General features: G+C 46.9%; 54 protein-coding genes (2 of these 54 cut by a window edge). 39 read left to right on the plus strand and 15 right to left on the minus strand.

Annotated elements, in window-relative coordinates; all coding sequences use genetic code 11:
- Positions 1–116, minus strand: the 5' portion of a protein-coding gene (locus LC508_RS24575; protein WP_033140803.1) for an MATE family efflux transporter. 1,276 nt of this gene lie to the left of the window's left edge; only the first 116 of its 1,392 coding nucleotides appear in the window; the start codon lies at positions 114–116; its stop codon lies beyond the left edge, outside the window.
- Positions 117–295: 179 nt separating this feature from the next.
- On the opposite strand from LC508_RS24575, the gene LC508_RS24580 reads away from it, so the two are divergent.
- From LC508_RS24580 to LC508_RS24595, 4 genes are all read left to right on the plus strand, one after another.
- A complete protein-coding gene (locus tag LC508_RS24580) occupies positions 296–1,186 on the plus strand; it encodes a helix-turn-helix domain-containing protein (protein WP_033140804.1) in 891 nt (296 codons plus the stop codon).
- Positions 1,187–1,297: 111 nt separating this feature from the next.
- On the plus strand, positions 1,298–2,068 hold the full coding sequence (locus LC508_RS24585) for a helix-turn-helix domain-containing protein (RefSeq protein WP_033140805.1): 771 nt from the start codon (positions 1,298–1,300) through the stop codon (positions 2,066–2,068).
- Between the two features lie 106 nt (positions 2,069–2,174).
- Positions 2,175–2,684 carry a YkgJ family cysteine cluster protein gene (locus tag LC508_RS24590; RefSeq protein ID WP_033140806.1) on the plus strand — a complete coding sequence of 170 codons (510 nt, stop codon included), beginning with the start codon at positions 2,175–2,177 and terminating at the stop codon, positions 2,682–2,684.
- 115 nt (positions 2,685–2,799) lie between these two features.
- On the plus strand, positions 2,800–5,535 hold the full coding sequence (locus LC508_RS24595; RefSeq protein ID WP_033140807.1) for a translation factor GTPase family protein: 2,736 nt from the start codon (positions 2,800–2,802) through the stop codon (positions 5,533–5,535).
- Positions 5,536–5,953: 418 nt separating this feature from the next.
- Here LC508_RS24595 and LC508_RS24600 read toward each other — a convergent pair whose 3' ends face one another.
- The gene (locus LC508_RS24600; protein WP_033140808.1) at positions 5,954–6,841 is read right to left on the minus strand and encodes a LysR family transcriptional regulator; all 888 of its coding nucleotides are present in this window, start codon (positions 6,839–6,841) and stop codon (positions 5,954–5,956) included.
- Positions 6,842–7,069: 228 nt separating this feature from the next.
- Here LC508_RS24600 and LC508_RS24605 point away from each other — a divergent pair, with 228 nt between their 5' ends.
- Both LC508_RS24605 and LC508_RS24610 read left to right on the plus strand, forming a co-directional pair.
- On the plus strand, positions 7,070–7,750 hold the full coding sequence (locus LC508_RS24605) for a YoaK family protein (RefSeq protein WP_054353672.1): 681 nt from the start codon (positions 7,070–7,072) through the stop codon (positions 7,748–7,750).
- A gap of 1,128 nt (positions 7,751–8,878) precedes the next feature.
- The gene (locus tag LC508_RS24610; protein ID WP_103731499.1) at positions 8,879–10,840 is read left to right on the plus strand and encodes a hypothetical protein; all 1,962 of its coding nucleotides are present in this window, start codon (positions 8,879–8,881) and stop codon (positions 10,838–10,840) included.
- 2 nt (positions 10,841–10,842) lie between these two features.
- Here the strand turns inward: LC508_RS24610 and LC508_RS24615 are convergent, their stop codons facing one another.
- The gene (locus LC508_RS24615; protein ID WP_033140810.1) at positions 10,843–12,237 is read right to left on the minus strand and encodes a sensor histidine kinase; all 1,395 of its coding nucleotides are present in this window, start codon (positions 12,235–12,237) and stop codon (positions 10,843–10,845) included.
- Entirely contained in the window at positions 12,234–12,941 is a 708-nt protein-coding gene (locus LC508_RS24620) for a response regulator transcription factor (RefSeq protein WP_033140811.1), read from the minus strand. Before LC508_RS24620 ends, LC508_RS24615 begins: the two co-directional genes overlap by 4 nt.
- Positions 12,942–13,157: 216 nt before the next feature.
- Here LC508_RS24620 and LC508_RS24625 point away from each other — a divergent pair, with 216 nt between their 5' ends.
- The 7 genes from LC508_RS24625 (at position 13,158) to purM (ending at position 19,272) form a co-directional block, all read left to right on the plus strand.
- The gene (locus LC508_RS24625) at positions 13,158–13,913 is read left to right on the plus strand and encodes an ABC transporter ATP-binding protein (RefSeq protein WP_033140812.1); all 756 of its coding nucleotides are present in this window, start codon (positions 13,158–13,160) and stop codon (positions 13,911–13,913) included.
- Entirely contained in the window at positions 13,910–14,632 is a 723-nt protein-coding gene (locus LC508_RS24630) for an ABC transporter permease (RefSeq protein WP_033140813.1), read from the plus strand. Before LC508_RS24625 ends, LC508_RS24630 begins: the two co-directional genes overlap by 4 nt.
- A complete protein-coding gene (locus LC508_RS24635) occupies positions 14,629–15,399 on the plus strand; it encodes an ABC transporter permease (RefSeq protein WP_033140814.1) in 771 nt (256 codons plus the stop codon). Before LC508_RS24630 ends, LC508_RS24635 begins: the two co-directional genes overlap by 4 nt.
- Positions 15,400–15,687 (plus strand): hypothetical protein, encoded by a 288-nt coding sequence (locus LC508_RS24640; protein ID WP_225305260.1) that lies wholly within the window; start codon positions 15,400–15,402, stop codon positions 15,685–15,687.
- A 112-nt stretch (positions 15,688–15,799) separates the two neighbouring features.
- A complete protein-coding gene (locus tag LC508_RS28415) occupies positions 15,800–16,501 on the plus strand; it encodes a metallophosphoesterase family protein (protein ID WP_034513823.1) in 702 nt (233 codons plus the stop codon).
- 111 nt (positions 16,502–16,612) lie between these two features.
- Complete coding sequence (locus tag LC508_RS24650) at positions 16,613–17,941, plus strand: MATE family efflux transporter (RefSeq protein WP_033140816.1); 1,329 nt, start codon at positions 16,613–16,615, stop codon at positions 17,939–17,941.
- Between the two features lie 80 nt (positions 17,942–18,021).
- Positions 18,022–19,272, plus strand: coding sequence for a phosphoribosylformylglycinamidine cyclo-ligase (gene purM, locus LC508_RS24655; RefSeq protein ID WP_033140817.1), 1,251 nt, complete (start codon positions 18,022–18,024; stop codon positions 19,270–19,272).
- A 76-nt stretch (positions 19,273–19,348) separates the two neighbouring features.
- Here purM and LC508_RS24660 read toward each other — a convergent pair whose 3' ends face one another.
- Complete coding sequence (locus LC508_RS24660) at positions 19,349–20,350, minus strand: NAD-dependent epimerase/dehydratase family protein (protein WP_033140818.1); 1,002 nt, start codon at positions 20,348–20,350, stop codon at positions 19,349–19,351.
- A 195-nt stretch (positions 20,351–20,545) separates the two neighbouring features.
- Here LC508_RS24660 and LC508_RS24665 point away from each other — a divergent pair, with 195 nt between their 5' ends.
- From LC508_RS24665 to LC508_RS24695, 7 genes are all read left to right on the plus strand, one after another.
- On the plus strand, positions 20,546–21,124 hold the full coding sequence (locus tag LC508_RS24665; RefSeq protein ID WP_033140819.1) for a TetR/AcrR family transcriptional regulator: 579 nt from the start codon (positions 20,546–20,548) through the stop codon (positions 21,122–21,124).
- 136 nt (positions 21,125–21,260) lie between these two features.
- The gene (gene nadA, locus LC508_RS24670; RefSeq protein WP_033140820.1) at positions 21,261–22,169 is read left to right on the plus strand and encodes a quinolinate synthase NadA; all 909 of its coding nucleotides are present in this window, start codon (positions 21,261–21,263) and stop codon (positions 22,167–22,169) included.
- Positions 22,170–22,230: 61 nt separating this feature from the next.
- On the plus strand, positions 22,231–23,544 hold the full coding sequence (locus LC508_RS24675) for an L-aspartate oxidase (protein ID WP_033140821.1): 1,314 nt from the start codon (positions 22,231–22,233) through the stop codon (positions 23,542–23,544).
- Positions 23,541–24,398 (plus strand): carboxylating nicotinate-nucleotide diphosphorylase, encoded by an 858-nt coding sequence (gene nadC / locus LC508_RS24680; protein ID WP_033140822.1) that lies wholly within the window; start codon positions 23,541–23,543, stop codon positions 24,396–24,398. Before LC508_RS24675 ends, nadC begins: the two co-directional genes overlap by 4 nt.
- 77 nt (positions 24,399–24,475) lie before the next feature.
- A complete protein-coding gene (locus LC508_RS24685; protein ID WP_033140823.1) occupies positions 24,476–25,000 on the plus strand; it encodes a transcription repressor NadR in 525 nt (174 codons plus the stop codon).
- Positions 25,001–25,031: 31 nt separating this feature from the next.
- Positions 25,032–25,535 carry a transcription elongation factor GreA gene (greA, locus tag LC508_RS24690; protein ID WP_033140824.1) on the plus strand — a complete coding sequence of 168 codons (504 nt, stop codon included), beginning with the start codon at positions 25,032–25,034 and terminating at the stop codon, positions 25,533–25,535.
- Positions 25,536–25,694: 159 nt separating this feature from the next.
- Positions 25,695–26,513, plus strand: a complete 819-nt coding sequence (locus LC508_RS24695; protein WP_054353679.1) for a purine-nucleoside phosphorylase — start codon at positions 25,695–25,697, stop codon at positions 26,511–26,513.
- Between the two features lie 216 nt (positions 26,514–26,729).
- On the opposite strand, the gene LC508_RS24700 is transcribed toward LC508_RS24695, so the two are convergent.
- Positions 26,730–27,344, minus strand: a complete 615-nt coding sequence (locus LC508_RS24700) for a Type 1 glutamine amidotransferase-like domain-containing protein (RefSeq protein WP_033140831.1) — start codon at positions 27,342–27,344, stop codon at positions 26,730–26,732.
- A 307-nt stretch (positions 27,345–27,651) separates the two neighbouring features.
- Here LC508_RS24700 and LC508_RS24705 point away from each other — a divergent pair, with 307 nt between their 5' ends.
- The 4 genes from LC508_RS24705 (at position 27,652) to LC508_RS24720 (ending at position 32,995) form a co-directional block, all read left to right on the plus strand.
- Positions 27,652–28,407, plus strand: coding sequence for an N-acetyltransferase (locus LC508_RS24705; protein WP_033140832.1), 756 nt, complete (start codon positions 27,652–27,654; stop codon positions 28,405–28,407).
- Between the two features lie 746 nt (positions 28,408–29,153).
- Complete coding sequence (locus LC508_RS24710) at positions 29,154–30,923, plus strand: Na/Pi cotransporter family protein (protein ID WP_225305261.1); 1,770 nt, start codon at positions 29,154–29,156, stop codon at positions 30,921–30,923.
- Positions 30,924–30,995: 72 nt separating this feature from the next.
- Positions 30,996–31,670 (plus strand): winged helix-turn-helix domain-containing protein, encoded by a 675-nt coding sequence (locus tag LC508_RS24715; protein ID WP_033140834.1) that lies wholly within the window; start codon positions 30,996–30,998, stop codon positions 31,668–31,670.
- Positions 31,667–32,995, plus strand: a complete 1,329-nt coding sequence (locus LC508_RS24720; protein WP_103731937.1) for a sensor histidine kinase — start codon at positions 31,667–31,669, stop codon at positions 32,993–32,995. Before LC508_RS24715 ends, LC508_RS24720 begins: the two co-directional genes overlap by 4 nt.
- 99 nt (positions 32,996–33,094) lie before the next feature.
- On the opposite strand, the gene LC508_RS24725 is transcribed toward LC508_RS24720, so the two are convergent.
- From LC508_RS24725 to LC508_RS24735, 3 genes are read right to left on the minus strand one after another with little or no spacing between them, the layout of a single operon-like run.
- Positions 33,095–34,030 carry a DUF4097 family beta strand repeat-containing protein gene (locus LC508_RS24725; protein ID WP_103731936.1) on the minus strand — a complete coding sequence of 312 codons (936 nt, stop codon included), beginning with the start codon at positions 34,028–34,030 and terminating at the stop codon, positions 33,095–33,097.
- Between the two features lie 7 nt (positions 34,031–34,037).
- Complete coding sequence (locus LC508_RS24730) at positions 34,038–34,700, minus strand: permease prefix domain 1-containing protein (protein ID WP_033140837.1); 663 nt, start codon at positions 34,698–34,700, stop codon at positions 34,038–34,040.
- Entirely contained in the window at positions 34,690–35,043 is a 354-nt protein-coding gene (locus LC508_RS24735; protein WP_033140838.1) for a PadR family transcriptional regulator, read from the minus strand. Before LC508_RS24735 ends, LC508_RS24730 begins: the two co-directional genes overlap by 11 nt.
- A gap of 181 nt (positions 35,044–35,224) precedes the next feature.
- Between LC508_RS24735 and LC508_RS24740 the strand changes: the two genes are divergently transcribed.
- Entirely contained in the window at positions 35,225–35,644 is a 420-nt protein-coding gene (locus LC508_RS24740; protein ID WP_054353525.1) for a spore coat protein CotJB, read from the plus strand.
- Positions 35,644–36,255 carry a manganese catalase family protein gene (locus LC508_RS24745; protein WP_033140840.1) on the plus strand — a complete coding sequence of 204 codons (612 nt, stop codon included), beginning with the start codon at positions 35,644–35,646 and terminating at the stop codon, positions 36,253–36,255. Before LC508_RS24740 ends, LC508_RS24745 begins: the two co-directional genes overlap by 1 nt.
- Positions 36,256–36,382: 127 nt before the next feature.
- Here the strand turns inward: LC508_RS24745 and LC508_RS24750 are convergent, their stop codons facing one another.
- Both LC508_RS24750 and trkA read right to left on the minus strand, forming a co-directional pair.
- Positions 36,383–37,825 carry a TrkH family potassium uptake protein gene (locus tag LC508_RS24750; protein WP_033140841.1) on the minus strand — a complete coding sequence of 481 codons (1,443 nt, stop codon included), beginning with the start codon at positions 37,823–37,825 and terminating at the stop codon, positions 36,383–36,385.
- A 15-nt stretch (positions 37,826–37,840) separates the two neighbouring features.
- Positions 37,841–39,202 (minus strand): Trk system potassium transporter TrkA, encoded by a 1,362-nt coding sequence (gene trkA / locus LC508_RS24755; protein ID WP_033140842.1) that lies wholly within the window; start codon positions 39,200–39,202, stop codon positions 37,841–37,843.
- Positions 39,203–39,418: 216 nt separating this feature from the next.
- Here trkA and LC508_RS24760 point away from each other — a divergent pair, with 216 nt between their 5' ends.
- On the plus strand, positions 39,419–39,607 hold the full coding sequence (locus LC508_RS24760) for a DUF6472 family protein (protein ID WP_033140856.1): 189 nt from the start codon (positions 39,419–39,421) through the stop codon (positions 39,605–39,607).
- 74 nt (positions 39,608–39,681) lie between these two features.
- On the opposite strand, the gene LC508_RS24765 is transcribed toward LC508_RS24760, so the two are convergent.
- On the minus strand, positions 39,682–42,060 hold the full coding sequence (locus LC508_RS24765) for a heavy metal translocating P-type ATPase (RefSeq protein ID WP_103731934.1): 2,379 nt from the start codon (positions 42,058–42,060) through the stop codon (positions 39,682–39,684).
- A gap of 114 nt (positions 42,061–42,174) precedes the next feature.
- On the opposite strand from LC508_RS24765, the gene LC508_RS24770 reads away from it, so the two are divergent.
- The 8 genes from LC508_RS24770 (at position 42,175) to LC508_RS24805 (ending at position 49,115) form a co-directional block, all read left to right on the plus strand.
- Positions 42,175–42,693, plus strand: a complete 519-nt coding sequence (locus LC508_RS24770; RefSeq protein WP_118593979.1) for a hypothetical protein — start codon at positions 42,175–42,177, stop codon at positions 42,691–42,693.
- 234 nt (positions 42,694–42,927) lie between these two features.
- The gene (locus LC508_RS24775; RefSeq protein ID WP_033140735.1) at positions 42,928–43,632 is read left to right on the plus strand and encodes an ABC transporter ATP-binding protein; all 705 of its coding nucleotides are present in this window, start codon (positions 42,928–42,930) and stop codon (positions 43,630–43,632) included.
- A 32-nt stretch (positions 43,633–43,664) separates the two neighbouring features.
- Positions 43,665–44,948: a glutamate-5-semialdehyde dehydrogenase gene (locus tag LC508_RS24780; protein ID WP_033140739.1), complete on the plus strand. Its 1,284-nt coding sequence runs from the start codon at positions 43,665–43,667 to the stop codon at positions 44,946–44,948.
- A gap of 6 nt (positions 44,949–44,954) precedes the next feature.
- On the plus strand, positions 44,955–45,788 hold the full coding sequence (locus LC508_RS24785; RefSeq protein ID WP_103732731.1) for a CPBP family intramembrane glutamic endopeptidase: 834 nt from the start codon (positions 44,955–44,957) through the stop codon (positions 45,786–45,788).
- A 183-nt stretch (positions 45,789–45,971) separates the two neighbouring features.
- On the plus strand, positions 45,972–46,184 hold the full coding sequence (locus LC508_RS24790) for a helix-turn-helix transcriptional regulator (protein WP_033140734.1): 213 nt from the start codon (positions 45,972–45,974) through the stop codon (positions 46,182–46,184).
- Complete coding sequence (locus LC508_RS24795; RefSeq protein ID WP_033140733.1) at positions 46,177–46,923, plus strand: DUF3169 family protein; 747 nt, start codon at positions 46,177–46,179, stop codon at positions 46,921–46,923. The genes LC508_RS24790 and LC508_RS24795 overlap by 8 nt, the downstream gene beginning before the upstream one ends.
- Before the next feature lie 24 nt (positions 46,924–46,947).
- Positions 46,948–47,844 carry an ABC transporter ATP-binding protein gene (locus LC508_RS24800; protein ID WP_033140732.1) on the plus strand — a complete coding sequence of 299 codons (897 nt, stop codon included), beginning with the start codon at positions 46,948–46,950 and terminating at the stop codon, positions 47,842–47,844.
- A complete protein-coding gene (locus tag LC508_RS24805; RefSeq protein ID WP_103732732.1) occupies positions 47,841–49,115 on the plus strand; it encodes an ABC transporter permease in 1,275 nt (424 codons plus the stop codon). The genes LC508_RS24800 and LC508_RS24805 overlap by 4 nt, the downstream gene beginning before the upstream one ends.
- Positions 49,116–49,330: 215 nt before the next feature.
- Here the strand turns inward: LC508_RS24805 and nagB are convergent, their stop codons facing one another.
- Together nagB and LC508_RS24815 are read right to left on the minus strand one after the other, a co-directional pair.
- The gene (gene nagB, locus LC508_RS24810; RefSeq protein ID WP_033140730.1) at positions 49,331–50,059 is read right to left on the minus strand and encodes a glucosamine-6-phosphate deaminase; all 729 of its coding nucleotides are present in this window, start codon (positions 50,057–50,059) and stop codon (positions 49,331–49,333) included.
- Positions 50,060–50,167: 108 nt separating this feature from the next.
- Positions 50,168–51,064: a helix-turn-helix transcriptional regulator gene (locus tag LC508_RS24815; protein WP_033140729.1), complete on the minus strand. Its 897-nt coding sequence runs from the start codon at positions 51,062–51,064 to the stop codon at positions 50,168–50,170.
- A 499-nt stretch (positions 51,065–51,563) separates the two neighbouring features.
- On the opposite strand from LC508_RS24815, the gene LC508_RS24820 reads away from it, so the two are divergent.
- The 3 genes from LC508_RS24820 to galE all read left to right on the plus strand — a co-directional run bounded on the left by LC508_RS24820 (position 51,564) and on the right by galE (position 54,712).
- Positions 51,564–52,487, plus strand: coding sequence for a nucleotidyltransferase family protein (locus tag LC508_RS24820; protein ID WP_103731803.1), 924 nt, complete (start codon positions 51,564–51,566; stop codon positions 52,485–52,487).
- 3 nt (positions 52,488–52,490) lie between these two features.
- Positions 52,491–53,597, plus strand: a complete 1,107-nt coding sequence (locus LC508_RS24825) for a phosphotransferase enzyme family protein (RefSeq protein ID WP_054353534.1) — start codon at positions 52,491–52,493, stop codon at positions 53,595–53,597.
- 98 nt (positions 53,598–53,695) lie between these two features.
- Entirely contained in the window at positions 53,696–54,712 is a 1,017-nt protein-coding gene (galE, locus tag LC508_RS24830; RefSeq protein WP_033140727.1) for a UDP-glucose 4-epimerase GalE, read from the plus strand.
- 65 nt (positions 54,713–54,777) lie between these two features.
- On the opposite strand, the gene LC508_RS24835 is transcribed toward galE, so the two are convergent.
- Entirely contained in the window at positions 54,778–56,253 is a 1,476-nt protein-coding gene (locus LC508_RS24835) for a DUF1846 domain-containing protein (RefSeq protein ID WP_103731801.1), read from the minus strand.
- A gap of 242 nt (positions 56,254–56,495) precedes the next feature.
- On the opposite strand from LC508_RS24835, the gene ftsH reads away from it, so the two are divergent.
- Positions 56,496–57,671, plus strand: the 5' portion of a protein-coding gene (gene ftsH, locus LC508_RS24840; RefSeq protein ID WP_103731800.1) for an ATP-dependent zinc metalloprotease FtsH. It continues 924 nt past the right edge of the window; the window shows 1,176 of its 2,100 coding nt (coding positions 1–1,176); the start codon lies at positions 56,496–56,498; the stop codon falls past the right edge of the window.

A 57,671-nucleotide genomic window follows, 5' to 3' on the forward strand; every position in this document is an offset into this window, starting at 1 on the left:
GACGCGCCGATCAGGGCAACAAGCAGGTTCTGCATTCCGATTGGAATCGCAAGGGAGAACAGTTCCTTATAAAAATCTTTCTTTTCCACAAGTTCCGTTGAACGTCTTGCTTTCATATGTAATACCTCCGGATGCGGTCATTTTATGGATCCGCATGATGCAGTCTGCAGATTTTCCGATTTTGTATTGCTATATCGGAATGCCATGGATATAATTATATTATAAAAAATGTATGCTTTTCTATGGATATATTCTCAAAAAATATAATTGTATTGCTGCGAGGAGGAGATTTACAATGGAGAAACGCCAGGTGCCGATCGATCAGGAGATGAACGCCCTTGTTGCTTATGATGATTCTTTTCGTTTTATTCTTTCACGGGATGACCTAAGTGAATATAACAAGGGATTTGTAAACTGGCACAAGCAGCCTACGATTGAAATTTCCGTGATCTGCGAAGGTGCAGTAAATGTATATGTGCTGGAACACGAACAGACAGTAGCGGCGGGGGACGGTTTTTTTATTATGCCGGGATTTCTGCACTCCATCCGTCCGGCGCCGGGATATAAGACTGCAAAGTATTTTACGCTGATTTTCCATCCTGAGATTCTGTACGGCAGCCATGGCAGTTATTACGAGGAAGCATACTATCGTCCTATAGTTGATTGTAATACGCCGTACTTTGTATTCCATGGCCGTGATGCATGGACAAAGGAGATATTCCCGAAGCTTATGTGGGTAGGCGATCACTGTCCGGATACCTCTCCTGCATTCCGTTTGAAAACCCAGCATATCCTTCAGGATGTCTGGGCTTTGTTTGCAGCAAATCTGCTTGACCAGACGAAGCCCAGCTTGGCAGCCCGTGATACCCGGAAGATTCTGAACCTGATCGCCTATCTTCATGAACATTATCAGGAAAAATTTTCTCTGGCTGCGCTGGCAGATCATGTGTCTATGAGCCGAAATGAATGCTGCCGTTATTTTAAGCAGATGATGAATATGACCATCACGGAGTATCTGCTGGAATACCGCCTGTCCAAAGCAGCGGCGTTACTGGAGACCTCGGGTTTGAGTATCACAGAAATTGCTGAACAGACAGGTTTTTGTGATGTCAGCTATTTCATTAAAATGTTCCGGCGCAAAACCGGGATCACACCTAAGGCATATGCAAAAAGGAATCGTGTTTGATTCCTGATTCTATAGTATTTGCTGTCAAAAAAGACAATTCTACTGCCGGTCGATTGCCAAATCGTGCCTTTTATTATAAGCTTTTGAGTTAGAAAGCAGGAGGCAGATAACATGTTTGAGATTGACAAAGAACGATTCGGCGCATTCCTTTTGGAACTGCGGAAAGAAAAGGGATATACACAGAAACAGCTTGCAGAAAAATTATTTGTATCAGACAAGGCAGTCAGCAAATGGGAACGGGGGTTGAGTCTGCCGGATATTACACTCCTGGGCCCGCTGGCGGAGATTCTGGGTGTAACGGTGACAGAGCTTTTGCAGGCTCAGCGCATTAGTGAGGAAAAAACACTGACAAAGCCGGAGGTAGATGCTCTCGTTTCAGGTTCCCTTCGTTTATCGGCGGAGGAACAGGAAGAAAAAAGGTTAAAACAGAGAAAGAATATGATTCGCTACCTGCTGTGTATGGCTCTTGCCGGGGTGGAAATATGGCTTTTGCTATATGCAGAGGTTGGGAAAGAGATATTTTTCACTGGTTTCTTTACCATAGAAGGACTGAGTTTTTTATTTGGGGCATGGTTTTTGCTGTTTGCAAGAGAGACTCTGCCGGCCTTCTATGATGAGAATAAGATTAATTATTACAGTCAGGGACCGTTTCGGATTCATATTGCAGGGGTATATTTTAATAACAGAAACTGGCCCCATGTCCTGCGAGCTGGACGGATATCTATGTTGGGAATTGCTGTTATAAATCCACTACTTAATTTTTTGCTGTTAAAAGCAACGGGGGAGGTATTATGGAGGAGATATGAGGGATATGTATGCCTGGCAGTAGTGTTGTGTACAGTATTTATCCCTATTGTGGCGGTGGCAAAGAAAAACGAATAGAACGGTTTTAGAAATAGAGAATCTCCAGGGACTTTCCCGGGAGGTTCTTTTATGATATTCTTATATAAGAATAACGCAGATAAATTTTTAAATACGGGGTGATAAAATGCTGAAACCGAATGAGGTTCAAAAACATGCGAAACAGAAAGAAAATGAGAATATCAGATTTCGTACCTTTTTGAAATGCAATGCAGAGGAAGAAGAACTGGACGCACAGTTTTTGAGACTGCATAATGAATTTTTTGCAGACTATGACTGCAGTAAATGCCGTAATTGCTGCAAGATGTATCATGGTACAATTCCGGAAGAAGATGTGGAAAAGGATGCCGGGCATCTGGGTATTACGGTGGAAGAGTTTAAAAAATTATATTTGAAAAGAGATGAAATCTCAGGTGACTATGATACAAAGCATATGCCCTGTGACTTTCTTCAGGAGGATGGAACCTGCAGATTGGGAGAATGCAGACCAAAAAGCTGCAGGGATTATCCGTTTACAAATCAGCCGGAACGTCTGTGGAGTCTGTACAGTGTATTAGAAGCAGTATCTGTATGTCCGGTGGCTTTTGAGATATATGAGTGTTTGAAAAAGGAATACGGTTTTAGAAGAAAGAGATAAGAAAACCTTACTGTCGGTTAACATGAGCCTGTTTATGCGATGATACTTATCGACTTACACCCCTTTCTGTGATATGATAATCACTGTATTATATATCACAGAAAGGGGTATTTTCATGGAAAATACATCCGAAAAGAGAGAGAATAAATCGTTTTATAAAACGTCAAAACATATGAGTGTGGGTCTGTTGGCCCATGTGGATGCCGGCAAGACAACACTGGCTGAGAGTATCCTGTATCTGACGGGCAGTATCAGAAAACCAGGGCGTGTGGATCATCAGGATGCATTTCTGGACACCTATGACCTGGAACGGGAGCGGGGAATCACAATCTTTTCCAAACAGGCTGAGGTAAAACTGGGAGAAAAGGAAGTGACACTTCTGGATACTCCGGGGCATGTGGACTTTTCGGCGGAGATGGAAAGGACCCTGCAGATACTGGATTACGCGGTCCTGGTCATCAGCGGCGCTGATGGCGTACAGGGACATGTGCAGACATTGTGGAGGCTTCTGACCCGATACGAGATTCCTGTGTTCTTGTTTATTAATAAAATGGACCAGGAGGGAACTGACAGGCAGAAGCTGCTGGAAGAACTGCAGAAACGCCTGGATGAAAGGTGTATAGCCTTTGAGGAGGAACAGGAGGCCTTTTATGAGAATCTGGCTATGAGTGATGAGGCTGTACTGGAAAAATATCTGTCTGACGGCACTGTGGAGCAGGGAGAAATCGTCCGGCTGATAGCGGAGCGGAAAGTATTTCCCTGCTATTTCGGCTCTGCCCTGAAAATAGAAGGAGTGGAGGAGTTTCTGCAGGGTCTGGAAACCTATACGGCCTGTCCGAAATACCCGGAGGATTTCGGCGCCAGGATATACAAAATAGCCAGGGACGCCCAGGGGACCCGTCTGACTTATATGAAAATCACGGGCGGAACTCTGAAGGTGAAAGGAATGCTGACAAACCGCCGTGATGAACAGGCGGATAGTGATGAGATCTGGGAGGAAAAAGCGGACCAGCTCCGTATCTATTCCGGAGCCGGTTTCCGTGCTGTGAGCGAGGCACCTGCAGGGACAGTGTGCGCGGTGACAGGGCTGTCCAGGACATACTGCGGAGAGGGGCTGGGCGCTGAGACTGAGTCGGAGCTGCCGCTTCTTGAGCCTGTTCTCACCTATCAAATCCAGCTTCCGCCGGAATGTGATGTGCACCAGATGTATCTGAAGCTCCGCCAGCTGGAGGAGGAAGAACCGGAACTGCACATTGTCTGGGAAGAGCAGTCCAATGAAATCCATGCACAGGTTATGGGAGAGGTGCAGATAGAAATTCTGAAACGGCTGATCGGGGAACGATTTGGCACGGAAGTGGAATTTGGAGCGGGAAGTATCGTGTACAAAGAAACCATCACAGAGCCGGTGGAAGGGGTAGGGCATTTTGAACCTCTCCGCCACTATGCGGAGGTGCATCTTCTCATGGAGCCGGGAGAGCGGGGCAGCGGCCTGCAGTTCGAGACAGCCTGCAGTGAGGATATCCTGGAACGAAACTGGCAGCGTCTGGTGCTGACACATCTGGAAGAAAAACGCCACAGAGGTGTGCTGACAGGTTCCGAGATCACGGATATGAAGATCACACTGGTGACAGGACGAGCACATTTAAAGCATACAGAAGGCGGAGATTTCCGGCAGGCTACTTATCGTGCCGTGCGCCACGGACTGAAATGTACAACCAGTCTGCTGCTGGAACCTGTCTACGAATACCGGCTGGAAATCCCCTCCGACAAGGTGGGAAGGGCGCTCTCAGACATCCAGAAAATGTACGGCACATTTTCCGAACCGATCATAGAGGGGGATATGACCATACTGACAGGTACCGCCCCTGTATCCGCCATGCGGGATTACCAGACAGAAGTGATCGCCTATACCAAAGGCCACGGACGTCTTTCCTGCACACTGAAGGGATACGAACCCTGCCACAATGCGGAGGAGGTCATCGCTGAAAAAGGCTATGATTCCGAGAAGGATACGGAAAATCCCACAGGCTCTGTTTTCTGTTCCCATGGCGCCGGTTTTGTGGTGAGTTATGATAAAGTGCGGGATTACATGCATCTGGACAGCGGCCTTAGTCTGGAGAAAAAAGAGAAGCCGGTTCAGGAATCATCCGCTCAGATATCACCTTCCTCTTACACGGGTGGCGGTCTGGCAGATGAAAAAGAGCTGGAAGAAATCTTTGCCCGCACATACGGAACTGCCAAAAAGGAAAGAAATCCATTCAACAGAAAACGTACCGTAAGCGCAGAGTCATCTTCCTCCAGGCAATACAGGCCTGCAAAGCAGGTGACAGAGGAGGAATACCTGCTGGTAGACGGCTATAATATTATATTTGCATGGGAAGAGTTAAAAGATCTTGCCAATGCCAGCATTGAGGCCGCCAGAAATAAGCTCATGGACATCCTCAGCAATTATCAGGGATATAAGAAGAACACACTGATCCTCGTATATGATGCCTATAAAGTGGAGGGCAATACGGGAGAAGTAATGAAATACCACAATATCTATGTAGTTTATACAAAAGAGGCGGAAACAGCGGACCAGTACATTGAGAAAACGGTCCATGAGATTGGAAGAAAACACCGGGTTACCGTGGCAACCTCTGACGCACTGGAGCAGATCATCATTCTGGGCCAGGGCGCGAGCCGCCTCTCAGCCGCCGGCCTGAAAGAGGAGATTCAGGCTGCAGACATAGAAATCCGAAGCAATTATCTGAACCAGGGACAAAATGGGAAAAATTATTTGTTTGACCATATGTCGGATGAACTCCAGGCGTTGATGGAGGATGTCAGGATGGGGAGGAAGAAGCTGTAAATTAACCGGAAAGGGTTTCAGTAAATGAAAAGAGGCTGCCTATTAAATTTAATAAGGCAGTCTCTTTTCGGTGTTTCAATTTACTTTACAAATAATTTTTGTTATTTCAATCCCCGGTATTGTAAAAAAATACCGACACAAGTATTGTATCATAGCTAATATAAAATTTCAACAATAATTAATTGTAACAATCTGTTTCCTTCGCACGAAATATGTGATAAAATATCTGTATAATTAGAGAACACTAGATGTTAAGTATTTACCATCATAAGCCGATCACTTTTTGTGGGAAGGGGGTGTAAATATGAAAATCTTTAATTTCTTAATTTCAATTGTAGCAAGTGTAATTAGCTATTATATTTGCAAATGGTTTGACAAAAATAATGGAAATGACTAATTATAAAGAAAAGAAACCTATTTAATATAATAGTAAGAGCTCCATTAATTTTTCAGCGACAACACTGAGCGGGCGCTCCGTATCCTGAATCAGGCATATGGAGCGCTTCGGCGGTTCTATATGCAGTGGAATTCTGAAAATTTCATTTTTCTCCAAAGCATCCCCGGCAAATTCTTCGGGAAGAAATCCGATTCCAAGCCCGTTTTTCACCATCATCAGAACCTGGTCCATGGTGGCAGCCTCCAAATCCGGTTCCAAGGTTAAGCCGTGTTCCAGGAAAAAGTCCCCATACAATTCATAACTTCTTGATCTTTTATCCATACACACAAAGGAGAACTGTTTCAGTTCCCCGAGATGCCATGTTTTTTCGGAAAACCCGGAAAACTGCGGCCCGCCTACAAGGATTTCCCTGAAATATTTCAGCGGAATTTCTTTTAATGGCCTGGTGATGCCCGATGGATTTGTGATAACGGCAAAATCTACGGTACCGTTTTTCAAAGCCTGTATGGCCTGAGGCGTGGTCTGATTAGAAATCCGTATCCTTACTCCCGGGTATTTCCTGTGAAATTCCCCGAGTTTATGCAGAAGCAGCCCATGCAGTGCCGTTTCGCTGGCTCCGATGGAAACCTGCCCGTTTTGCAGGGACTGCGCTGACCGCAGTTCTTCCTCTCCGGCCTGAATCTGTTCCACAGCCAGGGATACATGACGGAAGAGCATTTCCCCCTCCGGTGTTAGCTTTACGCCCCTGTTGGAGCGCACCAAAAGTCTGCATCCCAGCTCGTGCTCCAGATTATTCATGGATCTGGTAATATTGGGCTGACTGTTCATCAGAACAGAGGCCGCCTTTGTAAAGCTGTGATATTTCGCTACGAAATAAAAAATTTTATAATAATCATATGTTATATTCATTAAAGTTACTCTGCCTTTCCTTTGGACGCTGCAATCTCTGTGGCAATCGTTTGCTCTTCGCTATCAATTTCCTTCTTTTTTGGCTGTAATAAACAATAACCGCTGTCTGATATATTATTATGATATAAAAGCGATACGAAATATATATTTTACATCTTGCTTCACAAAAGTATAATATATAAAAGAATAAAAAACAACCCAAACCGACAGCGGTCAACAGGAGGAATCATGAAACCAGAAATTAAAAAAAAGCAAATGTCAGAGTCCATGCCTCTTGCCATATTTTTAACTCTGGCCGGCGGTTTTCAGGACGCCTATTCCTATAACTGCCGCGGCAAAGTCTTTGCCAATGCACAAACCGGTAATATTGTTCTGCTCGGTCAAAATCTGGCCCAGGGCCAATGGAAGACAGCGCTTCATTATCTCATTCCCCTCGCCGCTTTTTTCCTGGGCGTTTATATTACGGAGCGGGTACATTGCCTTTTCAGGGAAAATGACAAAATCCACTGGAGGCAGATTATTCTTCTGATAGAATCTTTTTTACTGATCATCACCGGTTTTCTCCCTCAATCCCTGAATATAAGTGCCAATGCCCTGATGTCCTTTGCCTGTGCCATGCAGGTCAACAGCTTCCGAAAATTTCATGGTCTTCCATGTGCTACTACCATGTGTATCGGCAACATCCGAAGTGCCACGGAAATGCTCTGCAGATATCATATAACCAAAGATAAAACGCTTAGGCGGAAGAGTGCCCACTATTATTTTATCATCCTGGTTTTCGCCATAGGCGCAACTACCGGGGCACTGGTTACTGCACATTTGGGCAGTCAGGCTATCTGGGGGTCTTCCTTGCTGCTGCTGGCTGGTTTTATCCTCATGTTTATCAAAGAGCAGCCGGTTTTATTCTGAGGATTGGCTGTGTGCCCTGTGCCCGGCAATATATTTCGCGATGCATGGATAAGAACATTTTTCTTTATATTGCGCTGGCTGCGTAACGGTTCAACTTGTCTGAACTATTACGGAACATTAAGGGATGCCTATAATTTTAAGATGTTGAATTGAAATAGTAGGTAAAGCAGAAAGAAAATTTGGCCAGAAACTTAAGAAATACCTATAATTTTAAAATCTTAGATTGAAATATAGGTAAAGCAGGAAGGAAAATTGGTCAGAAACTTAAGAAATACCTATAATTCTAAAATGTTAGAAATGAATAGTAGGTAAAGCAGGAAGAAAAATTGGCCAGAAACTTAAGAAATACCTATAATTCTAAAATATTAGAGTTGAATAGTAGGTAAAGCAGGAACAAAAATTGGCCAGAAACTTAAGAAATACCTATAATTCTAAAATGTTAGAAATGAATAGTAGGTAAAGCAGGAAGAAAAATTGGTCGGAAACTTAAGAAATACCTATAATTCTAAAATATTAGAGTTGAATAGTAGGTAAAGCACGATGAGAATCTGATCAGAATCGCCAGAAATGCCTATAATTCTAAGATATTGGAACGGAATAGCAGGTAATCTTTCATAGACTAAGTCCGACTCACTGGAAGTGTCAGGGCTTTCTGGATTTTTGCACTTCCTCAAATCTCTTTCGCTCATGTTATCTCAAATGGCACGGAAAAATCATGCAGGAAAAGGAGGAGGTTCTTCTTATATTTTACCAGCCTGTTGAGCAGGGTCTACTCTTTTTGCAGCAAAAGGGGCCGAAAAGCGAATGTTCCAACGGGGGGACCTTTCAATTTGACTGTGGAAAACTATGAGAAAATGGGCCGGAAGGTCTCATTAAGGTGGCAAGTTATCCACAATAGCCGGGATTTCCATTTGCCATGGCAGATAAAGGCATGACTTGGCGGATAAGTCATGCCCGGAAAAAATAAATTTTGTCCTTGCATTTCGTGACCAAATATGATATTGTATTTCCACAACAACAGGCAAAGTTCTTGCCTCTCTAAAATATCTAATTATATCTTTTAAACAAAATCAGGCGTTTCGCCAAATTTACCAAATCATTTTATTCCATATCTGAAGGAGGTTTTTTATGGTACAAAAAAACATTGTGTGTGAAGGTTTAAGATGCTGTGTGCATTCTAAGGCGGCATTTATTGACTGGTGTATGGAATCCTCAAAAGAATCCCGGAATATGCTGATTCAGGCTATGATGAATGCAGATGGCAGAGAAGGATTTTTCGAGTCATCGCAAATGGGCAGTGTTGTGAAAAAGAGCATACTGTGGAACCAGGAACAGAAGGAGCATGTATTTGATGCCATTATCAGGAGAAAATTGTTAAAACGCGGACAGGAAGAACTTCCCCAGTTACTTGCAGCAGCAGTAGGCCCTGCGCTGAATATGGATCACGAGGAGGTACAGGTGGAAAGTATTCTTTTTCTGGCATATGCAATCGTCAGAAATGAGACGTGCAGAGAAGCCATAATGGAATATGCAGAAAAGGAAGGCGAAACATGTTACGATGCATATAAAAATTCCAGCTACAAAGATTCGGACTTTTTATCCTGGTTTCTCGTGGCTGACAGGCTCCCGGCAAGCATGGCAGTGGGTTTGATTGAACGGATACGCCTGGAAGAAGAAGCAGCAGAGGACAGTGATGCAGATGAGCACAGGCGATACAAAGACTTTACAGAAATTCTGGAAAAGGGTTACCGGAATCTTAAGAACCAGTTAAAAAAAGCAGAATACATAGATGGCTCCATGTTCCAAAAGATAGTTCAGGACAGCAATGATATGGTACATGCCGCGTCGGAGATGATGGTTCTTTTGGTAATAGCTGAAGAATTGGAAATTCCGGTACATGAGGATTATGATTTTTATTTGGGGCTTCAGATTCTTGAATCATATGAAGAGGATCTGGAAACATTGCCGGAGCCGGAAATTACAGAAAACGGAGGCAGAAGACTGCACAGAAATCTGCAGAAGGGTCATCCGCGGATGGAATCCTATTATACCTGCTATTATCTGGATGGGACAGAAACAGAGAGAACTGTGCCTGATCCCGGGACAGTATTTGAATATTTTCATTTGAACCTGCGTATGCTGGCAGGAATTGAGCTGGAGCAGAAAGATATAGACTTTATCTGTTCCCTGTCAGAGGGAATGAAATGGCAGGAGTATAAACAGACATTACTCATAGCAAGCTTGTGTAAATATATCCATAGTCTGCAGCAGTTATGTGAAAAGAATGATCCGGAGGAATACCGCTACCGTCAGCGAAGAGCTGAGAAGGATAGGAAGGAATTCCTCAATAAAATAGAGAACCTGCAGAGCAGGACAGCGTATCTGGAACAAAAGAAAAGGGAATTGGAAAATTGCCTGGAGCAATGTGAAAAAGAGAAAGAAAAGCTGAAGGTGAAGATTCAAAATACGGAGGAAAAAAATGCGCTGGAGCGGGAGGAATTGATCAGCCTGCGGAATTATGTTTTCCCGTTTACACAGACAGGAGGTAAAGGCGCAGGTGTCATACAAACAGAATCTGCAAAAACAGGATGTGAATGGATAGGATGTGTTCAGACAGAAAACGCTCGGACAGAATCCCAGACAGGATGCGTCCAGACAGAAAACGCTCGAACAAAAAGCGCTCAGACAGAATACATCCAGACAGAAAATCCTTCGACAGAAAGCGCTCGGACAGAACGCGTCCGGACAGAACGCGTCCGGACAGGATGCGCCCGGACAGAATGCGCCCAGACAGGATGCGCCCGGGCAGAGCGTGCACAAGCAGAAAGTGCTCAGACAAAACACGCACAAGCAGAATGCGTACTGCAAGAACGTGCCCGGACTGAATGTGCACAGGAAGTACATTTACAAACAGTGGATTCACAGGCAAAAGCATATCAAAACCACGAAGAATCCCACCGCACAGAAGACTATGCAGCGCTGATGAAAGGCGAAAAAATGCTCATAATCGGCGGGCATATAATTCTATACGTCCATGGCAATAACATAGATAAAATCCTGCAGGATATCAATCGTCAGATCTCATCATAGTATCATTCTGTTCCCGGCACCCGGATAACAACCCGGAATCCGCCGGCTTTTCCATGTGAGACCTCCATGTCTCCGCCATGCACTTCTGCAATTTGCCTGACCAGCATCAGCCCAAGCCCGTGCCTCTGGTTTCCTGTCTCTCTGTCGCAGACCATATAATGGGGGGCTTTCCGGATTTTCTCAAGCTCTTCATCGGTGACTCCGGTGCCATTGTCCTCCACCACGATTCTGCACATCTTTTCTGTTCTCCCCACAGACATGAACAATGTACAGCCATCCGGATTATGCACCTGACTGTTTGTGATTAGGTTAGAAACCGCCCGTTTTAAAAGCCCCTTATCCGCTTTTGCACAGCAGTTCTGCATATCCTCCCCTGCGACCCATTCGATTGGATATTTTCCCTCCAGGTCCAGATTCAGGAAATCCACAGCGGTCTGTCTGACCAGGGAAACTAAATTTACAGTATCCATATGAAGAGGCTGCACATTATACTCCAGTTTTGACGCCAGATTCAGATCATTGACCAGATTCTTCATCCGCAGGCTTTGCTGCCGGATGATCCGTGCTTTCTTTCGCTCCCTTTCCGGCAAATCCCTGTTCTCCTCAATCTGGCTTGCATATCCCAGAACCATAGAGAGCGGCGTTCGGATATCATGGGATACTCCGGCAATACAGTTTGCACGGGCAGTCTCCTTTTTCTGAAGCTGATAATCCTGATTCCGGAGTTTTTCCGCAGCTTTATTGATGGAAACCGCCAGGTCTGACAGCAGTCCCTTTTCCTTGACATAGACGTCTCTTTCAGCAGGAAGTGCCTCAATACCCTGTATGACCGGCTTTACAGAACGCAGAACCCCGGAGGTAACGACCATATAGACGAAAAATATAAGGATGAGATTACAGCTTAAAAACAGCAGCACCGTTTTAGGAAAATTTCTGATGAAATCATAGTCAAAGGTATTGGATATTAATTTCCAGTAAGATTTCTTCGGAAAACCAAGCATGATCAAATCATCCCCGTACCCGCTGGTAGTGATGGGATAATCATTGATATACCCTCTGACCGCCATGGCAATGCTGGCTGCTGAATACTGTGTGGGAATCCCCTCCGGAAGATTGCTGCTGTTCCAGAGAATATATCCGGTTTCATTATCCACTAAGATAGCCCAGGCATTTGTCCTGGAAAGGATATCCTCTCCCTGGGCGGACAACCGGTATGTTCCATCCCCGTTCTCAGTAAGGGCAGAGGCCACAGTATCTGCAGATGACCATGCTCCGTGGTTGGCTGCCTGCTTATATGAGATAAGGAGCAGGAGAAAAAAATTAAGGAAAAGCAGCAGCACAAGGGAAAACAGCATGGTTACAATAAACCGTTTGATCAGTTTCAGAATACTTTTCATCGTACGTCCTCCATGAGCAGTTTATATCCCAGTCCCTTGACAGTCAGAAGGGATTCCGGTCTGGATGGGTTTTCCTCAATTTTTTCCCTTATCCGCCGGATATGTGCCATAAGAGAGTTTTCATAGCCAAACGGATTGTCACCCCAAACTGCCTCACAGAGCATATCGATTGTCACGATCCTGCCGGCATTCCGGCTGAGAACCTGCAGCAGTTCAAATTCCTTGGCAGTCAGGGCAATATGTTCCCCGTTCCGTATAATTTCTGCCCGGTCAAAATCCAGGGCACAGGCTTTCAGATACACGAGATTTGATTCATTCCGATAGCTTCTCTTTAATATAACATGAACCCGCAGGATCAGTTCTCTGGGCAGAAACGGTTTTACCATATAATCATCAGCACCCAGGCCAAGTCCTGTAAATTTGTCCTCATCCTCTCCGCGTGCGGTTAAAAAAAGGATGGGAAAGTCAGAAAACTCCCGGACCTTTTGAAACAGGGAGAAACCATCGCCATCCGGCAGCATAACATCAAAAATGCCAAACTCAGGATTCCACTCACGACAGGCAGCCAGTGCCTCCGCCGTATTTTTTGCGGTTTTTATCTGTAAATATCCCTCTTCCTGTAAAATAGAGACAACCATATCAAGCAGCTCCGGTTCATCGTCTACAAGAAGTATTCTTTTTCTTTTCAAATGATCATTTGCCATTGTCTGTACCTCCCTGCAAATATATTTTCCGTATTTGTATCTATTCATCCGGCTGAGTAGCTCCCCGTATCCTTATTATATCAGCAAATCCGCCTGCCCGTGGGAATAATACCGAAATGTAAGGTAAATGTAAGGTTATCAGAATGCAGATGTAAGGTTGGCTTTCTATAATAAAGACAGAAACAAAGAAAAAGAATCCGGAAGGGAGACATGAAAATGAATATTATAGAAACATACCATCTGACAAAAGAATACGCTGACTTTACCGCTGTCGCTGACCTGAACATGCATATACGAAAGGGCAGTGTTTACGGATTTCTGGGACCGAATGGGGCTGGTAAATCCACTACTATGAAAATGTTTTTGGGACTGACAAAGCCTACAAAAGGCCGTTTTACCATTAACAGCAATACCTTCCCCAGAGACAGGATGAAGATTCTCAGGGAAGTGGGGTCTTTCATAGAAGCACCCGCTTTTTACGGCAACCTGACAGGTGAAGAGAATCTGGAGATTATAAGAAAAATCCTGGGTCTTCCGAAATCCAGCGTATCGGATGCTCTGGAGCTTGTAGGGCTGACCCAGTACCGGAAACGCCTTGCCAGAAAGTATTCCCTCGGTATGAAACAGAGGCTGGGGCTGGCCTCTGCGCTTATCGGACGCCCGCCTATTTTATTCCTGGACGAACCGACCAATGGTCTTGACCCGGTGGGAATCCATGAGATCAGGACTCTGATCCGTTCCCTGCCGAAGAAATACGACTGCACAGTCCTCGTGTCCTCCCACCTGCTTCCTGAGGTAGAGCTCATGGCGGATGATATCGGAATCCTGAATCATGGCCGTCTCCTCTTTGAAGGGAATCTGCAGGAACTGCGGCAGATGGCTGACTTTGAAGGATATCCCTCTGACAATCTGGAAGATACATTTCTGGCAATGGTGGAGGAGGATAACAGAAAGAGAGGTGCAGGAAAATGACATCTGCATTGGAGTGGAATAAGCTGAAGCGGACCGGATTCTTTCCCGCATTTCTGGCTGGCGGACTTCTGGCAGCGGCAGCCCCGGTGGTAAATATCGGAGCCCGCCCGGAGAGCTTTGTAAACAAACAGGATTCCCCGGCAGTTATTTTAATGGGAGCCAACTGGCAGCTCATGTCTATGCTGCTGTCTTTTCTCCTTATTATCGGCGCATGTATTATGTACCATACAGAATTTGCAGACAATGCCATGCAGCGCATGGATACCCTTCCAAAGCGTCCGGAGAGTCTGTTTTTCGGAAAATGCAGTGTGCTGTTGGTTTTGACAGCCGGGGCGCTTGTACTGGGAGGTGCAGCTCTTTGGTTCTGCGGATGGAAGTGGTTTTCTGCAGACCGCATCTTTACGACAGAGATCTGGAAGAGCATGGGATTTTCTTTTGCCATGTTCCTTCCGCTGCTCCTCTGTATGACTGCAGTTTCTTCCATCTGTAAAAATATGTGGATATCGCTGGGAATCGGCACGATCTGTCTGTTTATGACTTCCATTCTCCAAAATGGAGGCGGGATACTCTCTTATCTGCCATTTATGATGCCCATGAAGGTATATCCGAATCTTAATGGGGCGCAGGCAGTTAGATGCCTGATTATATCCTGCGGGGAAACGGCAGGTTTCGGATTGCTGGAAATCATCTATTTTAAAATAAGGAGGAATTTCACATGAGTTTCTTATCATTAGCAGGAGTAGAACTGAGAAAGACACGTCGCTCCGGCATCCTCTGGATTTTAGTGATTCCCGTATTTCTCATATGGCTGACTGCTGTGATCAATGCGGATATTAACTTTACCATAGGAAATGAAGGGATATCCCCGGAAAATAACTTTTTCATACAGAGCTTTATGGGATATGCCTGGTTCATGTTTCCTGCAAGTATTGTGATCAGTACCGTGATGCTGGTGCAGACAGAACGGAAGAATAAAGGAATACTGAAGATGCTGGCTCTGCCTGTATCTGCGGCCCGCCTCTGCCTGGTGAAATTTTCTATCCTTCTTTTGCTGGCAGCAGTGCAGATGTTTTTTATGACCCTGGCATATTTTCCAAGTGCGGCGATCGCATCCCGAATCCAGGATTATAACTTCATGCTGCCGGTTATGGATATACTGAGAGAAGCGGGGATCATTTACATTTCCTCCATTCCCATGGCCGCGTTTTTCTGGATGCTTGCTGTCAGTATTCAGACTCCCATTTTTTCCATGGGTGTGGGAATGGCATCTATTGTGCCGTCTGTCCTTCTTATTAACACAAAAATATGGTTTGCGTACCCCATGTGCTACCCGTTTCTCATGGCTGCATCCAGGATGCATGAGCTGGCATCCAATATGGGGACCTTTGCTTTTGAACTGATGCCGTTCATACCTGTGGCAGTGGGTTGCACGGTGGTGTGTCTGTTTGCAGCCTGTATCCGTTTCGGACAGGCAGAGAGGAGATAGATGATGAAAGAAAAACTGTTTACTGCGATAAGTACTGTTTTAATATTTTTCCCGTTTACAATTTTTCCGATACGATGGAATCCGTGGGCATTGGAGTCACCTGCGGCTGAGATCATTATCCTGGTGTATATTGCGGTGATGATTGTCGGGGGTATTTTCACGATTACCGCTTACACAAAAGGGAAGGTTAAGAACAATCTGATGAAAATATGCCTGGTAGTGCACGGCGTCTACATAGCCGGAGGCGTGGCTATGCTCGCTATGATGGGAGCAACAAAATTTTCATAAACGAATGGCGGGTGCTTTACAAAGAAAATGATTTCGGATAAGATAAAAGAAATCCTGTAACTGTTCCACCGGACAGACAGTTACAAAATCTAATTAGATGGAGAGCAGCTAAATGAGAATAGCAGTCTTATCCGATACCCACGGGCTTCTGCGTCCTGAGGTGATGGAAATTGTAAATACCTGTGACGCGGTTCTTCACGGCGGAGATATTAACACCCAAAGAATCGTGGATGAACTTTCAAAAGATAAACCTCTCTACATTGTCAGAGGAAATAATGACAAAGAATGGGCGGAACAGATACCGGTATCCCTTCGGTTTGAGCTGGACGGTATTACCTTCTATATGGTGCATAACAAAAAAGAGATCCCCCGAAATCTGACCGGTGTGGATGTGGTCGTATTCGGTCATTCCCACAAATATCTGGAGGAACGAAGGGACGGACATCTCTTCCTCAATCCGGGGAGCTGCGGAAAACGCCGCTTTAACCAGGATATAACCATGGCAGTTCTGGAGACCGGGAACGGAGAGATACAGGTAAAACGCATAGATATTCCCCACACGGATACCCCCGTAAAAGTTCCGGTGGGAACCGATACCCGAAAAGCAGTGGAGAATATCAGCCGGGGAATGAAAAAAGGGGAGAATATAAAAGATATGGCAAAAAAATACGGCTGTTCCCCGGAATTTACCGAACAGGTCTGCCGTATCATTGCCACACATCCCGGTGTGACGGCGGAGGGAATCCTGAATAAGATGGAAGTCAACCGGATACAAAATCCCTCTTGCAAAAATCCTTCCGCTGATATACAATAGCATGAGCATCCGTCTGCCACCGGGTAGACGGAAAATGCCTGAATACATTCCGGTAGGTCATGGAAGGAATGTATTTGGGCATTTTTTTTAAAATCGCAAGGAGACTGGCTTATGCAGAAACAAATGAACAGAGAATTTTACAAATACATATCCTTAAATGTTCTGGGAATGCTGGGGTTGTCCTGTTATATTTTGGCGGACACTTTCTTCATCTCTAAGCGTCTGGGGGCAGACGGCCTGACAGCGCTGAATCTGGCTATTTCTGTCTACAGTATCATTAACGGACTGGGGCTGATGCTGGGAATCGGTGGTGCCACACGTTTTGCTATCTGTCGGGCACAGAAAGAGGTGCAGAAGGGAAATCAGGTGTTCACCGCTTCAGCGGCGGCAGGGATTACGGTGGGGCTGGTTCTTCTGTTCCTTGGTTTTACCGCATCCGATGCTGTGGCAAAAATCCTGGGAGCTGAGGGTGTCATACAGGAGATGACAGGGAGTTATCTGAAGACCATACTGGGATTTGCTCCGTTTTTCATTGTGAACAACATACTTATTGCATTTGTCCGAAACGACGGCAGCCCCCGTCTTTCCATGGCGGCTATGCTGACCGGGAGTTTTTCTAATATATTGCTTGATTATGTATTCTTATTCCCCTTGAATATGGGAATCTTCGGGGCGGCTCTTGCCACCGGGTTTGCTCCGGTCATCAGTATAGGACTCTTGTCTCTGCATTTTATCAGAGGGAAAAACCGGTTTACCTGGAGCTTTGATCAAAGAGCGCTTGGGCGGCGGGTATTGGATATCTGCAGTCTTGGTATATCCGCATTTATCAATGAGCTGTCTTCCGCAGTTGTGCTCATTGTGTTTAATCTGCTGATTCTGCGTCTGGCGGGCAATACAGGGGTGGCGGCTTACGGGATCGTGGCGAATCTGGCCCTGGTAGCTGTATCTGTATTTACCGGTATTTCGCAGGGAAGCCAGCCTCTGATCAGCCGTTTTTACGGGGAGGGCAGGAAAAAGGAAAGTACCGCGGTGCTTTTAAGAGCGGTCCTGCTGGCTGCGGCTGTGGGGATTCTGTTCAGTGCGGCCGCGTTTGCATTTACTCAGAATCTGATTGGGATTTTTAACAGTGAGGGGAATCAGGAACTTGCGGATATTGCCTTTTGTGGACTGCGGCTGTATTTTCTGGGCTTTTGTCCAGCTGGGATCAACATTGTGGCAGCGGCTTTTATGGGAGCGGTGGAGCGTGGAAGGGAATCTTTTGCCATTGCTTTTGCAAGAGGTGTTGCTGCCATTCTGTTTTTCGCCTTTGTGCTGTCTTTTATCTGGAAAATGGATGGTATCTGGCTGGCTTTTCCGGCTGCTGAGGTTTCGACCCTGCTGCTGACGGCAGGACTTTGGAGAAGATATAAAAGAGGGACTCTACCGGCAGTTGAAAAATGAGATGAAATTCAAATATTCCGTTATTGTCCAAAGCGTGGTGCAGGGGTATGATTAAGGCATAAAGACGAGGAGGAAAAGCCATGCTTGACAGCGTAAAAATAGGAGGTTTTATTTCAGGAAAAAGAAGAGAACTGGGAATGACGCAGCAGCAGCTTGCAGACAGGCTGAATATTTCTTTTCAGGCCGTATCCAAATGGGAAAAGGGCAGTACATTTCCCAATGTGGAGCTGCTGCCGGAGCTTTCCGCGGTCATGGAGGTGACGGTGGATGAACTGCTTTCGGGCTGTGAGAAGGACGGGGAGGAATTGTCCTACAGTAAAGCAGGAGTGGATATTGCCTACACAGACACGATCAAAAAGGAGATGGCAAAGCACCTGGAGACAGGAGATAAAAGGGTTCTGAACGGACTCGGGCCGTTTGCTTCTCTCTACGATATTTCTTTTCCGGAGATAAAGAACCCTGTGCTGGTTCTGAAGTCAGAGGAGCCGGGGTCAAAACAGAAGCTTGCCATGGAGTATGGCTACACGGACTCCATCTGCCATGATATGATAAATCATCTGGTCAATGACATTGCTGTCATGGGGGCAAAACCGCTTGCCGTGCTGGATACGATCGTGTGCGGAAACGCGGAGAAAGACACCATCAGTGCTCTGGTCAAAGGGGTATCGGATGCCTGCCGGGAGAATGAATGTTCCCTGGTGGGAGGGGAGACAAGCGTACAGCCTGCCGTGGTGGAAAAGGGGGTATATGTGCTCACCTCCAGCATTGCCGGCATAGTGGAGAAGGACAGGATCATTGACGGCTCCGTCATGGAAGAGGGGGACACGGTGCTGGCCCTTGCATCTAACGGGCTGCACACCAACGGCTATTCCCTTGTCCGTATGCTCATGGACCGGATGCCGGAGATCAAACTGGAAAAGGTGGAGGGTATGACATTTATAGAACAGATCATGAAGCCCCACACGCCTTACTATAAAGCGCTGAAAGGCATAATGGGAAACAGCGGTGTTCACGGCATGGCCCATATTACAGGAGGCGGAATAGAAGGGAACCTGTGCCGGGTGATTCCGGACGGCTTAAGCGCTGTGATAGAGCTTGACAGGATAAAGACACTGCCTGTCTTCCGCTTTATCAGACAGTGCGGAAATATCAGTGACAGGGAAATGCTCTCCACGTTCAACTGTGGTGTGGGATTTATACTGGTGGTGCAGCGGGAGGCAGCAGACCGGATAGAAGCGCATCTGAGCAGATATTATGACTGTTACGAAATCGGCTGTATTCGGGCCGAAAAGCAGAAGATCATAATGGAAAATAAGATAAACTGGCAGTGACAATACAAGGCGGACGGTATCTTCCGAAGGGGTTAGGAAGGCCGTCCGCCTTTTCAAATGGTAAGAGTATGTCATTTTAAAACAGAATACCGTGGCTTTTCTTTTTCATCCAGGCAATTGTATCTGCAATAGTCTGGAACAGATCTCTTGGCTTAAAACCCAGCTCAGCAGTGGCTTTTGTGTGGTCAAACCGGTCATTGCTCTGCAGGGTATACAGGGAATAGCGGGTGTACAGAGGACGGTGTTTTTTTATGCGGCAGATTCCCCCAATGAGAGGCGCCGCCATCTTTGCCATCCACATGGGTAGAACCGGCAGGCGTCTGCCGCCGCTCTGCATTTTTACCATTTTCAGAACATCTTTTATCTCATAATGGCGGTTTGAGAGAATATAGCATTCACCTTTCCGTCCGCGCTCTAAGGCAGCCAGACAGCCGGAAGCCACATCGCGGACATCTACAAAATCATAGCCGCCGTTTACACAGGCCGGAAGACGTCCCTCTATATAATCAGTTACCATCTGTACCAGGTGATTGCCCGAGGTGTCAAAGGGACCTAAAATTCCTGAAGGATGGACAACCACAGCGTCAAGTCCCTTTGGCACAGCTTCCAGTACCGCTCTGGTTGCCTCCGCTTTAGTCTTGGCATAGGCGCCGACCACCAGGTCAGGGGAGAATTTGGTTGTCTCATGCAGGACTTTCAGTTTATTCTGCTCCGGGATCGCATGTACGGAGCTTACATAGAGAAGCCTTTTTACCTTGTACTGCAGACACATGGCAATTATGTTTTTCGTTCCGTTTACATTGACGTCGTATAACTCCGGGGTCACATCCTCAGCGATAGAGATCATGCCGGCAGCGTGTATGACGGCCAGACTGCTGTGTCCGGTATTTTCAAAGAAGGGTCTTAAGCTTTCCGGTTTCCGTATGTCTCCGTGGAAATACCGGACACCGCGGATATCCGGCTCTGCTTTTCCGGGGAGAAGCAGTCCTCTTACAGGAAGATTTTGTTTTTTCAGCAGACGAACAATGGTGCTGCCCAGGTGGCCGTCTGCTCCCGTAACAAGATATAGTGTTTTCATAAGGAAACATCTCCTTTTTGACACAAATATTTGATGCGCATTCCGGGGTCGGAATATAAACTCAGTTGATTCTCTTTCTATTATTTATTATAATGAGAGTATAACAGGAAAACAATCGGCAGATTTGAGCCATTTGGATGGTTTTTGAACAGTTCAGGCAAAAAGTGTCGGGCATTTGAGAAAGGAGGCCGTCCTATGGGAAAATCAGGCGACCAGAGAACCAGAATGACAAAACAGCTTATCAGAAAAGCATTTATGGAACTGCTTCGCGAAAAACCCATACACAGCATCTCCATAAGAGAGCTGTGCGGTCTTGCAGGTATCAACAGAGGGACTTTCTATGCACATTATAAAGACATTTACGACTTGCTGGAACAGATAGAGGAGGAGATGACCAGGGATATTGAAAGAGCGCTGGAGCCCCTCCTGTCAGTGGAGAACAGGGAATTGACTCCGCTGAAGATCACCACGGAGATATTCCGGTGTCTGAAGGAAAACGCGGATCTCTGTACCGTGACGCTGGGTGATTACGGGGATAAAAACTTTGCTGTACGGCTTCTGAGCCTCGGACGGGAAAAATGTGTGGAAGCGTACTCCCGGTTCTTTGCCATGGCGTCTCCGAAGGAAATAGAATATTTCTATGCGTTTGCCAGTGCGGGATGCATTGGCCTTTTGGAAGAGTGGCTGAGAGAGGGCATGGTGACAGGGGCGGAGGAGATTGCGGCCATGGCTGAGGATATGATGATGTATGGGGTCGGGTGTTTGAAAAAGTAGAGAAATACATGGGAGAGATTGTACATGGTGCAGTCTCTTTTTTGTATGTATTACAGTACAATTTTACAACTGTCTTGTCAGATGTAAAGGAAAGTTGTATAATGTTAAAAATTCGTAAAATCGAGGAGGAGAAACCGTGGATTCCATTTATCGGGAAATCGAGGAACTGAAGAAAGAAAAGGATGCAGTGATTCTTGCCCACTACTATGTGCCGGGTGAGGTGCAGGCATGTGCGGATTATATTGGAGATTCTTTTTATCTGAGCAAGATTGCCACAAAGCTGGAAGCCAGTACCCTGGTCTTTGCGGGGGTAACTTTCATGGGAGAGAGTGCAAAAATCCTGAACCCTGAAAAAACCGTACTCATGCCGGACACCACAGCGGATTGTCCTATGGCCCATATGGCGGCTGCCGGTAAGATCGAAAAAATGAGAGAAGAGTATGAGGACCTGGCAGTTGTCTGCTATATCAATTCCAGTGCCGCACTGAAGACATACGCAGACGTATGTGTGACTTCCTCAAACGCGGTTGAGATAGTAAGGAAACTTCCGAATAAGAATATCTTTTTTATTCCGGATGAAAACCTGGGCAGCTATGTGGCGAAACAGGTCCCGGAGAAAAATGTGATTCTCAATGACGGTTACTGTTATGTACATAAAGAAGTAAATAAAGAGCAGGTGGAAGAAATAAAACGCTGCCATCCAGGTGTGGAGTTTCTGGTGCATCCGGAGTGCACAAAGGAAGTACTGGAGCTTGCTGATTATGTGGGCAGCACATCAGGCATCATTGATCATGCCACAAAAAGTGATAAAAAAGAATTTATTATCGGAACAGAAAACGGTGTGCTGTACGAACTGCAGCAGAAAAATCCGGACAAAAAATTCTATACACTGCCCGGCGGACAGACCTGTACATCCATGAAAAAGATAACCCTGGAAAAGGTGCGCGACTGTCTGAAATACAATAAAGGAGAGGTAAGTGTGGATGACAGCCTCCGCAGAAAGGCCAATGTGCCTCTGAACCGGATGCTCGAGACCGCAAAGTAGTGTAACCCGCACTGCCTTTGTGAAACGGCAGGCTGCGGATGGAAAGAAGGTTTAGGAGAAAATGAAAAGAGAAAAAACAGATATCGTGATCGTGGGAACAGGTGTTGCGGGGCTTTTTGCAGCTCTTCACCTGCCTAGAGAGAAACAGGTTCTGATGCTGACAAAGGATGACCTGGAGAACAGTGATTCTTTTCTGGCTCAGGGAGGCATCTGTGTGCTGCGGGATGAAGAGGATTATGATGCATTCATGGAGGACACCCTGAAAGCCGGACACTATGAGAACAGGAAAGAATCCGTGGATATGATGATCCGTTCCTCCAGAGAAGTGATAGAGGAGCTGATCGCCTGTGGTGTGGATTTTAACCGCAGAGATGGGGAACTGGCTTATACCAGGGAAGGTGCCCATTCCAGGCCGAGAATCCTATTTCACAAAGATATCACAGGAAAAGAGATCACAAGCAGGCTGCTGGAAACAGTCCAGAAACTTCCCAATGTAAAAATTTTGACAAGGACAACCATGATTGATATACTGGAGGAGAATAACCGGTGTTACGGTATTGTGGCACGCCGGGAGGACGGCAGTACATTTGGAATCACAGCCCGGGATACAATCTGGGCCTGCGGCGGAATCGGCGGGCTTTATGAGCATTCCACCAATTTTCCTCATCTGACAGGAGATGCCCTTGCTATTGCGCTGAAGCACGGCGTTGAGCTGGAGCATCCGGATTACGTACAGATTCACCCTACAACCTTATATTCCAAGAAACCGGGCCGCAGATTCCTTATATCGGAGTCCGTGCGCGGGGAGGGTGCGAAATTATACAATGCCAATATGGAGCGTTTTGCCAATGAGGTGCTTCCCCGGGATATTCTTGCAGACGCCATCCACAGGCAGATGGAGATAGACCACAAACCCTATGTGTGGCTGGATATGCGCCCCCTTGGGGAGGAAGAGATCATGTCTCATTTCCCCAATATTTTTGAGCGATGTCTGGAGGAAGGGTATGATGTGAGAAAGGAATGTATTCCTGTTGTGCCTGCCCAGCATTATTTTATGGGCGGTGTAAAAGTGGATCTGGACAGCAGGACTACAATGGAAAATCTTTACGCGGCAGGAGAGACAAGCTGCAACGGCGTTCACGGCGCAAACCGCCTGGCAAGTAATTCCCTGCTGGAGAGTCTGGTGTTTGCAAAGCGTGCGGCTTTGCGGATCTCAGAGCGTGAGCAGCAGGAGAATGGAGAAATATGCCGGGAAAAGGCAGCCATGCTTCTGACGAAAGCGGAGAGAGAAGGCTTTCCGAGGCAGGAAGAGCTTCAGAGGATGTACGGAGAGAGCGTTTTGAAAGAAATCGAAAGGGTGAAAAAAGCGGTATGAATCAGATTACAATGAAATTAAATGCAGACCATTTGATCATGCAGGCTCTGCAGGAAGATATAACCAGTGAGGATATTACCACCAATGCGGTAATGCGCGGGGCATGCCCCGGCGAGGTGCAGCTGATCTGTAAGCAGGATGGTGTGATAGCCGGACTTGATGTTTTTAAAAGAGTCTTTGAGCTTCTGGATGAAAAGACAGAGGTGGAGTTTTATGTAAATGACGGTGACCGGGTGAAAAACGGTCAGCTTATGGCAACGCTTCACGGAGATATCCGGGTACTTCTCTCCGGTGAGCGTGTTGCTTTGAACTATCTGCAGAGAATGAGCGGGATCGCCAGCTATACAAGGCAGATCGCGGATCTGCTTGCAGGCAGCAAGACAAAACTTCTGGATACCAGAAAGACAACGCCGAATATGCGTGTTTTTGAGAAATACGCAGTAAAAGTGGGCGGCGGATATAATCACAGATATAATCTGTCGGATGGTATTTTATTAAAAGACAATCATATAGGGGCAGCAGGAAGTGTGACAAAGGCTGTGGAAATGGCAAAAGAATATGCACCTTTTGTGCGTAAGATTGAAATAGAAGCAGAAAATCTTGATATGGTGAAGGAGGCCGTGGAAGCAGGGGCTGATATCATCATGCTGGACAATATGACACCGGAGATGATGAAGGAGGCCATCCGAATCATTGACGGAAGGGCTGAGACGGAGTGTTCCGGCAATGTGACCAGGGAGAATGTGGAAAGGCTTGTATCTATCGGCGTGGATTATATTTCCAGCGGGGCGCTGACGCATTCCTCACCGATTCTTGATATTTCCCTGAAAAATCTGCATCCCGTGTCCTGTTAGCGTCAGGTGCAGCGGGCCGGCTTTGGGAGTATGAAAGGAAGCACCGCAAAAGGACAGCGAGAAAGGAATAAGTGAGGATGAACGGCGAAAAACGCAGACAGGAAATTTTAGAATATATCAGGCGCAGCCCGGAACCTGTTTCCGGTACGAAGCTGGCACAGCGGTTCCAGGTCAGCCGCCAGGTGATTGTGCAGGATATTGCACTTTTGCGGGCGCAGAAACAGGATATTCTTTCCACGCACCGGGGGTATGTGTTTCATGCCCCGGTGTTTGCGAGCCGTGTGTTCTACGTGTGCCATAAGGACAGTGAGATTCTGGAGGAGCTGAATCTGATCGTTGACTGCGGAGGCAAAGTGGAGGACGTGTTCATACGTCATGAGGTTTATGGACAGCTCAGGGCAGATCTGTCTGTTGATTCCAGAAAGAAGGCTGCTGAGTTTGTGAGAGGCATACAGGGAGGACAATCAAGTCCTCTGAAGAATATCACTTCGGGTTATCACTACCATACGGTTCTTGCAGACAGCGAGCAGACCCTGGATGAGATAGCGGAAGAGCTTTTTAAACGTGGTTTTCTGGCCGAGGCGGGAACCAAGATATCGTAACCGGAAATATCAGGAAAAGAGGCAGAGAGAAATGCGGGAACAGCTGACAGAGAATGACGTAAAGAAAATCCAGGAGGAAATCGAATACCGGAAGCTGGTGGTCAGAAAAGAAGCCATAGAGGCTGTCAAGGAGGCCAGGGCACAGGGGGATCTGAGCGAAAACTTTGAGTATTATGCGGCTAAGAAGGATAAGAACAAGAACGAGAGCCGTATCCGGTATCTGGAGAGAATGCTGAAGACTGCCGCCATTGTAAAAGATAATTCAAAGAGTGATGAAGTGGGAATCAACAATGTGGTAGAAATTTACTATGAAGAGGATGATGAGACCGAGACTTACAAGCTGGTAACGTCCATCCGAGGCAACTCTCTTGACAATAAGATCAGTATCGAATCTCCCCTTGGAAAGGCCATCCGCGGACACCGGGAGGGTGACCGGGTTATGGTGAAAGTAAATGATACGGTGAGTTATCCGGTTGTGATAAAAGCCATTGTAAAAACAACAGAAGATGAGGATGATCAGATCAGGAGTTTTTGAGGACATGGAGACATGCCCTCTTTTTTTGAATGAAAAAAGGGTTTAGTCCTTTTTCTGTAATGGGAAATGCTTTATAATGTTAGGTATGCAGATGTGTGTCCGGGAAAGGGCAGTCTGTGAGAGCATTTGCGGCAGATTGGGAAAGAGAGGAATGTAAGTATGAATCAGGCAGAAGAAAAATTATTCAGGTGTTTGGAAAGTGTGAAAAAGAGAACGGATTTTAAACCGGAGGTGGCTCTGGTACTGGGGTCCGGACTGGGGGATTATGCGGACGGAATCCGGATTGAGGATACTGTAGATTATAAGGATATTGAGGGATTTCCGACCTCCACTGTGGAAGGGCATAAGGGGCGGTTTGTATTTGGCTATGTGGAGAAGGTGCCTGTGGTGATCATGCAGGGGCGTGTCCATTATTATGAAGGATATCCCATGACAGATGTTGTGCTGCCGGTGAGGCTTATGGGACTTTTGGGAGCGAAAAAGCTGATTCTGACCAATGCGGCAGGAGGAGTAAACTTTGATTTTGATCCGGGAGACTTTATGCTGATCCGGGATCATATCACCACCGCTGTGCCGAGTCCTTTGATTGGGCCGAATATGGATAAGCTGGGGCCCAGGTTCCCGGATATGAGTGAGGTTTACAGTGTAAGGATGCGTAATGTGGTGAAGGATGCGGCGGAAAAGCTGGGTATTACACTGAAAGAAGGCGTATATATGCAGTTTAGCGGACCGAATTATGAGACACCCGCGGAGATTCGGATGTGCAGAGTGTGGGGCGCTGATGCGGCTGGTATGAGTACAGCCTGCGAGGCTATGGCTGCACGGCATATGGGAATGGAAGTCTGCGGGATTTCCTGTATTACGAATCAGGCTGCAGGGATGGGTGAGAAGCTGGATCATAAGGAGGTGCAGGAGACGGCGGACAGGGTTTCGCGGGAGTTTGCGGGGTTGGTGACGGAGGTTATTGAGAGAGTTTAGCTGTAGAAGGATAAGAGGTGTGGCATAGGCGGACGGCGAAAGAGACGGCGCGGCAGGAGCGGGAGGGGGAGATACAGCCTGGCTCCTGGCTGCGCTCCCCTCAGCTAAACACACGCCAGCCTGTATCTCCCCCTCCCGCTCCTGCCGTACCGTCTCTTTCGCCTGGTGGTGGAATGCGGGAAGGAAATCCGTGCGGGGTGGGGACTTGTTTTTTGTCTATCTGTTTAGTAGTTTCCAGGTATCATTTTCTATGAGGATTGCCTGATTGTCGGTGATTATTTTCAAATCTAATGTGGTTGCGTATTTTTGGATTATTTTTTCTGCAGCTTTTCCTAATTCCCAGTTTTTGTAGTGGGGAACTACATAGAATTCAATTAAATCAAGGCCGGTGTAGTCTTTTAAATCAGGGGCTTTTTCCGGTTTGTCCATTTCAGCGCTGTAGCGGATATCAGGAGCCACTGCGATCGCGCCGGCGGATTCGCCGATGTATAGCTTTCCATTGTTTATTTCCTTGATGAGCAGTTTGTCTGCGCCGGTTCTTTTTAATTCCTGAAGAAGGAAAAAGGTGTTGCCGCCTGATATATATATGATATCGTTTTTCTCCAGTTTACTTTTTATTGTTTCATAAGATGAACTGGAGATTTCTAATTCTTCTACTTTAAGTCCCATCCTTTTCAGACGCCATTTGCCTATTTTTACAAAGAAACCTAATTTTTCTGCAAGACTTGCGGTGGGGATAAAGGTTACGGTCTTATTTTTCAGATTTGGTTCAATTGTTTTTAATATATCCCCAACATTTTGAAACATGGAGACTAAAAGCATTCTTTTCATAGGGCATCCTCCTGCAGTGTAGTATAAGTCTGAGTATACTACAGCCGGGGAAGGCTGACAATGTCTTTAACATAATGAGGGAATAAATATGACATACTATGTCATGTTTTTTATAGTATACTGTTTATAATCAAATGAAAAAAAGAGGTTACTTTATTTAACCGGGGAATAATTGTTAATAAAGAAGGTTCAGATGACAGACAGCCGTTTATTAGCTTAATAAACTATGGCAGTCTATGACGGTCCTGATCCGGTCCCAAAATGAACGGGCAATATAGATCATATTTAAGAAGAGGAGAGAAATGAAATGGACGTAATTACTTTGACAAAGGAAAATCTTGAAAAAGAGCATATCTGCTGTGCAATTTCCAATAATAAGGACTGTCAGGTGGCAGCTAAGAAAGCGTGGATCGCCCGGCAGTTAGATGCAGGACTGATGTTCAAAAAATGTGATGTCCGGGGAAAATGTTTTATTGAATATATTCCCGCGGAGGAGGCATGGGCTCCCATATTAGCGGAAGGCTATATGTACATTGACTGCCTGTGGGTTTCCGGAAAATTCAAAGGGCAGGGATATTCCACCCTGCTTCTGGACGAGTGCATCAAAGACAGCAGGGCCAAGGGCAAAAAAGGTCTGGCAGTTCTTTCATCACCCAAAAAAAGGCCCTATCTCTCTGACCCGGACTTCCTCAGATATAAAGGCTTCCAATTGGCGGATACAGCAATGCCGTACTACGAACTACTATACCTGCCTTTCGATAAAACTTCCGGGAAACCGCAGTTCAGAGAGCAGGTAAAAACACCACAATCAGAGAAGAAGGGCTTTGTTCTCTATTACAGTCACCAATGTCCGTTTACGGCAAAATATGTTCCTCTCATCGAGAATCTGGCCAAAGACAAAGGCATACCCTTCCAAGCAATACGCTTTGAATCAAAAGACCAGGCGCAAAATGCCCCATCCCCATTTACCACATACAGTCTCTTTTACAACGGAACCTTTCTGACAAACGAAATACTATCCGAAAAGAAATTTGAAAAAATTCTCTCAGAACAAAATCTATAACTCCACTCTCACAAGCCGCTGCCGGGAAAACCGTAAGCGGCTTCTTTACCCAAAATACTTTATGCTTTCGGCAAATTAAAAACTCTAACCAAAATCATCTCAAAACTAAATAATTAATAATTCTATCAATAACAAACACAAACACTAAAAAATAAAATCAATTAATATTACTATAAATATCAACACTTATATTACTATTATTATTTCAACAATACATTTAAAATCTCCAACTTTAAAAATACCGCTCAAAAATAAACTCATAAAACCCACAAAGCACGAAACCAGACTTACCAGACAAATATCCTGTACAACCATGTTATCAGACAACGATTCCCCTATTGTCACTAAACCGCACAGTTCAAGAACATCCGCCCTGTATATTCCGCATTATATCCCAGGTGAAGGAGGGGCATAGGGAAAGGGATTCAGTAGGTTTAGTGGAGCGGCGGGCAGATCCACCTGCGGCAGTCACTTAATGAGGAGGCCTCATCCGACGAATTTAGTGAATGCCAGCAGGTTAGCTGCCCACCAGCGGAACGTCGGATGAATCCCTTTCCCTATGCCCCTCCTTCGCCGTCCGCATATGCCAAAATCCCTCCCCCCATATTCTATTCTCTCTTAAATAATGAAAATTTTACACAGATTTTACAAAACCCCAATAAAAGATTTTACATACCTCCCCTACAATAAGGAAAGAATAAAAGGTAATAAGTATGCCTTGCTACAAAAGGAAAAGGAGAAAAAGTATGGATTTCTTTAGTATTTTGACCTTAATCGGCGGTCTGGCTTTGTTTTTATATGGAATGAATGTCATGGGTGACGGTCTGGCCAAGGTATCAGGCGGCAAAATGGAGAGGATTTTGGAGACACTAACCTCAAATCCCCTGAAAGCCGTAGGCCTGGGCGCTGCCGTAACCGCAGTCATCCAGTCATCATCAGCAACCACCGTAATGGTAGTTGGCTTCGTCAATTCAGGCATCATGAAACTCTCTCAGGCAGTTGGCGTTATCATGGGTGCCAATATCGGTACAACAATTACATCCTGGATTCTGAGTCTTTCCGGAATCGAAAGTGACAATTTTTTCATACAGCTTTTTAAACCCTCCACATTCTCACCCGTCCTGGCCATTGTTGGCGTTGCCTTCCTTATGTTTGCCAAAAGTGAGAAGAAAAAAGACATCGGCATGATATTTATCGGATTTGCCGTTCTCATGTTCGGTATGGACAGTATGAGCAGCGCAGTGAAGCCGCTGGCGGATGTACCTGAATTTACAGGGATTCTGACACAGTTTTCCAACCCGATTCTCGGTATGATCGCCGGTACCATTCTGACGGCAGTGATCCAGAGTTCCTCCGCGTCAGTGGGTATCCTGCAGGCCCTCTGCGTAACCGGTGCAGTCAGCTTTGACGTTGCCATTCCCATTATCATGGGCCAGAACATCGGTACCTGCGTAACAGCACTTCTCTCCGCTGTAGGAGCCAAGAAAAATGCAAAGCGTGCTGCCATGGTGCATTTATACTTTAACGTGATCGGTACAGTTATCTTCATGATTCTGTTCTACACCCTGAATTCCTTCATCCATTTTGGATTTATGGGACATGCGGCAAACGCGGCAGGCATTGCAGTGGTACACACAACATTTAACGTATTTGCAACTGTGCTTCTGCTTCCTTTCTCCAGAGGCCTGGAGAAGCTGGCAAAACTCACGATCCGCGACAAGGAGGAGGAGACAAAACCGGCTGTACAGGATGTGCAGACCCAGCTTCTGGATGTGCGATTCCTGGATAAACCGGCATTTGCCATGGAGCAGAGCCGTCATGTAGTGGATAAAATGGCAAAAGAGGCCCAGGATTCTCTGCACACTGCGCTGTCACTCATTGACAGATATGATGAGATGAAAGCGGAAGAGGTGATGACCCTGGAGGACCATGTGGACCGCTATGAGGATGCCCTCGGAACCTATCTGGTGAAACTGAGCCAGAAGGATTTGAATCAGAAGGACAGCCACGACTTGTCCATTATGCTCCACTGCATCGGGGACTTTGAACGAATCTCTGACCATGCGGTAAATATTATGCAGTCCGCAAAAGAAATGTATTCAAAAAATATGAAATTCTCCGATAAGGCACTGCAGGAACTGCATGTGATCGCCAAAGCGGTTGAGGATATCTTTGACTCCGCATACAAAGTATTTGCAGGGCAGGATCAGGAGATGGCCAAAAGTGTGGAACCTCTGGAACAGGTGATCGATGAATTGAATATGGAGCTGAAAAGCCGCCACATCCGCAGGCTGAGAGAAGGAAAATGTACCATAGAACAGGGATTTGTCCTCTCGGATATAACCACCAGTCTGGAGAGAATAGCAGATCACTGCTCCAACATTGCAGTCTGTATCACCCAGGTGCCTGAGGATACCTTTGACACTCACAGCTACCTGGAACATATGAAGCGTGAAGACAACTCGGAATTCCAGAGAGTGATGGAACTCTCCCGCAGCCGTTACCAACTTCCATAAATTTTTCTTGTGCGCTCCCGAAAAAATGCGTATACTGTCTATAGAATGAGATGGGCAGAGAAGGGAGCGCATATGATTTATTGTGTGGAAGATGAAAGAAATATTCGGGAACTTCTTGTATATACATTAGGCACCACCGGATTTCAGGCCAAAGGACTGAGTGACGGAAAAGAGCTCTTCACAGCATTGGAGGATGAAATTCCGGAACTGATTCTTCTGGATATTATGCTTCCCGGTGACGACGGATATGCTATATTAGAAAAATTGAAAAAGGAGCACAGGACCAGGGATATTCCTATAATCATGGTGACAGCCAAGGAGGCGGAATATGACAAGGTGCGGGGACTGGACGGAGGGGCTGATGATTATATCACAAAGCCCTTTGGCATGATGGAATTCATCTCCCGGGTCCGGGCTGTGCTGAGAAGAAGCAGTAGGCAGACACAGGACAAGATCCTGCGCTGTGAAAATCTCTCCGTAAATGTGGACCGCCACGAGGTAATGGACGGACAGCGGAGAGTGGAACTGACATTGAAAGAATTTGAAATGCTCCGCTATCTGATGGAGAATCAGGGAATCGTGCTGAGCCGCGACAGGCTGCTGGAACATATCTGGGGATATGACTTTGACGGTGAGACCAGGACAGTAGATGTACATATCCGGACACTGCGGCAGAAACTGGGCGACTGCGGCAACCTGATTGAGACCATCCGGGGAGTGGGATATCGGATTGGAGATGGAAGATGAAACAACGTATACTGAACCACGTGGGAATTATGGTGGTTCTTTCCGTGATACTGACCTTTATTGCGGCAAGCGCTGTTATGTACGGAAAATATAATCATTATATGAAGCAGGATGTGAGGAATGAGGCCGAGTACATCCGCTACGCGGTGGAGAATACGGGGAAGGAATATCTGAACAAAACAACAGGTGACCTGACTACCAGCCGCATTACCCTGGCAAAGCCTGACGGAACGATCCTCTATGACTCAGAGAAGGACGCATCAGACCTGGAAAATCATAAGGACAGGCCTGAGATCATTGAGGCCATGAAGGAGGGAACCGGTGAGGTCGTGCGGTTTTCACAGACTCTTTCAAAGCAGACTTTTTATTATGCGGTCAAATTAAATGACGGCAATATTCTGCGGGTAGCTAAGACGACGGACAGTGTTCTTTCTACCATGCTTTCCAGCTTTACGCTTCTGGGACTTCTGCTGATCGCAATACTGGCATTGGCATTTTTTGTAGTGGAGAAGCAGACGCGGAGGCTGATCGCACCAATCAATGAGCTGGATCTGGAGCATCCCCTGGAACACGTGGCTTATGAGGAGCTGCGGCCTCTTTTAAACAGGGTGGATGAACAGAATGTGCAGATCGCCAAGCAGGTGGAAGAGCTGAAGCAGGCTGAGATGGTGCGCAGGGAATTTTCTGCCAATGTGTCCCATGAGCTGAAGACACCGCTCATGTCCATATCCGGTTACGCGGAGATCATGCGGGACGGGCTGGTACAGCCCCAGGATGTACCGGAGTTTGCAGGCAGGATATATGATGAGGCCAGCAGGCTGACCAGCCTTGTGCAGGATATCATTGAGATATCCAAGCTGGATGAGAGTAAAAATATGCCGTTTGAGGACGTGGATCTGTATGAGATGACGCAGGATATCTGCCAGACACTCATGCTTCCCGCAAAGAAGAAGCGTGTGACTGTGCTCATGGAAGGAAAGAGTGTATCCATACAGGGAGTCCGGCATGTTCTGTATGAAATGCTGTATAACCTTGTGGATAACGCCATCAAATATAATAAAGAAGGTGGATATGTGAAGGTTTTGCTGGCACGGGAAAAGGACGGTGTGCGGTGGAGCGTAGAGGATAACGGGATAGGGATCGCAAAAGAAGAGCAGGAGAGAATATTTGAAAGGTTTTACCGGGTGGATAAGAGCCATTCGAGGAAGACCGGAGGGACCGGGCTTGGGCTTTCTATTGTGAAGCACGGGGCAGCGCTGCATCATGCTAAGATTGTGCTGAATAGTGAGCCTGGGAAGGGAACGAAGATTGTGCTGAGGTTTTAGCAGCGGCGAGGAGGCCGGGGAGACCTGCGGGGTGTGAGTATCCTGCAGGCCTCCCCGGTTTCGCTTTTGGAGCAGCACTTTGATGGTGTAAAGAAAAAATTATTGGTTTTTCCTGACAGTGATGTCACCGCTGGTGGTTTCAATGCGGAAGTGGTTTTGTCCGGACTCGTAGGTTAAATGGGAGTCGGAACCGGTGGCGGGAAAGTCGGTGTGGATGTCGCCGCTTACGGTGTCGTAGTCAAGGGTGAACCCGGGATTGTCCGGGATATTGATAAGTATACTGCCGCTGGTGGTGTCTGCCTGGATCTTCTGAGGACAGATATCGGAGAGGACACGGAGATCTCCGGAGACGCTGTCATGCTGAATATCGTTTATGGTGCCTTCCAGATTTACACTGCCGCTGGTGGTGTTGGTGACAGCAGAGGTGGTAACGATCAGGGCAGTGGAATCCAGAGAGCCGCTGGTGGTGTCTGCAGTCAGGGTGTCAGTTTTTATGTTTTTCAGAGTGATGTCTCCGGATACACTGTCCAGGTACAGTTTTTCCGCTTTCAGATTTTCCAGGCTGAGGTCCGATGAGACACCGTCCACCACAATCTCCCGGAAGGAGGCGGCATATTTTTTCGGAATCTGGATCTCCAGTTTTTTGGAAAGGCCGTTACTGAAGGTAGAGATCAGATTTTTGGTGGCACCGCGGTATTGGATCAGGAGAGTGTCATCTTTTAAATAATAATGGAGTTGTTTGTCTGCGCTTAATTTCTGGCGGCTGGTTTCATTAACGATCAGTTTGTCAGTGTCTGCGGTGGTGAGGGTGACGCTGCCGTCAAGCCAGTCTACATTTATATTCTTGATTTTATCTGCGGGAAGTTTTGCGGGGCCGGCTGTGTATTTACTGCTTTCCGGGTAGCTCCAGCCGCCGGTTTGAAAGGGTGTGAAGTGCCATCTTTTGTTGAGGCCAAGTATGAGTACAGCTATCAGAGCCACAGCAATGATGGACCAGCAGATTATGCGGATGACCGCGGATGTTTTTCTATTCATGGCTTACCTACTTTCTCAGCTCAAAAGCTGCTCGGATGATGGACTGAACCGCAGCGGCGATCAAAAAGATGATCCAGGTCACATTCCAGCGCATGGTGCTGAAGCTGATGATCAGGTAGAGGACTGTGGCAAGAGTCCAGACAGCACTGTTGACAGCGCGGAAGGTCTGACGGCTGCCGCTGTTGTATTCCTGCCATTCTCTGAAATCACCTATAATGGTCCCGTCATTGGCTGCATAGCGGGGACGTGTCATGTGGTTATAGATAAGAAGCCCCGTGGCAGTGGCGATCATAAGGAACATCAGGCATACGCCGATGATGTCATAGCCCACGCTGTCAGCAATAATGACAGGTAATACACATAAAATATAAAGCATTATGGATGTGGAAAACAAAAGGGCAGATTTCCGTTTTTGCTTTATATAGGTTTCCTGGTCCTGGCAGGGGTGTGGAGTATAGCCTGCAGTCAGTCCGGACAGCAGTTCGTCCACGTCGCCTACACTGGCTACGGAAATATTGAAGGCCGCTTCCGGGCTTTTGCCTTCCGCCAGAAGGTCATGATATTTGTCTATGAGGTTCTGCAGAATCTCTTCTTTCAGTTCCACTGCCTGTTTGGTAGGGGGGATTTCTCCGAATAAATCATCCATATATTCTCTGAGTCTATTTTCCATCTGCTGCATCCTCCTTTTTTGATTGGATCAGGATATCAATTAATTGTTTCGCTGTATTCCACTCCTCTTTCAGACGTTCATAAGTCCGTTCTCCCTCCGGGGTGATGGAGTAGTAACGCCGGCGGGCTCCGGTCAGTTCATTGCCCCAGTAGGAAGAAATACAGCCGGCTTCCTCCAGACGCCGGAAAGCAGTATAGAGGGTGGCTTCTTTAAGTTCATACTGTTGACTGGTCTTTCTCTGTATCTCTTTATTGATCTTGTATCCGTAGCTGTCGCCTTCCAGCAGATGCGCCAGTATAATCGTATCGGTATGGCCGCGAATCAAATCAGAAGCGATTGACATATAGCATACCTCCTTTTCTTAGCTACATTAAAACATATATATACCTCGCCTGTCAATGTATATTTAAAATTGAAAAAACTACCTTTGTGAAATGCTTTTTTTCTGCGCATACTATCATTGCAGAGAAAAATTTGATGGATTTTGTCAAAGAATGTCTTTGTTTATGAAAGGAGACGATGATATGGAACAGCAGCATTTGGCAATTGCCTCCGTTCCCATGCAGAACTGGGAGACACTTTATGACTGGGATCAGGCACTGGCAACAGGAACTATTTTTCCGGGACTGAATAAGCCATTTTTCGTGCTGGAAGAAAACTCTTTCGAGACTGAGTTTAAGCCGGACGAAAATGCGTCACCCGAGCAGCAGGAAAGAGAACGTCTGATGAAGGAAATCAGTGCGCTGAGTTTTGCACTGGACGACACCGTCCTGTATCTGGATACCCATCCGGAATCCGCTGAGGCCATGGACCTTAGGAAAAATCTCATTGAACAGAGAAAAGGACTTCTGAAAGAATTCGATGAGAAATTTTATGCTTTAACAAAGGATTGTATTGGCTGCTGGGGCGAAGGTCCCATGCCATGGGAAGGAGCGTGTATCTGATGTGGACTTATGAAAAAAGACTGCAGTTTCCGGTAAAGATCACGAAAACATGTCCAAAAACTGCACAGCTTATTATCAGCCAGTACGGCGGTCCGGATGGAGAGCTGTCGGCTTCCATGCGGTATCTCTCACAGCGTTATACCATGCCGGTTAAGACCGTTGGCGGGCTTTTGACAGATATCGGTACGGAGGAGCTGGCTCATATGGAAATTATATGTGCCATGGTTTATCAGCTTACCAGGGATCTGACTGTGGAACAGGCACAGGCGGCAGGCTTTGATGCCTACTATATAGACCATACCAAAGCATTGTGGCCTCAGGCAGCAGCAGGTGTTCCGTTTACTTCGCTGGAGTTCCAGTCAAAAGGGGATGCCATTGCGGATCTGACAGAGGATTTGGCTGCAGAGCAGAAGGCAAGAGTGGTTTATGACAATCTTTTGAGAATGATAACAGACCCTGAAGTGAGAGAACCGCTGAAGTTTTTAAGAACAAGAGAAATTGTGCATTTCCAGCGATTCGGAGAGGCACTGGAGAAGACAAAAGAGAGACTGGATTCCAATAATTACTATTATTTCAATCCGGAATTTGACAAAAAATTTCTTCAGAATTAGTCCGGTGCATATGGTTGGGAGTACACTGCACGCCAGGACCAATCTAAAAAACAGCCGTTATCTGAAAAACAGCAGCTTTTCAGATAACGGCATTTTTATGCAGCCGGGCAGCAGGTATCTGTCCGGTTTAGAATTTTTTCCAGGTATCCCTGGTGAAGAGCAGAAGGATCGGGAATAATTCCAGTCTTCCTGCAAGCATATCGAAAATCAGAATTAATTTGGCGCCCCCCGAAAAGATAGAGAAGTTCTGGGTAGGCCCAACCAGTTCCAGACCGGGCCCGATATTGTTCAGGGTCGCCGCCACACTGGTGAAGTTCGTTATCAGGTCATGATTGTCAAAGCTTATGAACAGTGCAGAGAATGCAAACACCAGCACATAGGCGATCATGAATACATTGGTGGAACGGACAACTTCATGCTCCACCAGTTTTTCATCCATTTTGATCTTTTTAATGCTGCGCGGGTGGAGATACTGGCGCAGTTCCTTTTGAATGGTCTTCATCAGGATGACAAAACGTGACACCTTGACGCCGCCGCCGGTACTGCCTGCACAGGCACCGACAAACATGAGGATGACCAGAATCGTTCTGGACATTTCCGGCCATGTGTTAAAGTCCGTGGTGGCAAATCCCGTTGTAGTGATGATGGATGCCACCTGGAAGGATACCTGCTGCAGTGATTCAGCGATACTTCCGTAAATATGATACACATTTATTGTGATAGTGATTATGGCAATGGCAATAATAGCCAGATACCAGCGAATCTCCTCAATATGCAGGGCCTGTTTCAGCTTGCCGCTGATGATCAGGAAATAAGCACTGAAGTTTACACCGAATAAAATCATAAATACTGTGACAACCACCTGGATATAGGTGGAATAGCCGGCAATACTGTCATTTTTAATACCGAATCCGCCGGTACCGGCAGTACCGAAGGAGGTAGTCAGCGCGTCAAACACAGGCATACCGCCGCAGAGCAGGAAAAGAATCTCAAGCAGAGTCAGTGCCAGATAAATGCCGTACAGGATTTTGGCCGTAGACTGCACTTTCGGTACCAGTTTGCTCACAGAAGGCCCCGGGCTTTCCGCTTTCATCAGGTTCATATGATAACCGCCGCCTGTCAGCGGAAGCAGGGAGAGCAGAAAGACAAGGACACCCATACCTCCAATCCAGTGGGTAAAACTACGCCAGAACAGGATACAGTGGGAAAGTGACTCCACCTCCGGCAGAACACTGGCACCGGTGGTGGTAAAACCCGACACCGTTTCAAAAACAGCGTCGATCACGTTTGGAATGGAGCCGCTGAATATAAACGGCAGCGCTCCCATGATACTGAGCACGATCCAGCTCAGCGCCACAGTGACAAACCCTTCTTTTGTATAAAAAATTTTGTTCTTTGGCTTTCTCTGAGTCAGAGGTATGCCAATGAGGAGGCACAGAAGCATGGCGAGCACAAAAGCCCATCCGCTGGATTCCTTGTATATCACGGCGACAATACAGGGTAGGAGCATAAAAAGTGCCTCAAAATTTAAGATCCATCCTATGATGTAGGAAATAATTGAGTAATTCATTTCATCCCTCGTAAATTATTTATTTTTCAGTATATCTTTAATGTCGTGCAGCCCCTTTACAGTGGTGACCACGATCACTGTGTCTCCGAGCTGAATGCTGTCCTGTCCCCGTGGAATGGTGATTTTTCCTTTCCGGTTAATGCAGGTAACGAGAAGATTGTCCCTGATATTCAGCTCTGCCAGAGGGGTGTCCAGAAACGGGCAGTCCTCGTGTACGGAGAACTCCAGGGCTTCTGCCTTGTTGTCCAGAATCTGGTAGAGGGTTTCCACATTGCTGCCGATGCTGTTCTGCATGGCACGCACGTACTGCAGGATATAGTCAGCAGTCAGGTATTTGGGATATACAACGCTGCCCACGTCCAGGCCTTCTATGATATCATCAAAGGCAATACGGTTTACCTTTGACACCAGTTTTGCATTGCTGTTCTTTTTGGCGAACAGAGCCAGTAGAATATTCTCCTCGTCCAGATTGGTGAGTGTTACAAAGGATTCCACACGTGTCAGGCCCTCTTCAAGAAGCAGATTCTTATCCGTGCCGTCACCGTTGATGATCGTAGCATCAGGCAGAAGCTCACTTAACTGTTCGCAGCGGTCCTTATTGGCTTCCACGATCAGTACCCGGATCTTCATGGCGAGCAGAAGCTTGGCCAAATAATAGGAAAGGGTACCTCCTCCCACGATCATGGTGCTCTTGACCTGGTGTGTGTGGATTCCGATTCTCTTGAAGAAAAGTGCGGAATTGACAGGGGAGGCAATGATAGAAATAATGTCGTTGTCTCTCAATACAAAATTACCGGAGGGAATACTTACCTCGTCTCCGCGCTCTACGGCACATATGAGGATATTGTTCTTGTAGCGTTCCGCTACTTCCATGACGGTCATCTGGTCTAAGTGAAATTCAGGTTTTACTTTGAATTTCAAAAGCTCTACCCTGCCCTTTGCAAATGTATCGATTTTGATGGCAGAGGGAAAACGCAGCAGCCTGGATATTTCAATAGCGGCGGCATGTTCGGGATTGATGATCATGGAAATGCCCAGACGCTCTTTGATAAACCCGATTTCCTTGCTGTACACAGGGTTTCGGACCCTGGCAATGGTGTGACATTTGCTGACTTTTTTTGCAATCAGGCAGCAGAGAAGATTCAGTTCGTCAGAACCAGTCACAGCGATCAGGATATCGGCAGTCTCAATGCCGGCATCCAGTAGGGTGTTGATACTGGATGCATTGCCCAGCACGCCCATGATATCTGCGTCTTCTGTAATGTCCTGGACCTTTTTGGCGATGATATCGACCATAACTATATTGTGTCCTTCGTTGCTGAGTTGTTCGGCAAGGGTACGGCCCACTTTACCACTGCCTAAAATGATGATTTTCATAACTTCCTCCAGAGATTAAAATTGTATAAAAAAAATATACCTGACATAAAGATTTTATAAAGGGATATCGTCCAATCATTATAACACCACTTGCAGTATTTTTAAATCATAGAATCATAAATTTTTCTGTAATTTATAGGAAAAATATAGTGATATTTGACAAAAAGAAAAGATTCTGCTATACCTAACTCAAAAGAGATGGAAAGGGAGCGGAAAATGGGGAAAAAGAAAACAGCCAACTGTGAGTATTGCAGCAATTACGTCTATGACGAAGAATACGGATATTACACCTGTGATGTGGACCTGGATGAGGACGAGATGGGCAGGTTCATGACGAACACATTCCAGAACTGTCCTTACTTCCAGATGAATGATGAATATAAAATCGTGAGAAAGCAGATGTAAAAGAGAGGCTGTGCTCCGCTGAATATTCAGACGGAACACAGCCTCTCTTTTGGCAGAAAATCTGCCAACGCATATCACAGATTTTTTCTGTAAAGAATGCGGATAGAATTTAATACACACAGAATTGCCACACCGGTGTCGGCAAAGACTGCCATCCACATGGAGGCAAATCCGAAAAGGCCAAGTATCATGACCAGAACCTTGATCACCAGGGCGAAAATTACATTCTGCCAGGATATACGGCTGGTGGCTCTTGCGATAGACAGTGCCTGGGGAACGGCCTCCATGGAAGAATTCATAAATACCACGTCGGCGGCCTCTATGGCGGCATCCGCACCGCTTCCCATGGCAGCACCTACATCCGCACCGGCCAGTACGGGAGCATCGTTGATTCCGTCACCTACAAACATGACGGAGCCGTATGTGCTGCGCAGGCGCGTCAGTTCGTTCAGCTTATCCTGAGGCAGGAGACGGGCGCGTACTTCGTCGATACCAGCTGCTCTGGCAACAGCCTCAGCGGTTTCCCGGGCATCGCCGGTGAGCATGGCAGGCGTGATGCCCATATCCTTTATTTTTTTGACTGCGGATTTGGCGTCCCCTTTCAGGGTGTCGGCGATGATAAGACAGCCGATGTAAGTGCCGTCCTTAGCTGCAAATACTTCTGCACCGAGGCCGTCTGTTGTAATGTTTTCCATAGAAACATGGAATTTTTCCATCAATCTGCGGTTTCCGCAGAGTACTTGGGAACCGTTTATGACTGCGTGTATGCCGCAGCCTGCGATCTCCTCCACGGTATCAGGCCGTGTGACTGTCATTCCTTTTCCTTGTGCTGCTGAGACGATACTGTGCGCAATGGGATGGGTGGAGGTGGATTCACAGGCTGCACAGAGTTCCAGCAGGGTATCTGCGTTTACAGAGTCTGCGGGAAGAACCGTCTGCAGGACGAAGTTACCCTCCGTCAGGGTTCCTGTTTTATCCATAATAACTGCATTTACATTGCGCATGGCTTCCAGGGAGATACCGCCTTTGAATAGGATGCCTCGCTTGGAGCCGGCTCCGATACCGGAGAAAAATGCAAGAGGAACGCTTAAAACCAGGGCGCAGGGACAACTGATCACCAGGAAGGTGAGTGCTGTGTATACCCAGTGGTTCCAGTCCCCTGTTATCAGGGATGGTATGACAGCGGTTGCCAGTGCAAGAAATACTACAAAAGGTGTGTATACCCTTGCAAAACGTGTGATAAAACGGTCAATTTTAGGTTTGTTGGCAGCGGCATTTTCCACGGAATCCAAAATGCGTGTTACCATGGATTCCTCCAGCACTTTTTCAACACGTACCTTTAAAAGTCCGGAGGTATTGACACAGCCGGAAGTCAGTTCATCTCCGAATCCTGCTTTGACAGGTACCGGTTCTCCGGTCACCGGGGAAGTGTCAATGCGGCTTTCTCCTTCAATGACCACGCTGTCCAGAGGGATCCGGTCGCCGGGGCGGATCAGGATAATATCCCCCACCTCAGCATCCTGGGCGGCTATGGTCTTTGTGTCATCACCGATTACCAGGGTGACTGTCTCGGGTCTCATATCCACCGCATCCATGATCTGGGAGCGGCTTCTCTCAACTGCTTTGTGCTCGAAATATTCTCCGATGCGGTAGAACAGCATAACGCCCACGGCTTCCGGATATTCTTGGATGACAATAGCGCCGATGGTAGCGACACTCATCAGGAAATTTTCATCGAATACGTGGCCTTTTGTCAGGTTGCGGAGTGCCGTCAGCACGATTCTTCCGCCAAGCAGGACATAGGCAGTAAGCAGTACCACGAGGGAAGGCAGCTCCATACCCATTTGCTCCAGCACTTCCCCTGCAATGAAAAGGACAGCGCCGGTGCAGAGGGCCAGAATGGTTTTGGTATCCTGTGAGAGCACTCTTGCGGCGGGCACGACATCCTGAATGGGAAGCGTGTCTGCGCTTTTCGGAGTGGTGTCTTTTGGCTTGATGGTCACACCATCCTCAATATCTGTACAGATTTTCCGGATCCGGTCCAGCAGAAGGTCGGGATCTCGTCTGGCGGTAATGCGGAGCTGGCGTGTGGCAAATGTCAGAGTGGTACTTGACACTTCAGGGAGGGCGTTTATCTTTTCCTCCATTTTGGATGCGCAGTGGGCGCAGCCCAGATTGTCGATCAGGTATGTTTTTGTGGTAAAAGAACCGGGCATTTTAAAACGGGGTACCACTTCAACCTGGGATTCTATGGAAGTACAGATTTCCCGGATACGCGGCAGCAGAGCGGCGTGGTCTCTGGCTGATAGTCTGAGCTGACTGGTGGCAAATGTAATGGAGGCGTATTCCACACCGGGAAGCTCTTTGATTTTGGCCTCCATTTTGGCAGCACAGTTTGCGCAGCCCAGATTTTTTAAAATATAAACTTTCTTTTCACAGTCGGCATCAGGCATATGGCACCTGCAGTTGGCAAGGCTTTCGCCGCAGATATCGCAGTATTCCTCATGTGGATGGCAGAGTTCACACTGGCAGTCCGCCGGATGCCCGGGGGTGTGATGTGAGCCCGCATGTCCGTGAGAGTGGCCGCCGTGGTCATGGTCGCAGCCGCAGTCGCAATGTTCGCCATGGTCATGGTCACAGCCACAATCGCAAAGCTCGCCATGCGTATGCTCATGTGTATGTTCGTGAGAATGACCGCCATGGTCATGGTCACAGCCACAATCGCAAAGCTCGCCATGCGCATGCTCGTGTGTATGTTCGTGAGAATGACCGCCATGGTCATGGTCACAGCCACAATCGTAAAGCTCGCCATGCGCATGCTCGTGTGTATGTTCGTGAGAATGACCGCCATGGTCATGGTCACAGCCACAATCGCAAAGCTCGCCATGCGTATGCTCGTGTGTATGTTCATGAGAATGACCGTCATGGCTGTGTTCACAGCCACAGCCGCAATGCTCATCATGCGTCTGCTGATGAACATTCTCACCTTCAGGCTTCCGCAGTTCACCGGAAGAGGCTTTCTTTTCCTGCTTCATATTCAGTCCCTCCAAATCTATTTTTCTATCTATGTAACTATAGTATATTAAACATATGAATATCTGTTCATATATTAATATGAATAGACCAAAAAGTCAATATAAATAAAGAAAAAAGTAAAAGAAATCAAAAATACCCCCTCCTGTTGAAAAACCTGATTGCGGCCCGGTCAAAATGGAGATATAATGGGAAATAACATCTGGCCCCAGGGCCGGAGTGTGCTTAACGGCAGTGGTGCCTAACGGCAGAGGCGTTTTTATTTAGAATGCAGGAAGGATAGAAGCATGTCATTTATAGAATTCCAACATGTGAAAAAAATATACGGCAGTAAAAATGAAGTGGAGATCAGAGCTCTGGATGACGCCAGTTTTTCTGTGGAAAAAGGCGAGCTGGCGGTGATTTTGGGTGCATCGGGAGCAGGGAAGACCACAGCTCTTAATATTCTGGGCGGTATGGACAGTGCCACCGAGGGAGAGGTCATTGTGGACGGCAGACATGTAAATGAATATAAAGCAAAGGATCTGGTCACATACAGACGCAATGACGTGGGCTTTGTATTTCAGTTCTATAACCTTGTTCCAAACTTAACCGCCCTTGAAAATGTAGAGCTGGCTGTACAGATATGCAAAGATTCCCTGGACCCGGCCACTGTTTTGGGAAAAGTAGGGCTTGCGGAGCGGACATCTAATTTTCCGGCACAGCTCTCCGGCGGTGAGCAGCAGAGGGTAGCCATTGCCAGGGCGATCGCCAAGAACCCCAAGCTTTTACTTTGTGATGAACCCACAGGTGCCCTGGACTATAATACAGGCAAACAGATTCTGCAGCTTTTGCAGGACACCTGCCGCAAGGAACATATGACTGTTATTATCATTACCCACAACTCTGCGCTGGCCCCCATGGCTGACCGTGTGATCCGATTCAGGAGCGGTAAAGTGACAGAGATAACAAAAAATGACCACCCCATACCGGTGGAGAAAATCGAATGGTAACAGAGAGCAAAACAGAACAGGAGGATAGACCTATGAATATAAAAGAAGCAACCAGAAAAATGAAACAGGACAGTTTCCGCATGGCAGCCCTCAGCGGGGAGCAGAGAAATGCCGCTTTAGAGGCAGTAAGAATCGCTCTTCTTGCTAACCGGGAAGCCATATTCAAAGCCAATCATGAGGATATGGAAGCGGCTGAAAAGGCAGGGATCGCGGCAGCTGTGATGAAAAGACTGAAATTCGATGAGCATAAGCTGCAGGATGTAACCGCCGGAATCGCTGAACTCATCAAACTGCCGGACCCGCTCTCAAAGGTGCAGCTTGCCAGGGAACTGGATAAAGGTCTGGAACTTTACCGGGTGACGTGTCCCATCGGTGTGATCGGCATCATATTTGAAGCCAGGCCGGACGCGCTGGTACAGATTTCTTCCCTCTGTTTAAAGAGTGGGAACTGTGCCATCTTAAAAGGCGGCAAAGAGACAGCGAGGACCAACAAAGTTCTGTTTGAGATCATCTATCAGGCAGCCGTGCATGAAGGCGTGCCGGAAGGGTGTATGCTGCAGGCCGAGCTTCATAATGAGATCGACGAACTGCTGTCCTGCCATGAGACAGTAGATCTGCTCATTCCCAGAGGTTCCAATCAGTTTGTACAGTATATTATGAACAATACGAAAATACCGGTTATGGGTCATGCCGACGGGGTGTGCCATATTTATGTGGATGCATGTTACGATAAGGAAAAGGCAGTCCCCATTATCATAGATGCCAAGACACAGTATACAGCAGCCTGCAACGCTGTGGAAACGCTGCTTGTAAACAGAGAGGCAGCAGAGGAGTTTCTGCCGGTCATAAGCAAAGCTCTGGGAGAGAACCATGTAAAAGTGAGAGGAACCCGTGAAGTGGCAGAAATCATTCCCTGTGAAATCATGGAGGAGGACGCATTCGATACAGAGTATCTGGATCTGGTGTTATCTGTGAAACTGGTGGACAGTGTACAGGAAGCAGTGGAACACATTAACCGGTTCGGCTCCCATCACACAGACTGCATTATCACAGAGAACAGGGACACTGCGCTGACCTTTATGCAGCTTGTGGATTCTGCCGGTGTATATCAGAACTGCTCCACGCGGTTTGCTGACGGTTTCCGCTACGGATTCGGCGCGGAAGTGGGAATCAGTACCGGTAAAATCCATGCCCGGGGTCCCGTGGGACTGGAGGGGCTTGTGACATATAAATATAAACTGTTCGGCAGCGGACAGATTGTGGGGGACTACGCGGGCGGCAAAAAGCAGTTCCATTTTAAAGACCTGGAGGCATAACAAGGAATGATAGAAAAAGCAAAGACACTGCTGCTGAGTCTGACACCCATTGCCCTTATGTATATCATTCAGATTGCCGCGGCATTGGGCGGACAGGTTCTTATACTTTTGACAGGCCAATTTATGACCGCGATCCATGTGTACCAGTCGCCGGTCATGGATTATGTGGTGAACCAGTATGTGTATATTGTCAGTGCTGCCTCCTACGGGATCTTTCTGCTGGCGGGATATTTCTGGTACCGCAGGGTGATGGCTGACAGACGTGCCGCTTATCTGGAGAGAGGCCACAAGGCCGCTCTTAACTCAGGCGCAATTCTGGGAATCTTTTTTGTGGCCCTGTTCATCCAGTTTGCGGTCACCAGCCTTCTCAATATACTTGCAGTGGTGGCACCAGATCTGATGGGGCATTATATGGAAGTGATGAAAGGGCTGGGCATGGCGGAGCCATCCATACTGTCTATGTTCTATGTGGTCGTGATGGCACCCCTGGCGGAAGAGCTTCTCATGCGCGGGCTCTGTCTGAAAATACTGGAGAGAAGCTTTCCTTTCTGGGCGGCGAATTTCCTCCAGGCGTTGTTTTTCGGCCTTTACCATATGAATCTGATACAGGGCTGTTATGCCTTTTTAATGGGTCTGATCCTGGGCAGACTGGTTAAGAAATACGGTACCCTGAAGGCATCCATGCTCTGCCATTTTATCATTAACTTCAGCGGACAGGTGATATCTGTAATTAATTTCAGTGTGTTGGGAATCTTTCTCGGTACCCTGGTATGTGCAGGTGTCCTGGTGGTTTTGTATATATGGGAAAAACGGAAAAACGAGGATTATCTGTATCGATAACCAGGTATCAATGAAATAAAACAGTGCGAAACGGTGATCACGCTGCTGGGCTTCTGCCATATAACAGCGGCATCACCGTTTTTTTATATATCCGGTTGACAACTATCTTTGTCAGGTGCTATAATCAATGACAAGAAAAGTTGTCAAAATGACAAAGGATTTTGTCATAAAGGAGGGGTGGGAATGTCGTTGCACAACCGCCTGAAAGAATACAGGGCAAAACTGGATATCAACCAGCAGGAAATGGGGCGGCGTGTCGGAGCATCCCGGCAGACCATCAGCCTGATCGAGCGTGGAGATTACTCTCCGTCTGTTACGCTGGCGCTTAAAATAGCCAAAGAATGCGGAGCGTCTGTGGAGGATATTTTTTGGTATGTGGAGGACGGGAATGAATAGGAATAGAAAAGAGAAAAAAGGATATCTGGAATTTATGATAATCATTCTGGTCAGTGGTCTCTTCGGCGGTGTCGGAGCTTTAGTCATCGGCGATCACGGCAGGGATGTGGAGGAACTGGGCAGGTTTTTGGAAAGTGTCATTGGCAGGGGCGCCTTTTATCTGATCGTACTTATGTCCATTTTGGGCAGTATTGCCAATATATATATGGTTATGAGTGTCAGAAAGAAATGCCGGGACTGGGATGGAGAGGATGACGAGATAGCGGAACAAATAGAAAAGTACAACAACCGCTGTCAGGGAATCATAACATGCTGTGCTACCATCACAATGGTGCTGAGCGGCGTTAACATTGTCTATGCGTTTCACAGAGCACAGAGTCTGCCCAACATTGTAGTCATGTCAACGCTGTTTGTACTGTACAGTCTGTGGTGTGCTTTTTCAGAGCATCTGCTGGTGGAGCAGACCAAGAAAATGAACCCTGAGAAAAAAGGAAATGCCCTTTCCCTTCATTTTAACCGGGATTGGGTCGGAAGCTGTGATGAACAGGAAAAGGCCAGGATGTATGAAGCGGCCTATATTGTCTACAAAAATTCCTTTGTTCTGTACACAGGAATCTTTATTTTTATGCTGATGCTGACTGTTGCGGTAGACATTGGCGTACTGCCATTTCTTATACTGGGAATTATCTGGACGTTCCAGAATGTTCTATATATGTGCAGCTATGAAAAGAAACGTTAAGAGGTATGAAACAAGGAGGAGTATATGAGTTTAGTAGTGGAAAATCTGACGAAGCGGTTCGGAGAAAAAACCGCGGTTGACCACCTGTCTTTTTCCATGGAGACACCGGGGGTATTTGGCCTTCTGGGAACCAATGGAGCCGGTAAGACCACAACGATCCGGACAATACTGGGTATCATGGAAGCTGATGAGGGGAAAGCCCAGTGGAACGGCAGGAAAATCAACAGGGAGACGCTGGCTTTCGGTTATCTGCCGGAGGAGCGCGGCATCTATATGAAGACAAAGGTTCTGGAACAGCTTGTCTATTTCGGCATGCTCCGGGGCATGAAGCGGGAAGCAGCGAAGAAGGCGGCTCTTGGCTATATGGAACGCCTTGAGGTTATGGAGTATAAAAACATGCCGGCCGAAAAGCTCTCAAAAGGAAACCAGCAGAAGATCCAGCTCATCTCTGCGATCATCCACAACCCAAGGCTTGTTTTTCTGGATGAACCATTCTCGGGTTTGGACCCGGTGAACGGAAAGATGCTCAGGGATCTGGTGTCTGAGCTTGTGGACGAAGGGAAATACATTATCCTGAGCACCCACCAGATGGAGACTGTGGAGGAATATTGTAAGAATCTTCTGATCCTGAACCGTGGCAGAACAATCCTGCAGGGTAATTTAAAAGAGATAAAGTCAGCCTTTGGGCATACAAATCTATGCGTCACAGTCAATGCAGATGTGGATGGAATGGCACAGGAGGAAGGCCTTCAGGTCTTTGAAAAACGTGCCGCTGAGACAGAGTATAAAATTGACGGAGATGAGATGGCACACAGATTTCTGAAGAGAATGCTGGACGCGGGAATCTATCCCGACAAATTTGAGATCAGGGAACCATCTCTACAGGAGATTTTTGTCAGAAAGGCAGGGGAGACAGAATGAGACAGATAACAACCGTATTTGCATATACCTTAAAAGAGGCTGCCAGAAAGAAAGCCTTCATTGTATCTACCTTGATCATTATGATCATGGTGCTGGCCCTGTGTCTGGCCCCCCGTATTATTTCCGCAGTGAAGGGCAGCGGGGAGGAAGAACAGACCGGTACGGAAAATTCCGCAGAACAGGCGGCTGTAAGCGATGACGCGGCCATCTGCTATCTGGTTGACCAGACAGGGATTTTTGAGAAGAATCTGGATACCCTGAAAAGTGTATATCCGGACAGGAATTTTAAGACAGCGGCAAAGGAAGAGGAGGAAGGTATCCGCAGCGATATCAGGGAGAATGAGAACAATTCTCTGATCTCCATTGAGGAGAAGGACGGTCTACCCTATATCCGTGTGGTGAATGCCAATTTCATGAAGGGCATAAGCTCCCAGAAAATATCGGATATCTGTAATAAAATATGGCAGAAGAATATCCTGGAGGAGAGCGGTGTTGACGGTGAAACCATAGCCAGGTCCACCATTTCCCTGCCATACACGGAGGAAGCAGCAGGTGATATGGATATTACCGGTTATATTCTGGGTCTTGCTGTGGTATTTATCATGTTTTTCGCAGTATATTATTATGGATACGGCGTGGCTATGTCCGTGGCGTCTGAGAAGACATCACGTGTTATGGAGACCCTGGTCGTCTCTGCAAAGCCGTCCAGGATCCTGATCGGAAAATGTCTGGCAATGGGTGTACTGGGACTTCTTCAGATGGTGGGGATCATTGTCTTTGCCCTTATATGTTATACCGCTTTTGTTCCTTCCAATTTTAACATAGGCGGAGTGCCCATTGATTTTTCAAGTATTACGCCGTTCACCCTGTTGATCTTACTGGTTTATTTTGTCCTCGGATATTCCCTGTACGCAGTGATGAACTCTGTGTGCGGCGCGGCTGTGAGCAAAGTGGAAGATTTGAATTCTGCCATGATGCCTGTGATGTTCATCAGCCTTGGAAGCTTTTATCTGGGGTATTTCACAGCTATTGCAGGAGGCGGAAGCAGCGGACTTACCAAGTTTGCCATGTACCTGCCGTTTTCCTCCCCCTTCTCTGTGCCGTTCACTCTTCTGACCGGAGGGATGAAAGCCGGGGATCTGGCAGTCTCCATGGGACTTCTGCTCATCTTTATCCTTGTGATCGCAGCAGTGTCCATAAGAGTGTACAGCGCCTCCGTTCTGCATTATGGGAACAAGTTGAAAATGAAAGAACTTTTGAAAATGAGATAAAAGGATATGATAAAAAAGAGGGAGCAGTCAAGATGGCTGTTCCCTCTTTTAAAATAAAAGAGATGGTCAAAGATTATTGTAACTATTCAGCCAGCTGAATAGTTACGGGTATTCGCCCATTAAAAATCGCTTCGCGATGGGGCGAATACCTGCCGCCACTACTCTTTTGCACGGTCAGCGCAGTAAATGCGCTGACCTGACTGAACAGTTACAGATTATTTTACTTTGGAAAGTGCTGCATTGTCGGCAACGATGGTCACATCCGGGTGAAGCTGCAGAATGGATGCAGGAACCTGAGGTGTGATAGGTCCATTGATGATCTTGTTCAGGATTTCCGCTTTGTCCTCACCGCTTACCACAACAAGGATCTTCTTTGCGCTCATGATGGTGCCGATCCCCATGGTGTAAGCCTGTCTCGGTACGTCGGATTCTTTTTCAAAGAAACGCTTATTGGCCTGGATGGTGCTCTCTGTCAGGTCAACACAATGTGTGATCTTCGGGAAGTCCTCTGCTGGCTCGTTGAAGCCGATGTGTCCGTTATGGCCAAGGCCCAGAAGCTGCAGGTCAATACCGCCTAAGTCACGGATGATCTGCTCATACATCTGGCAGGCCTGGTCACTGTTCTCCTGCAGTCCGTCCGGCACGAAGGTGTGGTCCTTGCGGATATTTACATGGTCGAACAGGTTTGTGTTCATGAAGTAACGGTAGCTCTGGTCATTTTCCGGGCTTAAGCCTCTGTATTCATCGAGATTGCAGGAGGAAAGTGTGGAGAAGTCCAAATCTCCGTTTTTATACCATTCCACCAGGTTCTTATATGTGCCCACCGGTGTTGATCCGGTAGCCAGACCGAGAACGCAGTCAGGTTTTAATACAATCTGAGCAGCAATGATGTGTGCTGCCTTTTTGCTCATTTCATCGTAGTCTTTTGTTCTGTAGATTTTCATAACACATTCTCCTTTATTGCGAGCCCCCATTGAACCGTGCTCTTTTTCTTCATTATAATATGAATAGTCTTGTAAAACAATGATAAAATTCTGAAAGAAGTTTCAGAATTATGGCCTTTCGGCAAGCAGCTTGATGGATGAGGCATATTCGGAAGGGGTCATGCCTGCAAGCTTTTTAAACTGCCTGGAAAAATAATGGATGGAAGTATAGCCGAGAAAGTCTGATATCTGGGTGAAATTGTGATGGTTCTCCCGTATGAGCTGTTTGGCCAGCTCGATTTTAAGCCGTGAGAAATATTCAATGACACCGCACTGGTTCTGCTCCCGGAAAAGTTTTTGAAGCTGGGAACGCCCGATGAGGTTTGCCCTGCAGATCTCGTCAATGGTCAGATGTTCGCGGATATGTTCTTCCAGGTAAGTGGTGATCCGCTTATAAATGATGGCATCGTTTTTCTGCTTGATGGATTTGACAACAGCAGGCGCTGTGCTGCGGCCTTTCATCTGCTCTCTCACAAGGTGTATGAGGAGCTGCTCCAGATAAAGCTTGATGAGCTGTTCTGAACCGAATGCAGCTTCCGGGAGCCGCTCCATATGTGTGGTATACGGGTCATCAAGCGGTGTGGCGATGCATCGTCTTGCCTCATAGATGATCTGGGCCATGAGATAGCGGGCTGTCTCACTGATATCTGTGATCAGCTCCTCAAAATACTGCATAGCCGGAGAGTTACATTCAAATGAAATGACCACCAGATTTGGCGCGATCCGGCCATTGGCCTTCAGACTGTGGAATTCATTTGGTTTGTGGAAAGCGATCTGTCCCCTTTTCAGTGTGTGGGGCCGGTCACCTGCCATGATATCTACCTCTCCTTTGTCAACGCAGAGAAATTCCCAGAAATTATGGGATTCACCGGGAAAGCTAAAGTCACTCATATATTCAAAATAGTGTATGGTGACAACTTTGGAGATACTGATATCTTCTCTTAATTCAAGACTTTCAAACGGCATAAGACACCTCCATAGCATGAATACATTATAAAACAACTTTTTCAGAAAAACCATACAGTTTCGTCAGTTGGACTATTACGGAAAAAAAACAGCAAGAAATGCAGGGGGTGCTGTCTGTAATCAGAAATATCACCAGGTCAAAACAAAAACCGCATTTGTACAATCAGATTGCATTTCCAGTAAAAATATTATGTCTGCCTGTAGGATATAACTTGTCAAATTTAGATGCGCTTACTCTATTTATAGTGTTATATGCATAAAAAAATCGTCAAAAATTGTAGATTTCTGCAGAAAAATATAATTTAAGAATTTATTAAGATAAATAACATATCAAATTGTGTAAAGAACAATCGTACAAATATGGTATACTGAAAAAGTGTATCTTTCCATTGCTTTTACATGTGGTGAAAAAAAAGGATGTGTAGTATAATGGGTAACAGGCAGGAACAAAGAGATAACCTGCATCCGGAAAATGCATTCGTAAGGAGGAGCAATGAAGATGAAAGAACCGGTATTAGTAGTTATGGCAGCAGGGATGGGAAGCCGTTACGGCGGCTTGAAACAGATTGACCCCATTGACGAACAGGGGCATATCATTATGGATTTTTCCATCTATGACGCAGTGAAGGCAGGATTTAAAAAGGTAGTATTTATAATAAAGAGAGCCAATGAGAAGGATTTCCGTGAGGCGATCGGTGACCGTCTGAGCAGACATATCCAGGTGGAATATGTATTCCAGGAGCTGGAGAATATTCCGGAGGGATTTTCAGTGCCCGAGGGCAGGGTAAAACCCTGGGGAACCGGACACGCGGTACTTAGCTGTATGGACGTGGTGGATGCGCCTTTTGCAGTCATCAACGCAGATGATTACTACGGTGCCCATGCCTTTCGGATGATCTATGATTACCTGACCACACATGAGGACAATGACAAATACCGTTATACCATGGTTGGCTATGTGCTGGAGAATACTCTCACGGAGAACGGACACGTGGCAAGAGGCGTCTGCGAAACAGACGAAAACCATTATCTTGTGGGAATCCATGAGAGGACCCATATTGAGAAGCGGCCGGATGGAGCGGCTTACACAGAGGATGAAGGCAGAACATGGACAGAGATTCCAAAGGGAAGCACGGTTTCCATGAATATGTGGGGCTTTACAGCCAGCATACTGAAAGAGCTTGGAGACAGATTCCCCCTGTTCCTTGAGAAAAACCTGCAGAGCAATCCCATGAAGTGTGAGTATTTCCTGCCCTCAGTGGTAGGTGAGCTGCTGGCAGAAGACAAGGCTACAGTGGAAGTCCTCAAATCCATGGATAAATGGTACGGTGTTACATATAAAGAGGATAAGCCGGTGGTAGTTGCTGCCATCAGAACATTAAAAGAAAGCGGCCTCTATCCGGAGAAACTTTGGGAGGAATAACAAGTGAGCGGCGAGGAACTGATACGCAGAGAGGTAATTGAGAACTTTGCATTTCCGGGAAAGCTGGTGGAGGAGATTCCATACGGCAGCGGACATATAAATGATACCTTCCGTCTGGTATGTGAGACGGAGCAGGGCAGGAGGAGATATATCCTCCAGAGGATGAATAAGAGTATTTTCCACAAACCTGTGGAGCTGATGGAGAATATTGTGGGTGTCACATCCTGGCTCAGGAAGAAGATCCTGGCAAATGGCGGAGATGCCGACAGGGAGACCCTGAACATTATCCATGCCAGGGACGGAAGGCCTTATTATGTGGACTGTGCCGGTGATTACTGGAGAGCGTATCTGTTCATCGAGGGCGCAAGCTGTTATGACAAGGTGGAGAACAAAGAAGATTTCTACCAGAGTGCAGTTGCTTTCGGGCATTTCCAGGGAATGCTGTCGGATTATCCGGCAGAGACTCTGCACGAGACGATCGTAAATTTCCACAACACGGCAAGCAGGCTTGAAGATTTTAAGGCAGCCGTGGAGCGCGATACCTGTGGTTACGCCGGCAGCGTGCAGAGGGAGATCCGGTTTGTGCTGGAGCGGGAGAACCTGGCCCATGTGCTGGGGGAGCTGCAGGCTGAGAAGAAGCTGCCCCTTCGGGTGACCCACAATGATACAAAGCTCAACAATATTATGATAGATGATAAGACAGGCAGGGCAATCTGTGTCATTGACCTGGATACGGTAATGCCGGGACTGGCAGTCAATGATTTCGGGGATTCCATCCGTTTCGGCGCCAGCACTGCGGATGAGGATGAGAGGGATTTGTCCAAAGTCTCATGTGACATGGAATTGTTTGAGCTGTATACAAAGGGATTTGTGGAGGGCTGCGCAGGCAGCCTGACAGATAAGGAGCTGGACATGCTGCCCATAGGCGCCATGGTTATGACATATGAATGCGGAATGCGTTTTCTGGCCGATTATCTGGACGGGGATATCTATTTCAAGACGCACCGGGAGGGCCATAATCTTGACCGGTGCCGTACACAGTTCAAGCTGGTTGCGGATATGGAGAAAAAGCTCTCAGCCATGAACGCCATTGTAGATAAATACAGGTAGAGAAAAATTTTCCTTTTCTTTTCAGGAAAAAAGTGTTAAAGTAGTTATGAACAGAAAATATGTTTTAAAACAGGATAGTTAGAAGGAGGAGTTGTAAAATGGCAATTTTAGTGACAGGCGGTGCTGGTTACATCGGAAGCCATACGGTAGTGGAACTGCAGACTGCAGGATATGATGTAGTGGTACTGGACAACCTCAGTAACTCCAGTGAGAAATCTTTACAGAGAGTGGAGAAGATCACAGGCAAACCGGTTACCTTTTATAAGGCAGACATTCTTGACAGGGATGCGCTGAATGCTGTTTTCGAGAAAGAGAGCATTGATTCCTGTATCCATTTTGCAGGGCTGAAGGCTGTAGGGGAATCTGTACAGAAACCCTGGGAATATTATGAGAATAATATTGCAGGAACCCTGACTTTGGTGGATGTCATGAGAAAACATGGCGTAAAAAATATCATTTTCTCATCCTCCGCAACCGTATATGGGGACCCGGCTTTTGTGCCTATCACAGAAGAGTGTCCGAAGGGACAGTGCACAAACCCTTATGGCTGGACTAAATCCATGCTGGAGCAGATCTTAATGGATATCCAGAAAGCTGATCCGGAATGGAATGTAGTGCTTCTGCGTTACTTCAACCCGATCGGAGCCCATAAGAGCGGCATGATTGGAGAGAACCCCAACGGAATTCCTAACAACCTGATGCCATATATCACACAGGTAGCTGTGGGTAAATTAAAAGAGCTGGGCGTATTCGGCAATGACTATGACACTCCGGACGGAACCGGCGTGCGCGATTACATACATGTGGTAGACCTGGCAAAGGGCCATGTGAAAGCCCTGAAGAAGATTGAGGAGAAAGCAGGCCTGAAGGTTTACAATCTGGGAACCGGCATCGGCTACAGTGTTCTCGACATTGTAAAAAACTTTGAGGAAGCAACCGGCGTAAAAATCCCCTATGTGATCAAAGACCGCCGTGCAGGCGATATTGCCACCTGCTATTCCAGCGCAGAGAAAGCGGAAAAAGAACTGGGATGGAAAGCGGAATTCGGGATCAAGGAAATGTGTGCGGATTCCTGGAAATGGCAGTCAAACAATCCGAATGGTTATGAGGAATAAAAAATAAGATTTTGTATAAAAACAGCACCCTATGCAGAATATGGGGTGCTGTTTTATGCTTGGTTTTAATATAATCTTTTGTGTTCGTAGACCGGTTCACAGGTAAGCTGCACAGACAGCTTCTGGAAAATAGTCCTGTCCACAGCGGAGAGCATCACAGAGGAATGTACCTGGCATCCTTTCAGCTTTGGAAGCTGTTCCAGTGCTTTCTTAGCCACATCGCTGGTTGCGGCGGAGCTTGAAAGGGCGATGAGCACCTCATCTGTGTGCAGGCGCGGATTCTTGCTTCCGAGATAGGCTGTCTTCAGCTTCTGGATAGGCTCAATGGAGGCCGGGGAAATAACATGGGTCTCATGGGGTATCTCTGCCAGCTCCTTTAAGGTATTGAGCAGCAGTGCAGCGGATGCGCCCAGAAGATCGGAGGTCTTGCCTGTGATGATGCGGCCGTCCGAAAGTTCAAGAGCCGCAGCCGGGGCACCGGTCACCTCTGCCCTGAGAAGCGCTGCACTGGTGGTTCTGCGGTCTTCCGTGGAGATATGTGCCTGCTTCATCAAAAGTTCCAGTTTGAAGACCTCCTCCTGTGTGCGGGTCCCTTCAGCCTGGCCGTCAATGGCCTGATAATAACGGCGGATGATCTCCTGTTTGGAGGCTTCCCTGCAGGCTTCATCGTCAATGATACAGTTTCCTGCCATATTGACACCCATATCGGTTGGGGACTGGTATGGGCACTGTCCGAAGATGCGCTCGAAGATTGCACTCAGCACAGGGAAAATCTCCACATCACGGTTATAGTTTACCGTAGTTTCGCCGTAAGCGTCCAGATGGAAGGGGTCGATCATATTTACGTCATTCAAATCTGCGGTCGCCGCTTCGTATGCCAGGTTTACCGGATGCTTCAGCGGGATATTCCAGATCGGGAAAGTCTCGAATTTTGCATAGCCTGCATGGATCCCTCTTTTGTGCTCGTGGTAGAGCTGGGACAGACAGGTGGCCATTTTTCCGCTTCCGGGACCTGGTGCTGTGACAACCACAAGGGGTCTGGTGGTTTCGATGTATTGGTTTTTGCCGTAGCCTTCATCGCTCACGATGAGGGGAATATTGCTGGGGTATCCTTCTATGGGATAGTGCAGATAAACTTTGATGCCCAGTTTTTCCAGCTTGTCTTTGTATTTATTGGCGCTGTTCTGCCCGGAATACTGGGTGATGACAACGCTTCCCACATAAAATCCTCTGCCTCTGAAGGCGTCTATCAGGCGGAGCACATCAATATCATAAGTAATGCCTAAATCCCCGCGGACTTTATTTTTCTCAATATCACCGGCGCTGATAACAATAACGATCTCTGCGTGGTCGCTGAGCTGCATCAGCATGCGAAGCTTACTGTCAGGGGCAAAGCCGGGCAGAACCCTGGATGCGTGGTAGTCGTCAAAAAGCTTTCCGCCGAATTCCAGATACAGTTTGTTGTCAAACTGATTGATCCGCTGGCGGATGTGTTCTGACTGCATGGACAAATATTTGTCATTATCAAATCCGATTTTCATTTTTTTCTATGCCTCTATTCTACAAAATATTGGGGTATGTGATGTCGCCTTCCATAGTATACTACAAAAGATAGAGGAAATTCCAGTAGCTAAGGGAAAAATATATCATTTTGTTCAGATTACACAGAATAACAGGGAAATTAACAAAAGTTTTATAAATGTGTCAGCTTTTTCATAATCTTCTTATTGATTTATCAAGTCCCAATCCGTATAATAGAAGAGATAATAATAGGAGGAAAGAGATGGATCAAAACCAAAATAGAAACCAGGACCCAAATAAAAAAAGTCCTCAAAATAAGCAGTCCCTTTTGGTGCTCCTGATTTGTATCATAGTCATGCTGCTCTGTATGAATATGATGACAAATATAGGCAAAAAAGATACCAGCAAAATTGATTACAGTGAATTTATCACAATGCTGGACAAAGGGGAAGTAGAGAGTGTAGTTCTGAAATCCGATACTCTGACAGTTACCCTGAAGCATGGTACTGGCATGGCAGCGCAGACCAAGACGGTTACACTGATGGAGGATTTGAGTGAACTTACCAAACGTCTTGAAAAAGCAGGTGTTAAAAGTTTTGACAAGGAGCAGCCCAACATAGCAGGAGAGCTGATATACAGCCTGCTGAGTATTCTGATACCGGTTGTTTTGATGGTTGCCCTGTTCAGCTTTATGTTCCGCCGGATGAATAAAGGCGGCGGTATGATGGGCGGTGTCGGCAAGAGCAAGGCCAAAGCCTATGTGCAGAAAGAGACCGGAGTCACCTTCCGGGATGTGGCAGGCCAGGATGAGGCCAAGGAATCTCTCCAGGAGGTGGTGGATTTCCTTCACAATCCGGGGAAATATACGGCTATTGGTGCCAAGCTGCCCAAAGGTGCCCTGCTGGTAGGCCCTCCGGGAACCGGTAAGACGCTGCTTGCCAAGGCAGTGGCCGGAGAAGCCCATGTTCCGTTTTTCTCCCTGTCCGGTTCGGACTTTGTGGAAATGTTCGTAGGTGTGGGTGCCTCCCGTGTGCGTGATCTGTTTGAGGAAGCCAAGAAAAATGCCCCGTGTATCATCTTTATTGATGAGGTGGATGCCATCGGAAAGACACGTGATACCAGATTCGGCGGCAATGATGAGCGTGAACAGACATTGAACCAGCTTCTGGCTGAGATGGATGGATTTGATACATCAAAAGGTCTTCTGATCCTTGCGGCAACCAACAGGCCCGAAGTATTGGACCCGGCACTTCTGCGGCCGGGACGTTTTGACAGACGCGTTATCGTAGACAGGCCTGATCTGAAGGGCAGGGTAAATATTCTTAAGGTACATGCAAAAAGTGTCTCCCTGGATGAGACTGTGGATCTGGAGGCGATTGCCCTTGCTACGTCAGGAGCTGTAGGTTCTGACCTGGCGAATATGATCAATGAGGCAGCT

Source organism: Blautia parvula (genome assembly GCF_020215665.1).
GTDB classification, from domain to species: domain Bacteria; phylum Bacillota; class Clostridia; order Lachnospirales; family Lachnospiraceae; genus Blautia; species Blautia celeris.

Coding starts and splice junctions, on each gene's coding strand:
- LC508_RS24580 (WP_033140804.1), top strand. CDS start 296: ATGGAGAAACGCCAGGTGCCGATCGATCAGGAGATGAACGCCCTTGTT.
- LC508_RS24585 (WP_033140805.1), top strand. CDS start 1,298: ATGTTTGAGATTGACAAAGAACGATTCGGCGCATTCCTTTTGGAACTG.
- LC508_RS24590 (WP_033140806.1), top strand. CDS start 2,175: ATGCTGAAACCGAATGAGGTTCAAAAACATGCGAAACAGAAAGAAAAT.
- LC508_RS24595 (WP_033140807.1), top strand. CDS start 2,800: ATGGAAAATACATCCGAAAAGAGAGAGAATAAATCGTTTTATAAAACG.
- LC508_RS24600 (WP_033140808.1), bottom strand. CDS start 6,841: ATGAATATAACATATGATTATTATAAAATTTTTTATTTCGTAGCGAAA.
- LC508_RS24605 (WP_054353672.1), top strand. CDS start 7,070: ATGAAACCAGAAATTAAAAAAAAGCAAATGTCAGAGTCCATGCCTCTT.
- LC508_RS24610 (WP_103731499.1), top strand. CDS start 8,879: ATGGTACAAAAAAACATTGTGTGTGAAGGTTTAAGATGCTGTGTGCAT.
- LC508_RS24615 (WP_033140810.1), bottom strand. CDS start 12,237: ATGAAAAGTATTCTGAAACTGATCAAACGGTTTATTGTAACCATGCTG.
- LC508_RS24620 (WP_033140811.1), bottom strand. CDS start 12,941: ATGGCAAATGATCATTTGAAAAGAAAAAGAATACTTCTTGTAGACGAT.
- LC508_RS24625 (WP_033140812.1), top strand. CDS start 13,158: ATGAATATTATAGAAACATACCATCTGACAAAAGAATACGCTGACTTT.
- LC508_RS24630 (WP_033140813.1), top strand. CDS start 13,910: ATGACATCTGCATTGGAGTGGAATAAGCTGAAGCGGACCGGATTCTTT.
- LC508_RS24635 (WP_033140814.1), top strand. CDS start 14,629: ATGAGTTTCTTATCATTAGCAGGAGTAGAACTGAGAAAGACACGTCGC.
- LC508_RS24640 (WP_225305260.1), top strand. CDS start 15,400: ATGATGAAAGAAAAACTGTTTACTGCGATAAGTACTGTTTTAATATTT.
- LC508_RS28415 (WP_034513823.1), top strand. CDS start 15,800: ATGAGAATAGCAGTCTTATCCGATACCCACGGGCTTCTGCGTCCTGAG.
- LC508_RS24650 (WP_033140816.1), top strand. CDS start 16,613: ATGCAGAAACAAATGAACAGAGAATTTTACAAATACATATCCTTAAAT.
- purM (WP_033140817.1), top strand. CDS start 18,022: ATGCTTGACAGCGTAAAAATAGGAGGTTTTATTTCAGGAAAAAGAAGA.
- LC508_RS24660 (WP_033140818.1), bottom strand. CDS start 20,350: ATGAAAACACTATATCTTGTTACGGGAGCAGACGGCCACCTGGGCAGC.
- LC508_RS24665 (WP_033140819.1), top strand. CDS start 20,546: ATGGGAAAATCAGGCGACCAGAGAACCAGAATGACAAAACAGCTTATC.
- LC508_RS24675 (WP_033140821.1), top strand. CDS start 22,231: ATGAAAAGAGAAAAAACAGATATCGTGATCGTGGGAACAGGTGTTGCG.
- nadC (WP_033140822.1), top strand. CDS start 23,541: ATGAATCAGATTACAATGAAATTAAATGCAGACCATTTGATCATGCAG.
- LC508_RS24685 (WP_033140823.1), top strand. CDS start 24,476: ATGAACGGCGAAAAACGCAGACAGGAAATTTTAGAATATATCAGGCGC.
- greA (WP_033140824.1), top strand. CDS start 25,032: ATGCGGGAACAGCTGACAGAGAATGACGTAAAGAAAATCCAGGAGGAA.
- LC508_RS24695 (WP_054353679.1), top strand. CDS start 25,695: ATGAATCAGGCAGAAGAAAAATTATTCAGGTGTTTGGAAAGTGTGAAA.
- LC508_RS24700 (WP_033140831.1), bottom strand. CDS start 27,344: ATGAAAAGAATGCTTTTAGTCTCCATGTTTCAAAATGTTGGGGATATA.
- LC508_RS24705 (WP_033140832.1), top strand. CDS start 27,652: ATGGACGTAATTACTTTGACAAAGGAAAATCTTGAAAAAGAGCATATC.
- LC508_RS24710 (WP_225305261.1), top strand. CDS start 29,154: ATGGATTTCTTTAGTATTTTGACCTTAATCGGCGGTCTGGCTTTGTTT.
- LC508_RS24715 (WP_033140834.1), top strand. CDS start 30,996: ATGATTTATTGTGTGGAAGATGAAAGAAATATTCGGGAACTTCTTGTA.
- LC508_RS24720 (WP_103731937.1), top strand. CDS start 31,667: ATGAAACAACGTATACTGAACCACGTGGGAATTATGGTGGTTCTTTCC.
- LC508_RS24725 (WP_103731936.1), bottom strand. CDS start 34,030: ATGAATAGAAAAACATCCGCGGTCATCCGCATAATCTGCTGGTCCATC.
- LC508_RS24730 (WP_033140837.1), bottom strand. CDS start 34,700: ATGGAAAATAGACTCAGAGAATATATGGATGATTTATTCGGAGAAATC.
- LC508_RS24735 (WP_033140838.1), bottom strand. CDS start 35,043: ATGTCAATCGCTTCTGATTTGATTCGCGGCCATACCGATACGATTATA.
- LC508_RS24740 (WP_054353525.1), top strand. CDS start 35,225: ATGGAACAGCAGCATTTGGCAATTGCCTCCGTTCCCATGCAGAACTGG.
- LC508_RS24745 (WP_033140840.1), top strand. CDS start 35,644: ATGTGGACTTATGAAAAAAGACTGCAGTTTCCGGTAAAGATCACGAAA.
- LC508_RS24750 (WP_033140841.1), bottom strand. CDS start 37,825: ATGAATTACTCAATTATTTCCTACATCATAGGATGGATCTTAAATTTT.
- trkA (WP_033140842.1), bottom strand. CDS start 39,202: ATGAAAATCATCATTTTAGGCAGTGGTAAAGTGGGCCGTACCCTTGCC.
- LC508_RS24760 (WP_033140856.1), top strand. CDS start 39,419: ATGGGGAAAAAGAAAACAGCCAACTGTGAGTATTGCAGCAATTACGTC.
- LC508_RS24765 (WP_103731934.1), bottom strand. CDS start 42,060: ATGCCTGATGCCGACTGTGAAAAGAAAGTTTATATTTTAAAAAATCTG.
- LC508_RS24770 (WP_118593979.1), top strand. CDS start 42,175: ATGTCCGTGAGAGTGGCCGCCGTGGTCATGGTCGCAGCCGCAGTCGCA.
- LC508_RS24775 (WP_033140735.1), top strand. CDS start 42,928: ATGTCATTTATAGAATTCCAACATGTGAAAAAAATATACGGCAGTAAA.
- LC508_RS24780 (WP_033140739.1), top strand. CDS start 43,665: ATGAATATAAAAGAAGCAACCAGAAAAATGAAACAGGACAGTTTCCGC.
- LC508_RS24785 (WP_103732731.1), top strand. CDS start 44,955: ATGATAGAAAAAGCAAAGACACTGCTGCTGAGTCTGACACCCATTGCC.
- LC508_RS24790 (WP_033140734.1), top strand. CDS start 45,972: ATGTCGTTGCACAACCGCCTGAAAGAATACAGGGCAAAACTGGATATC.
- LC508_RS24795 (WP_033140733.1), top strand. CDS start 46,177: ATGAATAGGAATAGAAAAGAGAAAAAAGGATATCTGGAATTTATGATA.
- LC508_RS24800 (WP_033140732.1), top strand. CDS start 46,948: ATGAGTTTAGTAGTGGAAAATCTGACGAAGCGGTTCGGAGAAAAAACC.
- LC508_RS24805 (WP_103732732.1), top strand. CDS start 47,841: ATGAGACAGATAACAACCGTATTTGCATATACCTTAAAAGAGGCTGCC.
- nagB (WP_033140730.1), bottom strand. CDS start 50,059: ATGAAAATCTACAGAACAAAAGACTACGATGAAATGAGCAAAAAGGCA.
- LC508_RS24815 (WP_033140729.1), bottom strand. CDS start 51,064: ATGCCGTTTGAAAGTCTTGAATTAAGAGAAGATATCAGTATCTCCAAA.
- LC508_RS24820 (WP_103731803.1), top strand. CDS start 51,564: ATGAAAGAACCGGTATTAGTAGTTATGGCAGCAGGGATGGGAAGCCGT.
- galE (WP_033140727.1), top strand. CDS start 53,696: ATGGCAATTTTAGTGACAGGCGGTGCTGGTTACATCGGAAGCCATACG.
- LC508_RS24835 (WP_103731801.1), bottom strand. CDS start 56,253: ATGAAAATCGGATTTGATAATGACAAATATTTGTCCATGCAGTCAGAA.